The organism is Microcoleus sp. B5-D4, assembly GCF_036705145.1.
Taxonomy (GTDB): domain Bacteria; phylum Cyanobacteriota; class Cyanobacteriia; order Cyanobacteriales; family Microcoleaceae; genus Microcoleus.
Genome location: NZ_JAUBTV010000020.1, coordinates 34936 through 92606, shown reverse-complemented (window position 1 = coordinate 92606; position 57671 = coordinate 34936). Strand labels below are relative to the sequence as shown.

The 57671-nt window shown below is 46.2% G+C and carries 35 protein-coding genes and 2 pseudogenes; 14 read left to right on the top strand and 23 right to left on the bottom strand.

Annotation, left to right across the window (positions count from 1 at the left end):
• Positions 1-426: 426 nt before the first annotated feature.
• From QUB10_RS12485 to QUB10_RS12425, 13 genes are all read right to left on the bottom strand, one after another.
• On the bottom strand, positions 427-2847 hold the full coding sequence (locus QUB10_RS12485; protein WP_333202496.1) for a sucrose synthase: 2421 nt from the start codon (positions 2845-2847) through the stop codon (positions 427-429).
• 129 nt (positions 2848-2976) lie between these two features.
• Entirely contained in the window at positions 2977-4500 is a 1524-nt protein-coding gene (locus tag QUB10_RS12480; RefSeq protein ID WP_333202494.1) for a carboxypeptidase M32, read from the bottom strand.
• Positions 4501-4579: 79 nt separating this feature from the next.
• On the bottom strand, positions 4580-5782 hold the full coding sequence (locus tag QUB10_RS12475; RefSeq protein WP_333202492.1) for a tetratricopeptide repeat protein: 1203 nt from the start codon (positions 5780-5782) through the stop codon (positions 4580-4582).
• A gap of 322 nt (positions 5783-6104) precedes the next feature.
• Positions 6105-6785 (bottom strand): Uma2 family endonuclease, encoded by a 681-nt coding sequence (locus QUB10_RS12470; RefSeq protein ID WP_333202490.1) that lies wholly within the window; start codon positions 6783-6785, stop codon positions 6105-6107.
• A 219-nt stretch (positions 6786-7004) separates the two neighbouring features.
• The gene (locus tag QUB10_RS12465; RefSeq protein ID WP_333202489.1) at positions 7005-8879 is read right to left on the bottom strand and encodes a tetratricopeptide repeat protein; all 1875 of its coding nucleotides are present in this window, start codon (positions 8877-8879) and stop codon (positions 7005-7007) included.
• Entirely contained in the window at positions 8876-10213 is a 1338-nt protein-coding gene (locus QUB10_RS12460) for an ATP-binding protein (RefSeq protein ID WP_333202487.1), read from the bottom strand. The genes QUB10_RS12465 and QUB10_RS12460 overlap by 4 nt, the downstream gene beginning before the upstream one ends.
• A gap of 147 nt (positions 10214-10360) precedes the next feature.
• Positions 10361-10879: a Ycf51 family protein gene (locus tag QUB10_RS12455; RefSeq protein WP_333202485.1), complete on the bottom strand. Its 519-nt coding sequence runs from the start codon at positions 10877-10879 to the stop codon at positions 10361-10363.
• Between the two features lie 84 nt (positions 10880-10963).
• The gene (locus QUB10_RS12450; protein ID WP_333202483.1) at positions 10964-12022 is read right to left on the bottom strand and encodes an adenylate/guanylate cyclase domain-containing protein; all 1059 of its coding nucleotides are present in this window, start codon (positions 12020-12022) and stop codon (positions 10964-10966) included.
• A complete protein-coding gene (locus QUB10_RS12445) occupies positions 12019-12393 on the bottom strand; it encodes a response regulator (protein ID WP_015177895.1) in 375 nt (124 codons plus the stop codon). Before QUB10_RS12445 ends, QUB10_RS12450 begins: the two co-directional genes overlap by 4 nt.
• On the bottom strand, positions 12386-16114 hold the full coding sequence (locus QUB10_RS12440; RefSeq protein WP_333202481.1) for a response regulator: 3729 nt from the start codon (positions 16112-16114) through the stop codon (positions 12386-12388). Before QUB10_RS12440 ends, QUB10_RS12445 begins: the two co-directional genes overlap by 8 nt.
• 861 nt (positions 16115-16975) lie before the next feature.
• Positions 16976-19489 (bottom strand): MASE1 domain-containing protein, encoded by a 2514-nt coding sequence (locus tag QUB10_RS12435; protein ID WP_333202478.1) that lies wholly within the window; start codon positions 19487-19489, stop codon positions 16976-16978.
• A 572-nt stretch (positions 19490-20061) separates the two neighbouring features.
• Positions 20062-21402: an ABC transporter substrate-binding protein gene (locus QUB10_RS12430; RefSeq protein ID WP_333202476.1), complete on the bottom strand. Its 1341-nt coding sequence runs from the start codon at positions 21400-21402 to the stop codon at positions 20062-20064.
• A 31-nt stretch (positions 21403-21433) separates the two neighbouring features.
• Positions 21434-22408, bottom strand: coding sequence for an RsmB/NOP family class I SAM-dependent RNA methyltransferase (locus QUB10_RS12425; RefSeq protein ID WP_333202474.1), 975 nt, complete (start codon positions 22406-22408; stop codon positions 21434-21436).
• A gap of 51 nt (positions 22409-22459) precedes the next feature.
• Between QUB10_RS12425 and QUB10_RS12420 the strand changes: the two genes are divergently transcribed.
• From QUB10_RS12420 to fmt, 3 genes are read left to right on the top strand one after another with little or no spacing between them, the layout of a single operon-like run.
• Positions 22460-22852, top strand: a complete 393-nt coding sequence (locus QUB10_RS12420; RefSeq protein ID WP_333202472.1) for a Uma2 family endonuclease — start codon at positions 22460-22462, stop codon at positions 22850-22852.
• Positions 22842-23042 (top strand): hypothetical protein, encoded by a 201-nt coding sequence (locus QUB10_RS12415; protein WP_333202470.1) that lies wholly within the window; start codon positions 22842-22844, stop codon positions 23040-23042. Before QUB10_RS12420 ends, QUB10_RS12415 begins: the two co-directional genes overlap by 11 nt.
• 37 nt (positions 23043-23079) lie before the next feature.
• Positions 23080-24093 (top strand): methionyl-tRNA formyltransferase, encoded by a 1014-nt coding sequence (fmt, locus tag QUB10_RS12410; RefSeq protein ID WP_333202468.1) that lies wholly within the window; start codon positions 23080-23082, stop codon positions 24091-24093.
• A gap of 253 nt (positions 24094-24346) precedes the next feature.
• On the opposite strand, the gene QUB10_RS12405 is transcribed toward fmt, so the two are convergent.
• From QUB10_RS12405 to QUB10_RS12395, 3 genes are all read right to left on the bottom strand, one after another.
• Positions 24347-25588 (bottom strand): exonuclease SbcCD subunit D, encoded by a 1242-nt coding sequence (locus QUB10_RS12405; RefSeq protein WP_333202466.1) that lies wholly within the window; start codon positions 25586-25588, stop codon positions 24347-24349.
• 236 nt (positions 25589-25824) lie between these two features.
• Positions 25825-26400, bottom strand: a complete 576-nt coding sequence (locus tag QUB10_RS12400; RefSeq protein WP_333202464.1) for a Uma2 family endonuclease — start codon at positions 26398-26400, stop codon at positions 25825-25827.
• A gap of 87 nt (positions 26401-26487) precedes the next feature.
• Positions 26488-27765 (bottom strand): ATP-dependent DNA ligase, encoded by a 1278-nt coding sequence (locus QUB10_RS12395; RefSeq protein WP_333202463.1) that lies wholly within the window; start codon positions 27763-27765, stop codon positions 26488-26490.
• A 352-nt stretch (positions 27766-28117) separates the two neighbouring features.
• Here QUB10_RS12395 and QUB10_RS12390 point away from each other — a divergent pair, with 352 nt between their 5' ends.
• The 7 genes and pseudogenes from QUB10_RS12390 to QUB10_RS12360 form a co-directional block, all read left to right on the top strand.
• A complete protein-coding gene (locus tag QUB10_RS12390; RefSeq protein WP_333202508.1) occupies positions 28118-28417 on the top strand; it encodes a glutaredoxin family protein in 300 nt (99 codons plus the stop codon).
• Between the two features lie 37 nt (positions 28418-28454).
• Positions 28455-30017: a UDP-N-acetylmuramoyl-L-alanyl-D-glutamate--2,6-diaminopimelate ligase gene (locus QUB10_RS12385; protein WP_333202462.1), complete on the top strand. Its 1563-nt coding sequence runs from the start codon at positions 28455-28457 to the stop codon at positions 30015-30017.
• Between the two features lie 420 nt (positions 30018-30437).
• Positions 30438-31442, top strand: a complete 1005-nt coding sequence (locus QUB10_RS12380) for a hypothetical protein (RefSeq protein ID WP_333202460.1) — start codon at positions 30438-30440, stop codon at positions 31440-31442.
• A gap of 230 nt (positions 31443-31672) precedes the next feature.
• Complete coding sequence (locus tag QUB10_RS12375; protein ID WP_333202458.1) at positions 31673-36052, top strand: serine/threonine-protein kinase PknK; 4380 nt, start codon at positions 31673-31675, stop codon at positions 36050-36052.
• Between the two features lie 52 nt (positions 36053-36104).
• Positions 36105-36755 (top strand): IS607 family transposase, encoded by a 651-nt coding sequence (locus tag QUB10_RS12370; protein ID WP_333202506.1) that lies wholly within the window; start codon positions 36105-36107, stop codon positions 36753-36755.
• A 9-nt stretch (positions 36756-36764) separates the two neighbouring features.
• Entirely contained in the window at positions 36765-37841 is a 1077-nt protein-coding gene (locus QUB10_RS12365) for an RNA-guided endonuclease TnpB family protein (protein WP_333202456.1), read from the top strand.
• Between the two features lie 80 nt (positions 37842-37921).
• Positions 37922-39076: pseudogene (locus QUB10_RS12360) on the top strand (sensor histidine kinase); the annotation flags it as partial.
• Positions 39077-39180: 104 nt separating this feature from the next.
• Here the strand turns inward: QUB10_RS12360 and QUB10_RS12355 are convergent.
• Positions 39181-40797 carry a HAMP domain-containing sensor histidine kinase gene (locus QUB10_RS12355; protein WP_333202454.1) on the bottom strand — a complete coding sequence of 539 codons (1617 nt, stop codon included), beginning with the start codon at positions 40795-40797 and terminating at the stop codon, positions 39181-39183.
• A 406-nt stretch (positions 40798-41203) separates the two neighbouring features.
• Here QUB10_RS12355 and QUB10_RS12350 point away from each other — a divergent pair, with 406 nt between their 5' ends.
• Positions 41204-42610 (top strand): TldD/PmbA family protein, encoded by a 1407-nt coding sequence (locus tag QUB10_RS12350; protein WP_333202452.1) that lies wholly within the window; start codon positions 41204-41206, stop codon positions 42608-42610.
• Positions 42611-42915: 305 nt separating this feature from the next.
• Here QUB10_RS12350 and patX read toward each other — a convergent pair whose 3' ends face one another.
• Both patX and coaE read right to left on the bottom strand, forming a co-directional pair.
• Positions 42916-43128, bottom strand: a complete 213-nt coding sequence (gene patX / locus QUB10_RS12345) for a heterocyst-inhibiting protein PatX (protein ID WP_333153165.1) — start codon at positions 43126-43128, stop codon at positions 42916-42918.
• Positions 43129-43982: 854 nt separating this feature from the next.
• Positions 43983-44708, bottom strand: a complete 726-nt coding sequence (gene coaE, locus QUB10_RS12340) for a dephospho-CoA kinase (RefSeq protein ID WP_333202450.1) — start codon at positions 44706-44708, stop codon at positions 43983-43985.
• Positions 44709-44915: 207 nt separating this feature from the next.
• Here coaE and QUB10_RS12335 point away from each other — a divergent pair, with 207 nt between their 5' ends.
• Positions 44916-50063, top strand: coding sequence for a CHAT domain-containing protein (locus QUB10_RS12335; RefSeq protein ID WP_333202448.1), 5148 nt, complete (start codon positions 44916-44918; stop codon positions 50061-50063).
• A gap of 486 nt (positions 50064-50549) precedes the next feature.
• On the opposite strand, the gene QUB10_RS12330 is transcribed toward QUB10_RS12335, so the two are convergent.
• Positions 50550-51974: a diguanylate cyclase domain-containing protein gene (locus QUB10_RS12330; RefSeq protein WP_333202446.1), complete on the bottom strand. Its 1425-nt coding sequence runs from the start codon at positions 51972-51974 to the stop codon at positions 50550-50552.
• Positions 51975-52203: 229 nt separating this feature from the next.
• Between QUB10_RS12330 and QUB10_RS12325 the strand changes: the two genes are divergently transcribed.
• Both QUB10_RS12325 and QUB10_RS12320 read left to right on the top strand, forming a co-directional pair.
• Entirely contained in the window at positions 52204-52359 is a 156-nt protein-coding gene (locus tag QUB10_RS12325; protein ID WP_333202444.1) for a hypothetical protein, read from the top strand.
• Between the two features lie 34 nt (positions 52360-52393).
• On the top strand, positions 52394-55420 hold the full coding sequence (locus QUB10_RS12320; protein ID WP_333202442.1) for a PAS domain S-box protein: 3027 nt from the start codon (positions 52394-52396) through the stop codon (positions 55418-55420).
• Positions 55421-55899: 479 nt separating this feature from the next.
• Here the strand turns inward: QUB10_RS12320 and QUB10_RS12315 are convergent, their stop codons facing one another.
• The 3 genes and pseudogenes from QUB10_RS12315 to QUB10_RS12305 all read right to left on the bottom strand — a co-directional run.
• Positions 55900-56037, bottom strand: a complete 138-nt coding sequence (locus QUB10_RS12315) for a hypothetical protein (RefSeq protein ID WP_333202440.1) — start codon at positions 56035-56037, stop codon at positions 55900-55902.
• A gap of 201 nt (positions 56038-56238) precedes the next feature.
• A pseudogene (locus tag QUB10_RS12310) lies at positions 56239-56817 on the bottom strand (Uma2 family endonuclease).
• Positions 56818-56904: 87 nt separating this feature from the next.
• Positions 56905-57671 (bottom strand): tetratricopeptide repeat-containing serine protease family protein (locus QUB10_RS12305; RefSeq protein ID WP_333202438.1); only part of this gene is annotated, 767 nt, incomplete at its 5' end.

The following is a 57671-nucleotide window of genomic DNA, read 5'->3' as shown; positions in this document are numbered from 1 at the left end:
CCCGGTTGATTCCGAGATGTTTCGTTACCAAAGCCCATATTTTCGTATAACCGCGTTTCTTAGCCTCAGTCCTCTTGTACAAAACCTGCCGTCATTCACAAATCTTTACAGGCGTCTTTTGTACAAAGTTGATCCATCAGAGGCGAAGTTTTTTCCTTCAATCCCCCCGTAATATCAATTTCGGTTGTATCTGAGATGTTGCACCATTCTCAATTACTTGTTTAGGAACAGGCAAGATGCCTGTTCCACAAGAGATGAATTTTCTTGTGGAACAGGCATCTTGCCTGTTAAGCGAGAATGGTGCAACATCTCAGTTGTATCGGAATTATTAAACCCCCTCTTGACCCAGAGGATACAGAGAAAGGGAAGAGAGAAATGAATAATTCCGATACCAACGGATTTGATAGAAAAAGCCAAACTCGCGGCTTATCGATTTGCGTGTTCTGCCAATAAAGCCTTGGCTCTTGGCTTGTAAATCAGATAAAACAGCGATTCTATGTAACGGAGCATATCTTCGCGGTTTTCCTTGGACGAGTAGTTCCAGAAACCGTAAGTCCGAGCCAGCGTCAGCAGCTTGGTAGTGTGAATTTTCCAGGTATACGTGCTGTAAACTCGGTCAATTCCTCGCGTTGAAATTTCATACCAATAGTTGGGATTGTGTTCGCATTTCGCTAAAAAATCGATAATTTTTTGGGCGGTATCCTCGTGGTTTGTCGGGTTGATATAAAACCCATTTACGCCATCTTGAATAATTTCCAGCGGGCCGCCAAACTGCGTCCCGAAAGTGGGAATACCCGTAATCATTGCTTCGAGAATTGTCAAGCCGAAAGCTTCAAATAATGCTGGCTGAACAAATATACCTTGGGCGTCGGCGATTACCCGGTAGATTTCGCCCGACAGGCTTTTGGAAAGCCTCACTCCCAGCCAGCGAATTTTACCGTGAAGGTTGTATTGGTCGATAATGGCGTAGAGCTTTTTAATTTCTTCTGCTTCTTCGTAGTCGTCGGTTTCTTCGACCCGCAACTTGCCAGCTACTAGAATTAAGTTGCATTTTTCTTGTAATTCCTGGCTTTTTCCGAACAATTCTGCTAAGCCTGTCAGGTTTTTAATGCGATCGAGCCGCGCCATCGAAAATAAAGGGCGCTTTTGCGGATCGTCGAGTTTGCCAAAGACTTGTTCCGGGTCTTCTAGAGTAAATAGTAGTTCGTTGAGTCGATCGCGATCGCCTTGCACCCGGTCTTCTATCCGCGTGTAGGGAAAGTAGACACTTTCGTTGACTCCCGGCGGTACTACGTTGAATTTAGGGCTGAACAGTTCAATCCCGTTCACAACGTGGTACAAATCCGGCATGGTAAAACAATGGTAAGATTCGTACTGACCGACACTATCGGGTTGGCCCACAATCTCTTGATAGGTGCTGCTGACAATACAATTAGCTGCATTCATGGCAATTATATCAGCAGTAAATTGCATCGAAAAATGGTATTTTTCCTCTAATTCTTGCCAGTAGAGATTGCTGAACAAATATTTAGATTTTTCCAGCGCATGGGCAATATTGCACTGAGTAGTTTTGAGTTTGCGAGACAGCAAAAACGCTACCAAGTTGCCGTCGGAATAGTTGCCGACAATTAAATCTGGTTTTCCCTGAAACTCAGCCAGCAGTTCTTTTTCTGAATCGATCGCGTAAGTTTCCAAGTAAGGCCAAATCTCGAATCTCGAAATCCAATTTTGAGTCATTTTAGGATTGAAATCCCGGAAGGGAACCCGCAAAATCCAAGCATTTTCTGTGGCGTGAACTTTTTCCAAACGTTCGTTGCAGCGCGTACCGTCGCTGTTAGGAATTAACCGGGTGAGAATAATTACTTTAGGTTTGACGCCTAAACTATCGAGACCGGCAAGATGGATGTCTTCTTGCAGTTGTTTCTCTAAACTTTTGGCTTGATCGAGGACATAAACTACCTGACCTCCCGTATCCGGTCGCCCCAAAACTCCTTCTTGGCCGAACCAGCCGTGAGGAGAAACTAGGACGATTTTGAAAATCATCGGGATGCGAGAAATAAATGCTTCTAGGGTTTGCGGATCGGGGGAATCAATTAATTCGTCAAGAATTCCTAGGGTTTCTTGCACGCGGGCGGCGGTATTTCCCCAACCTGCCTCGAAACCCATCAATTGCAGCACCAGTCGAAATCTCTCGTAGGGTTCTTCTTCAGAAAGATCGCTGACAAATGTGAGGGCTTTTTTGACTTGTTCGGAAAGTTGTTCTTGGGATTTTATGCGATCGTTAATTAGTAATTGTAGGCCGTTGTAGCGGTGAAGACCCAAGAAATTAAATAGATTTTCCTGCCACTGTCTGGGGTCTTGAAACAGTTTGCTGGACAGGTATCGGTTGAGGAATTGCACTCCTTTGCCGATGTTTTTGGGGTCGCGAATTGTGGGGGAATAATCGTAAAAAGGGCCGAAATCTAGTTCGAGAATGTCGCCTTCTTGGGGGTGAAAGTGGTTGACGTAGCGATCGCGCACGTCGAGCGATTCTTGCACTGTCATCTGCTCAACAGTCAAGTCGTCTGCAACTCGCACTATTTCCATACTAGCAATTTTTGGTCGCAGCAGGACGCAAAGGCTGCCATCTTCGAGAATAATTTCCTGAACGTAGTAAATCAGTTTGCTTAAAAGAGAAGATTGATGGAACTGTTCGGGCTTTTCGTATTTGGTGCAGTAAGCGGCAAAAGCGTTAACTATGTCGTTTCGCAGTAAATATTTGTTTCCCAAAGCGCGTAAATCGCTGACAAACTGACGCAAGTCGGTTTTTTCGTCGCTGGCGATAACAGCCTGAAAGAGTTCAGACATACATACTCCCTTATTTAAGACTTTTGATTTCCGCTGTGAAATTAGGCGATACTCAAACAGTATCGCCCTTTTTTTTAAGCGGCTACTTTTTTTGTAATTTTAAAGTCTGCAAAGTGAAGTTGCTATCCCTCAAATGACATAAAACTCCCCGTATTTGTGGCGAATGTAACGGATAAAGGGATCGATAGTTAAAGGTGAACCTGTAACCCGATCGATCAATTCGACAGCGGTGTATTTACGGCCGTGCTGGTAGATGTTTTGTTTTAGCCAGTTGTGGAGTACGCTAAAATTGCCTTGTTCTATTTCTACGGGAATTTCAGGATTGATTTTTACTGCTGTTTCGTAGAATTGGGCGCTCATCAAGTTGCCGAGGGTGTAACCTTGGAACATTCCGCCGATCGTACCAACATACCAGTGAACATCTTGCATCGCGCCTTCGCTGTCGCTGGGGGGGACAACGCCGAGGTCGGTTTTATAGCGTTCGTTCCAGGCTTCGGGGAGGTCTCGCACTGCTAGTTTTCCCTCTACCATTGCCAATTCTAGGTCAAAGCGGATGGCGACGTGGAGGTTGTAGGTTACTTCGTCGGCATCGGTGCGGATGAGCGATCGCGAGACTTTGTTAATTGCCCGGTAAAATGCGTCAGTGGATACGTGTCCCAACTGTCGCAAAAATACGCCTTGGAGTTGCGGGTAGAAACATTCCCAAAAACCGCGGCTGCGCCCGACCATATTTTCCCAAAGTCGCGATTGACTTTCGTGGACGCCGGAGGAAATGCCACCTGCCAGAAGGGTACCTTCAAATTCCGGGGAATTTCCGAGTTCATAGAGGGCGTGTCCGGCTTCGTGGATGCTGCTGAACAAAGCTTGATCCAAGTGGTCTTCATAGACGCGGGTGGTAATTCGCACGTCGTCTATGGAGAAGTTGGTCATGAACGGGTGCAGGGTGGTGTCTTGCCGTCCCCGTTGGAAGTCGAACCCCATGCGTTCTACAACTTTGCGAGTGAATTCTAGTTGTTGCAATTCGGGGAAGTCTTGGTGCAAGCAGGAGTCGTCGGCGGGAGGTTGGGAGGTGATGGCTTCGACTATCGGCACTAATTCTTGACGCAGTTGGGCGAAAAGCGGGCGCAGCAGGGATACTTTCATGCCGTAGTCGCTACGATCGATCAAAGGATCGGCGATGTGTTCGTAGCCGGGGAAAAAGTCGGCGTATTGCCTGCTTAATTCTAGGGTTTTTTCGAGATACGGCTCGACGGCTGCGAAGTTGTTGGCTGCCCTGGCCGCGGCCCAAGCTTCGTAGCAGTCGGCTTGGTGGCGGCAGAGTGCGGACATGAAGGTTGCCGGGAGTCGGGCGGCGCGATCGTAGTCTCTGCGGGCTATGCGGATCAGGCTGGCTGCGGTGGAGTCGTAGGGGAGGGTTTGTTCGTAGAAACGCAAGTCTTCTAGGAGTTCACCTATTTTTGGATCTGTAAATTTTTCGTGGGATATTTGTTTGAGAGTAGCCAACTGGCGGCCTCTGGCACTTCCACCTTTGGGGGGCATATAAGTTGATTGATCCCAATGCAGCAGCGACGAGGCTGATTCGATGTCGTTAACTTCTCTGAGGTGGGCTGCCAGTTGAGCGAATTTTGCTTGAGTTTTATCTAGGGTTTGCATGATTGGGGTTTATGGTGCTGTTTTACCTACAAAGGTTGCAGTGCGGCATCCGTCTCCATCAATCATAGCTACCCTGAAATCAAGCTAAAAACCGCACTTCTTCCCGTATTGTACGCAATTTAGAGTCATTTTTGCACAATTCCCGGTATTTATGCGGATTGAGTTCGATCGCCTTGGATAAGTTTTCGATCGCCAGCCGGATGCTGGTGGCAACAAGTTCCTGGCTGTTTGTGAGCTCGCCTGCTTGTTTTTCCAGGGCGTAAATGCAAGCTTTTTGATAGTAGAGATTGGGATCGTCGGGTTTGAGTGCGATGATTTTATCGTAGGAGGCGATCGCTTCGGTAAAGCGTTGAATTTTTTTGAGGGCGACGGCGCGGTTGTACCAGGCTTCGGTGTTGTCTGGCTGCAACTCTAGGGTTTTATCCCAAGAGGCTATTGCTTCTTCAAAGCGTTGTAAGTTGGCGAAGGCTAAGCCGCGGTTGTAAAAGGTTTCGCTGTCGTTTGGCTTGAGTGCGAGGGCTTTGTCCCAGGATGCGATCGCTGATTCAAATTGTCCCATTTGTGCGATCGCCGTGCCGCGTTTGTTCCAGGCTTCGGCGGAATTCGGCCGCAGTTGCAGGGTTTTGTCGTAGGAGGCGACGGCTTCCGGGTAGAGTTTTTCATCGGCTAGGGCTAAGCCGCGGTTGTACCAGGCTTGAGGCAAGTTTGGTTTAAGTTCGATCGCTTTATCGTAAGAAGTTATCGCGGCTGTATTTTGGTCTGATTTTCTCAGGGCAAATGCTTTGTTGTACCAAGCTTCGCAGTAGTCTGGTTTGATGGCTATAGCTTTCTCGTAGGAGGCTATCGCTTCTGATAATTTTTCTAAGCTGACGAGGGTGTTGCCGCGGTTCGTCCAAGCTTCGGGGTAGCTGGGGTTGAGTGCGATCGCCTTTTCGTAGGATGCGATCGCTTCTGAGAGTCTGTTGAGCTTCCGCAAAACGTTGGCACGATTATACCACGCTTCGGGATTGTTTGGTTTGATTTGTATGGATTTGTTGTAGGCTGCGATCGCTTCTTCTAGCTGCCCCAATTTTTTGAGGGCTACGCCTTGGTTGTACCACGCTTCATAAAATTTTGGTTCAAGTTCGATCGCTTCTTCCCAAGATTCGATCGCAGCTTGGAATCGTCCCATTGCTTCTAGGGCGTTGCCGCGATCGTACAATGTTTGAGCCTTTTGGGTGTTGACTGCTATGGATTTTTCCCCTGAGTCGATCGGCTTTTCTATGCTGGCTAATTTTTGCAAGGGGTTTCACCTCATTATTTTTTGTCTAATTGATTCTTTTCTTTTTTATATGCGATCTTTTTCGCTCTTGAGTGCTTTCGATCGCGACTATTTGGTTATTTATGGCAATTTTACAGGAATTTGGGGACTTTTTCAATTTTTTTCAATATAATCCTACATCGGGGATTTGTAGGTATAGATTAATACTATTTTTTTTATATTACTGCGTAGAAAAGAGGAAAGGGCGATCGGGCTGACAGGATTACGTTAAAAGCACAAATAAGCGCGATCGCCACCAACCATATTTTTCAAACAAACCGGGCTTCTGAGCATTTATTCGCGGTTAAATGCTATCGGGATCGATGTTCAATTCGCGCAGTTTAGCTGCTAAACGTTCTGCCCTTTGGTCTGCTTGTTCGGCTCTTTGATCTGCTTGTTGTAGGCGCTGACGATCTAATAACCTCTCTTCTTCTAATTCCGCATAGGAAAGAAACTTTTCTCCATTAGGTCGATAAATTTCTAACCCATCTTCTCCCAACTCAAATCGCACACCTAATCTCGGACTAATCCATCCCTCCATCGGCTCAATAACTTCTAAATTTCCCTCAATTCTTTGCCAACCTTCCAGTTCATTTATTTGTGGATCGTAAAGGTAATACTCCTCAACCCCATGACGCTGGTAAAATGAAAGTTTTTTATTCATTTTAGTGTTGCTGTCGTTATGGGAGCGAATCTCAAAAACGACTTGAGGGCCAATATTATCCTCTCGATATTGTATGTAGGAAAGGCGATCGCCCTTTGGCCTCCCAAATATCACCATCGTATCAGGTGCTTGAGAAATTTCCGGTTTCCCTTCAACGGGATACCACAGTAAATCGGCGGCGACAAAAACGTTTGGGTCATCTTTAAACAGCGATTCGCAACCTTCTTTGATTTTGACAATTAATTCATATTGAATTGTGCTTTCTGCCATTGGTTGACCGTCGCTGGAAGGATAAATAATTTCTGCGGTTGTGACTTGCATAGTAGTTGTCTCCGAGAAGTATCTTAAGTTTAATTATACTATTTATTCAGATGACCCGGCGGTTGAAACCGCGTCTACACAAACCAAGTCCGCGCAACGCGAGACTAAGAAATAGTGTGTATTTGTGATGCTGTAGGGGCGGGTTCGCCAACAATTTCTGCCAATAACTAACAACCTCATAAACCCGCCCCCACCCAACGATAAGTCCCTATCCTTGAATTAAGGCTTGAAACCGAGTATGCGATCGAATGCTGTCAATATCCAAGTAATTTTTGCGAGCAATGGGTATTTTTCAGGCTTCAATTTGACAGCTTGCAGAAAGTTTTGAATAGATAAGTTAACTTTACCTTCCAGGGCATAGCAGTAACCTTTCTTATAAAATGCGTCGGAATAATCTGGTTTGAATTCTAAGGCTTTGTCCAAGGAGGCTATCGCTTCTTTCAACCTGCCTAAATTACCCAGTGCAATGCCCCGATTGTTCCAGGCGTCGGAGTAATCTGGTTTGAATTCTAAGGCTTTGTCGTAAGAGGCGAGCGCTTCTTCCAACCTGCCTAAATCATCTAGTGCACTGGCCCGATTGTTCCAGGCTTCGTGTTTATCTGGTTTGAATTCTAAGGCTTTGTCGTAGGAGGCGAGCGCTTCTTCCAACCTGCCTAAATTACGCAGTACCAGGCCCCGATTGTCCCAGGCTTCGTGTTTATCTGGTTTGAATTCTAAGGCTTTGTCGTAGGAGGCTATCGCTTCTTCCAACCTGCCTAATTTATACAGTGCATTGCCCCGATTGTTCCAGGCTTCGTGTTTATCTGGTTTGAATTCTAAGGCTTTGTCGTAGGAGGCTATCGTTTCTTCCAAGAAGCCTAAATTACGCTGTACAACGCCCCGATTGTACCAGGCTTCGTGGTAATCTGTTTTGAATTCTAAGGCTTTGTCGTAGGAGGCGATCGCTTCTTCTAACCTGCCTAAATTATACAGTGCATTGCCCCTATTGTACAAGGCTTCGTGGTCATCTGGTTTGAATTCTAAGGCTTTGTCGAAGGAGGCACTCGCTTCTTCCAACCTGCCTAAATTACGCAGTACAAGGCCCCGATTGTACCAGGTATCGTGTTTATCTGGTTTGAATTCTAAGGCTTTGTCGTAGGATGTGAGCGCTTCTTCCAACCTGCCTAATTTATACAGTGCATTGCCCCGATTGTACCAGGCGTGAAAAAAATCTGGTTTGAATTCTAAGGCTTTGTCGTAGGAGGCGATAGCTTCTTCCAACCTGCCTAATTTATACAGTGCATAGCCCCGATTGTAGCAGGCATCGTGTTTACCTGGTTTGAATTCTAAGGCTTTGTCATAAGAGGCGAGGGCCTTTGCATATTGTTCCTCTGATAAATACAATAAAGCTTGTTCCAAAAACAATTCAGCTTTTTGTTCTGATGTTTGCCGCTCTTCATCAATTAAAGTTTGAAGTTTCACCAATTCCCGTTTTCTTTCTTCGGGACTTAGGGACAAATAATCTTCTTTTTTTCCTCTTTCTGAACAAGCTAGTATTGATTCCAGTTGCAGCAGTTCTTTATCCATTGACAACTTAAATAAACTCGATCGCCAATCAAAGAAATCCGGCGCCCGCTGAATAAAATAATCAATAGCAAACTTAGGCAACAGAAAAACAAAACAGATTTTAAAATTATCTCGAAATCGTTCTCGCTGCTGGTTTAAATTAATTAAAACAGGCGGCACTCCCCGCCAACTGTAAGAGTAAATATCCTTACTTTCCCAGCCGAGATCCTTTTTCTCTTGTTCGTATTCATAAAGTGAATATTCTAAACCTTGGACGAATAGGACATTGATGCGATCGCGATTTGGCAACTCTTCAATTAGATTGTAAAAATCATAAACCGATTCCTTCAGCCGCAAAACCTCAATCTTTTGCTGCGAAATATCTGTTTTAACTCTAGCAATCCAGCGTTCTCCCTCCGCCGGGGAACACTCCACAAATAACAAGCTAAAGCCTTTTGTCCGCTTGATAGCGCGTATCAGATCTCGATATTCTTCCTCCGGTTCTGCGGGCGGTAAATCTTCGTCCCAATCAATTGATTCTGGTTTCATGGCTGAAGTAGTGCGACTGCTTCCTTAAATTCCGGAATGCCTTTAATTAGCGGGTGAACATCATACCAAGACTGCATTTCTTCTTCTTCATCCAAGTATCTGTATTCCAAAATACAGCGACTAAATAGCAAATTGCGGTGCTGTTCGTCATTCAGTATCCGACGAGAAAGAGATACTTTTGCTAAAATAGACCATTCATTTTGTCCGGCAGTTTTGCGGTAAACATCCCGCAGGTTCGTAATTGCCCTTTTCGCTGCTTTCGCAGTAATGGGCAAATTATCCGTCTTCTTGATAGCTTCTTGCATCATCAACATCAAATTCCTGACATGACCTCCACTCATCAAACACAGCCCTTCTAGAGTTTCTGCGGTGTCAAAAAAATCGGTTTCTAAAGATAAATGCGGATCAACTTGTTTTACTCGCTTCTCAATCAACTCTTTCATTTTAGCAAGTCCCGGCGGGTGAACTTCACCGCTGGGTCTGCGTACCATAATCATCGGTAGCACTTGGGGAGGATTGCTATAATTATTGCTTAAATCGGCAGCGCGGTTAGAATGCACCATCGAAATCGGTACGGTGTAAACTACGTGACATTTTAAAGCTTTGAGTTGTTCGCTGCGGTCTAAGAAAATTTCATCGAGATTGCTACGTCCCCCTGGGTCTTTGGAAAACGGCACAATCCGATCTAAATTATCGGCTATCACAACCACTTGTGAATATTTGCTGGGCAATTTATTTTTAGCATTCAGAATAAACTCATTCAACGCATCAATCAGGGTTAATGTGTAGGGATTAACTTTTTCTCGAATTTTTTGGCGCAAACTCGGTTCGTTTCTCACATTCGCCGTCAGCTTGGCAAACTGAGAAATTTGCATCTCTAAGCTCAATGTTTCAAAAGATACTTCTGACAGGGCTAAATCTTTTAAATCGTTCCAGCGGCTTTCCATCCAATCGCGCAAAGGTTTTGGGTCAGCATCTTTAATTGCTTCTAAAAAGTGCCTGGTGCAAGCGAGCAAAATATCTGTATATTCTGTATCTTCGGGATTGATATCTTGTTCGTCAGCAGCAAAATAAACGACGAAATAACCTTGTTTTTTTAGATGATCCTCTAGGCGCAGCAATTCGGTTGACTTTCCCGCCCCCCGATGTCCGGCGTATAACTGATAAGTCATCTGTTTGGAACGCTGAATGTTGCGGCCCAAGTCTAGAGTAATATTGTCATCTCCTCGCACTTCTTGACAGTCAACATATTGCGGGTCGCCTGCTGGTAATGGATAAAATGGGTTAAAGGCATCGGTGAGGTCTGTTAGTAGTTGTTCTGTATTTTGAGTCATAAATTTTTTTTAGTATTTTTGGTTTTTTATAGGCTCAACCGCAGATTTAAGGCAGATTAACACGGATAAACCCAGATAATTATAATAAGAGCGATCGAATCTATGCAAAAGGCTGGGTGCAGATGGCGCACCCAACAATCACTACTTTTAAGCTTGATATTTTTTCAGAATAGCAACTTTTTCGGGGAAGATTTCGATCGCCATTTTGTCATCATAACGAGTCGCGATCGATCGCCTCACCTCGCCCAAAAACAGCGGCTGCGACAGCCCAGGTTCAGGATGTACCACTGTACGAACCCGGATGGTCATGTAGTCTCTGCCCCGCCCAGAGCGCCCTGGAGAATACAAATCCGCAGCCGCTTGCCGCATCGTTGCTTCTAATTCTGATTCGGTGATCGTAGGTGGCACAGTAACTACTGTTTGAGCGCCGCCAGTATCGTAAACTAAAGAATAGCGCACCGCACCGGGAATTTCTGTGCGGGAAAACAGTCCCAAACCCAGACCAAATATACTCGCAGCAATTACTCCCATAAAGCTTGTCACTCCTACCAATCGGAAGCGAAAACCCCATTTGAAGATAAATGCTATAACTGTTAAAATAGCCAAAGCTACTGTCAGAATTCCCGCCCATTGGGCGTACATTAAGAGATTAGAATTTACGCTCATTTGATGATTTGTTGACTGTTGACTGTTGACTGTTGACTGTGGATATTAGTTACCGATACCCGATGCCCAATGCCCAATGATTAATTAAGCGTTTCGGGCCACAAGCAGATAAGTCATCATATCGCCTTTCCCCTTCACTGGAATCACGCCGCGCTCCTCAAAAACGTACTTACCCCGCAAGCGCTCGTAGGTAGCAACTGTCACCTGAATGCTGCCGGGGACGCCTTGAGATTCCATCCGGGAAGCTGTATTTACCGTATCTCCCCACAAATCGTAAGTAAATTTTTTAGTACCGATTACCCCAGCTTCCACCGGGCCTGTGTGGATGCCGATGCGAATGCTGAGCGGCTGACCTCCCTTGGTACGCATCTTAGTCATTGCTGCTTGAATTTCCAGCGCCATTTCCGCGATCGACTCGGCGTGATCCTCGCTGGGCGTCGGCAAACCGCCAACCACCATATAAGCATCGCCGATCGTCTTAATTTTCTCAAGTCCGTAGCGCTCGGCCAACTCGTCAAAAGCCGAAAAAATTTCGTTGAGCAACTCCACCAATTGGGCCGGCGATAAATGAGCCGAAAGCTTAGTAAAACCGACCAAATCGGCAAACATCACTGTTACCTCAGCGAAACTGTCTGCGATCGTAATTTCCCCGTGTTTCAGGCGCTGTGCGATCGCCTTCGGTAAAATATTTAACAGCAAACGCTCGGACTTTTCCTTTTCCTGAGCCAACTCATGTAAATAGGCCTGTTCCTTATCTCGCAGCCGCTTCTTTTCCAGACAAGCGCTAATCCGAGCCTTGAGCAATACCGGATTGAACGGTTTAGAAAGATAATCCTCCGCCCCCAACTCTATACACCGAACGATACTGTCGATATCGTCCACCGCCGAAATCATAATCACCGGGATGTAGCGCAAATTCTCGTCCGCCTTCAGACTTTCGAGTACCTGATAGCCGTTCATTTGCGGCATCATAATGTCTAGCAGAACCAAATCAAAAGGAACGCTTCGCAACATTTCCAGAGCTTGCAGACCATCTTCAGCAACAGTCACCACATGGCCTTGACGCTGAAGTCGGCGGGCCAGCAAATCGCGGTTTACCTCATTGTCGTCAACAACCAGCACGCTGCCCTCGTCACCTTTCATGTCAGGGCCTCTTTCAGAAGAGTTTCAATTTTACCCAAAAGTCGGGGAAACTCGACCGGTTTAGTGTCATAGTCATTGCAGCCTGCAGCAAGACACTTTTCACGATCGCCCGCCATTGCGTGAGCCGTCAGCGCAATCACCGGAATCCTGCTAGTTTCAGGAGCCGCCTTAATTTGCTGCGTTGCTTGCCACCCGTCTAGAACCGGCAGACTCATATCCATCAGAATCAAATCTGGTACTTTCGCGAGCGCCATCGACACCCCCTCAGCACCGTCAACAGCAATAAAGACCTCGTGTCCCTTGCGGGCCAGACGCCTGGAAAGCATATCCCTGTTCATTTCGTTATCTTCGACCAACAGGATTTTAGCCATTGGTGTTCTCCTTGCCTTTCGAGTCGTACCTGCGATCGAACCTGTCATTTACTATAGAGCGAACATCGTGCAACAAAGTATCGCAACTGTAGACTCCCTTTTGTAGTACCCGCTCGACGTAGCCGTTTAGCTGCTGGCTTTCTGCAGGTGTCAAGTTTTTCCCCGTGATCACAACAATCGGTATAGGATCTCCCGAATGGGATTTACGAATTTCCCCGATCAACTCAAAACCATCCATTTCTGGCAACATCAAATCCAGTAATATCAGGTGCGGGCGAGCAACTTTTAGCCGATCGAGAGCAGCGCGTCCGCTATCAGCTTCCGTTACTGCCCAGCCTTGTGTTTCTAGTACGCATCGCAGTATTTCGCGCGTGGCAACGTCGTCTTCCACAATTAGAATCTGACAGGTCAAATTGTTACTTGCAACGCCGTCTTGGTCGCGTCGGTACTTGTTCAACAAGGCAGCCAGCCGTTTGCCGTCCACTGGTTTGGTGAGGTAGTCCGAGGCACCCAATGCAAAGCCGAGGCTTTTGTTGCCCACAAAGGATAGCAGGATTACGGGAATTTCGGCAAGGTCAGGATCTGCCTTCAGCGCTGAAAGTACCGCCCAGCCGTCCATTCCGGGCATGATCACATCCAGGGTAATGGCGTCTGGCCGTAGTTGCTTAGCGAGCCGGAGAGCTTGCTCGCCACCGCCGGCGACTTCTACGTGCAGTCCTTGGCGACTGAGGGTGCGCTGGATTAAATCCCGCGAGATCGGGTCGTCGTCCACTACCAGCACCGTGCCGACCGCGGGGGCGTCCAGAGGGCTAGTGCTGTCGTGGACTTTGTTGGGGATTTCCGGCTGTTTGATGGCGCTGGGCAAGATCACGGTGAAAGTGGTGCCGGAGCCCAAGGTGCTGCTGACCTCAATGCTGCCACCCATCATCTGACAGAAGCGCTGGCTGATTGCTAGTCCCAAACCGGTGCCACCGTACTCGCGGGTAGTCGAGGCATCAGCTTGGGTGAAAGGTTGGAAAACTCGCTCCAATTGCTCTTGTGTCATGCCGATGCCGGTGTCGGCGACGCGGAAACTTAAAAATTCGGAGTTGGAAATTAAAATTTGGGAAGATTCCTCTTGATTTTTCATTTTTAATTGTTCATTTTTAATTCTTTCCACTCCGATCACAATTCTCCCGTTTTGTGTGAATTTGGCAGCGTTGCTGAGCAAGTTAAGCAGCACTTGCCGCACTTTGGTCATGTCCGCGTGCATGGTGTCGAGGTTGTCTGGACAGTACACTTCTAGGGTATTACCGTTTTTCTCTACCAGCGGCCTTGCCGTGGCAACAGCACTTTCAATTAAGCTATGGATGTCGAAGGTTTCTAAGTAGAGATCCATTCGGCCTGCTTCAATTTTAGAAATATCTAGGATGTCGTCAATCATGGACAGCAGGTGTTTGCCGGCGCTGCAGATTTTTTCGAGGTCGGGGACGAAAGCTTCATCGCCCAATTCTTCGGCTTCTTCTTGGAGCATTTCGCTGTAGCCGATGATGGCATTGAGGGGTGTGCGAAGTTCGTGGCTCATGTTGGCGAGAAATGTGCTTTTTGCCCGGTTGGCTGATTCTGCTGCTTCTAGGGCCAACTGCATGGCGGATTCTGCCTGTTTGCGATCGGTGATGTCTTGGACTGTGCCTTCGTAGTACAAAACCCTGCCGTTTTCGTCGCAGATGCTGCGGGCGTTTTCAGAAATCCATATCGTGCTACCGTCTCGGCGGTATATTTGGGATTCAAATTTTGCCACTTGGCGGCGCGCGCCCAATAGGGCTATAAACTCGGCGCGCCGATTGGGGTTAACGTAAAATTGACGGTTGATATCGGTGAGTTCGGCGAGCATTTGGGTACTGGATTCGTAGCCGTAAATTCGAGCTAGTGCGCTATTGCCGCTGAGGTAGTACCCGGTCGGCGTTGTCTGGAATATGCCTTCGACTGCGTTTTCAAAGATGCTGCGGTATTTTGTTTCGGATTGTCTCAAGGCTGCTTCTGCTCGCTTGCGCTCTAGGACATTGGCGAGCATTTCTCCTACCATTTTTAGCTGTGTGGATATTTCGGTTGCTCGACCTGCTGTTTGCTTTAAGCCCTCGAATCCGAGAAATCCTACTAGGTTTTTACTACAACCAATTAGGGGAATAATTATCAGCGATTGGATATTTTTTAGCGGTTTTTGTGATTCTAAATTATTTAGGGAAGCGCCCATTGCAGGTATTGAGGCGATTGCTGTTTGATTGACTGTTTGGGATGGGGAGTCTGTCTGGAATTGGGCTGGATTTTGACCGATAAAATAGGCAATTTCGGCGATTGCTGAGGGCGGGAGTTCGCCAATTTCTGGAATAGAGAGGCATTCGGCGCGATCGAGCTTTTCTGCAATCCAAGGGATTTGTGCGATGTCTATTGGTTTGTCGGTGCTGTTTTTGACTGCCGGAATGCTTTCGCCGCACCACTCGTAGGTTTTGTCGGCGCGGGTTTTGTCGAATGATAACAGGTAGATGTAACTGCGGTCAAACCCGCTCAATGTGGCGATCGCTTCCAGGGTTTGATCGATGCCTTTGTCTATTTCTGATAAGGGCTGGCTGATGAAATGGGTTGACAAACGGGCAATCAACTGAGCGACTTCTATTCGATACTGCAAAGATTGTTCTACTTTTTTGAGTTCGGTAAAGTCTCGAAAGCTCCAGACTCTACCGATTGTTTTCGCTCCAACTTTTGAGGGCAACGAATTTAATTCAATAATTCTTCCGTCTTTAAATTCTAATAATTCGCTGATTTGAGTATCTGAATCTGCAGACACTTTGAGCACGTTTTGGAGAAATCCTTGCGGGTCTTTTAATTGTTCCCTGTCGAAGGGGAATCCTGTTTCGATCGTTTTTTTGACTGTGCCGAAGGTCGATCGGCTCAAGTTTCCTTGGCTGGCGGACAAACCCCACATCTCTAGAAATTTCTGATTATAATTACATATATTGCTGTTTCTGTCAACCGCCAGAATTCCTGCATCTGTAGATTTTAGAACTGCTTGCAGTATCGAGAGCGATTGCTTGTGTTCTCTAATGTCAATGTCAAAAATGTCAAAAAACACCAAGACTGATATTTCTCTGCCCTCTACTGCAGGATGAAAAAAATAGGAAACTGGTAAAATCTTGCCGTCGCGACACAAAAACTCGTCGTCCCAATTGTTGCAAGGTTGACCGGAAGCGATCGCCTGTTGTAAATCTAGTGTAGGTGCGATCGGCCTATCTTCACTCTTGCTGGGCGACTGTTTCGGAGCCGTCAAAACTTGGGATTTGTTGCCTTTGTTTTGCTTCCCGATGCGCTCTAGCAGGGAAACGCCTGCAAGTTCCGACTCTCGCCACCCCAGCAAGCGTTCGGCCTCTGGATTCACCGAGATTACACAGCCCTTTGCGTCAAGGATACACAATCCCGCTCCCCAACTGTTGACACTCGCCCGCAGTCGATCGAATTCTGAAGCTGTTGGAGAGTCTTGAGGGGACTGGGGCGAGTCAGTTAAATCCTTGAGAGCCACCGTCTCCGAGTTCAAGCCATCCTGCTGCTGAAGTTCTTGCTGACTCAGAGCTCCGTCATAGCTACAACTTACCTGCTCTAATAAAAGCTGCCACTGCTCAGCAGTGGGAGGGGGAGACTCGCCGACTAAACCGAGCTGTTCGAGTTGGCGCTGGAGGTGGGGGTGCATATTTTCTGGCGCTTTGTAGGCAACTTTCTACAGTATATCTTTTTAATTAATAGTATATATATGTAGGTATACGGTTAGGGGAAAAGTACGCGATCGAAGTCTATAACAGGTTTTCTTGAGAAGCCGAGGGATCATCTCTGCTCTCCAAAATCTTTCAAACTGCGCTAGTTATATTAATTATCAGAACTTTTAAGGGTTGTCAACCAACTAATCCTCTGAATGTCGGCAGCACGCTCAAAAATAATAATAATATCATCTTATCAAGTCAATACTCAGGAAAGTTGTGGTAACGACACTACAAGGTTTACAGGACAAGGATCATAAAAACATAAAAAAGTCGAATTCAATGCAAGACCGGGGTGGATCTGACATTGATTTAATTATCCACAGTCGATCAAAGTCAAGCGAGAATAAGCCCTTGGGCCATAGAAAAACTGTTCGGAGTATTTATCAAGTGAACTTAGCCTCAAAAACTAGGTGGCAGCCAAAAAACGATCGCGGACGAGGGTACTGGCCAGGAAAAATTCTTATTCCCATGCCAGCGGAAACGATTTCAGGACTTTTCGTATTTACTCATAAATGAATTCTGGTTATCTAACTCGCCCTCATCTTCTACTTCTATAGCAATCCTACATCATTTGTGAATTTATTACTCCCGATCGAGCGGGATCGGGAAGGGTTGGGGTGGGGTAAAAAAAATCCGAGTCATTTAAGATTACTCTATGTTAGAAAAACCTACTAAATTAACAGCGTTTTTAATGTGATAAATTATGGCCAAATCTCCCTATCTGCTAGCGGAATAATCAGCAAACTGCGGAGGCCAATAAAATTTACAGGCATCAAAATAACTGTAAAAAAATATTATTGGTCAGACTTTTCGGTTGAGATCGAAAGGTCGGTGAAAATAGCTGGCAGCCGAATGGTAAAGGTAGAACCTTTGTCCTCCTCGCTGAATGCGGTAATGTCTCCGCCCATCATTTCGCAGAATTTCTTAGTAATCGTCAGCCCCAAACCAGTGCCACCGTACTTCTTAGTAGTTGAGGAATCGGCTTGGGTGAAAGGCTCAAAGATTCTGGCTAACTGTTCGGGAGTCATGCCAATGCCGGTATCTGTGACCGTAAAAATGATCCAATCTTGAGCGGAAGATAAGAGAGACAAGCTATTTTCAGCTTGGCCACCTCCTCTATACGCTCCAAGTTTTTTGCCTTTCTTTGCAGGGTCGGCGGGGATTTCGACGGATCGGGTAACGGCGAAGGTAATCGCGCCGGAGCAAGTAAATTTTGCGGCATTGCTGAGGAGGTTGAGCAGAGACTGCCGGAGTTTAGTTTTGTCGGTGTGCATCGACCCAATATCCTCGGGGCATTGTATTTCTAGGATATTGCTATTTTTGTGTGCCATCGGCGCGATCGTGGCCACTACTTCCTCAACCAGAGTTGAAATGGTGAAGGTTTCGAGGTCGAAGTCGATGCGGCCTGCTTCAATTTTGGTCAAGTCGAGAATATGTTTAATCAGCGCGAGTAGGTGCTGGCCGGCCGTGTTAATTCTCTGGAGGTCGTCGATGAACTCTTCGGCACCAAGGTCTCGGGCGTCTTCTTGCAGGAGCTCGCTGTAGCCGATGATGGCGTTGAGGGGGGTTCTGAGTTCATGACTCATGTTGGCGAGAAAAATGCTTTTGGATCTATTTGCAGCTTCGGCGGCTAATGCGGCCCGGCGGAATTCTTCGGAACGCAAGCGTTCGGTGATGTCGGTGGTCATGATTAAAACGCACTGAGTGCTGCCGAGGTGGATGAGTTCCACTGACAGCAGCCAGTCGCGCACTTCGCCGGCTTTGGTGCGAATTTTGATTTCTTGGTTGCTGAGCGAATTTTGTGATTGCAAAATCTGGGCGAGCCGCCCCCCGTCTTCTGAATTGACCAACATTCCTAAGTCGCTGGGAGTGCGGCCGATAAATTCGTGCCGCAGCCAGCCCCCGGAGCGCAAAAAGCTTTCGTTGGCATCGAGGAAGCATCCATCTGTGAGGGTGCAGATGCTGATCCCGACTGGGGAGGCGTGAAAGGCCTTGGAAAATCTTTCTTCTGAAGAACGCAGGGCGGCTTCGGCTTGCTTTCTGTCTGTGATGTCTTGGACGGTGCTGGTGATGTAGAGGGAGGTGACATCGGCTTGTTCGTAGACTGTGCGGTTGCTACCGTCGGGCAGTATGAGCCTGTAGTCGATGCTGTAAGGCTGTTGCTGAAATAAAGCGGCTTCGATCGAGGTTCTGACTAATTCTCTGTCTTCCGGGTGCACGTATTCCAAGAAGGCTTCCAGGCTGGGTTCAAAAGTTCCCGGTTTCTCTCCCAAGATGCGGTAAATTTCCTCTGACCACCGCAATTGCTGGGCGTTGCGGTCTAAGTCCCAGTTGCCTAGCTGGGCGATGCGTTGGGCGTTAGCGAGGCTGGCTTCGCTGGCGCGCAGGGAGGCTTCTGCTTGGTGGCGTTCGGCCACGGTGGCAGCTAAGACTAAGCCGGTGACGGCGATGACGGCGATGAAGGCTTGCAGGGATAACAGTGCTTGGGGGATACTGCTGGCGTGTTTGAGGAAGGGGCCGCTGCCTCGGGCGATACCCCAGATGGCGAAGCCGCAGAGGATGAAGTTGGAGAGGGCGGTGTAGCGTTGACCGAATCGAAAGGCAGCCCAAACTACTAGGGGAAATGGTAAGTATTCGAGGGGATAGCGGGCGTAGGCGGCGCGGGTGCGGGAGCAAAAGACGAGCCAGCCGACTGCGAGTAGCAGCAGCAGCCAAATCGCTCGTTCAGCTATCTGTTTGCGATGGGTGGGGACTTTGGGCAATTGTTGCCACGTCAGCAGCAGCGGGGCGACGAGCAAAATTCCCATAGCGTCTCCTACCCACCAAGTCCCCCAAATCGTGCCAAAATTGCTCCAGCTAGATAAACCGGTCAGGCCTACGAGGATGCTGCCGATGGTGGAGTTGATTAGGGTAGATCCCAAGGCTGCTAGTCCGACTATTCCTAAAACGTCTTTGAGCCGATCGAGCCCGGCGCTAAAGTTAATGCCCTGGAGTAGATAAGTTCCCGTCCACGCTTGCAGGGTTCTGGCGCCTGCCGAGATCAATGCCGTGCCGATGTTGGCCGACGGTACGCTCATGCTGAACAGGAAGCCTCCGATCGCGATTCCCGGCCACAGTTGCCGCCCGAACAGCAGCAGGGCTGCTTGGGCAATTCCTGCTGCCGGCCACATCGGGTAAATTTCTGAACTGAGGGTGAGGCTGGAAATGGCGAATTGCGACGCCCAATAGTAGACCAGGGCGATCGCGCCTACTGCGAGGAAGTACCGCCAGGAATGTCCTTTGATTGCGTTAAGGAACTTTGTCTGCATGGTCGTTTGGGGAAAAGGTGGACGGTTGTTGGGGTCTCAGTATGTGGCACGGGACAGGCACAGGGTAGAGAAAATGTTTCTATTAGGTGATGGTAGGTCATGAGTGGTAGGTAGTGGGAGAAGCGTTTGAGCTAACTTTTTGTGGTGCCGTTGAGGGTTCGGTTTTTTTGTTGGATCAAATCTGCCCATGAATTTCGAGAGGAGCGCTTTTTTGTAAATATATCTCTAATGGCTAAGCAATTGGTTTGTAAATTTTTGGTTTTTGTTAAAAATTTATTACCGAGCGACAGTGGGTGTCTTTTTGTGTCGGGCGATCGTAACTCTATTCACCCTAACATTTTGCACCATGCTCAATAATACCTAAAATACCTAAAATACCTAAAATACCCATAAACGCGACGTAAAATCTCTGCTTTTAGGTAAGTTTGGGGCCCGAAACACGGTTTCTGATTAGAAGTGCAGGCGGTAGTGATTTTCACTAGATTTTTAACCAATTAATCGACGCTTCAAGTCTGGCGATCGAATACAGTGAAAGCGGATAATTTACAGCTAATAAAAATATTTTTTCTGGTCTATTTCTCTTTGGCTGTTGCAATATCTAAGGTTAGTGTCAAACGCTCTTGAGATTCTTTAAGGGCATCTTGGGGGTTGCCGCCGAGAAGGGTTGCCTCTATGGCGCGACCGAGGTTTTCTGACAGGCGGGAGTAACCTGATATAATGGGTCGCGCTCTGGCTGAGTTCATTTGTTCTAAAAATACTCGCAAAACAGGGTTTTTTTCCACAAAGCTTTGATAAGCTTGGCTCTGTCTCGATTTTAAGTTAATGGGTAAGTAACCTGTTCCCAATGCCCATGCTGTTTGGAATTCTTCACCTATAACGTATTCTAAGAATACTAGGGCTGCTCGCTCTCGTTCTGGCGAGGTTTTCATTAAAAATAGGTTTTCACCCCCGACGACGGCTGCAGGGCGTTTGAGGAGCGGTAAAGGCATTGCTGCGTAGTCGATCGCGCTTTGCTGCAACTGTGCTAGCGTCCACGGCCCGGTGATTTGCATGGCCACTTTCCCGGCGATGAAATTGTCGAGTTCGTAACCGCGTTCGGGTGCTGACAATATTGCTGAACCTTCTTTTAACAAGTCGCTCCACAATTCTAAGGCAGCGTGAGAACCGGGATTATCTATTTGGGGTACAGGACTTTGAGGTATTTCGCCTTTGAATTCGCCGCCTGCGCTGAACATGAATGGCAGCCAGGTAAATACTGTCCATTCTCCTTTGCCTAGGGGGAGCACTATGCCGTGTTGATCTGTGCGGCCGTCTCCGTTGGTATCTCGGGTGAGCGATCGGGCTACTTGCTTTAATTGGGCCCAATTCTGCGGCACTTTTTTGATTCCTGCTGCTGCAAATAAGCTGGGACGGTAAAATATGGCGACGTTGTTTGTGCCTAGGGGAACTGACCAAGTGTGTCCGCCAAGTTCCATTGACTCGAAGAGGGCCGGGTCGATTTCGGCTTTCCGGGGCGATTTGTCGAGCCAGTTTTCTAAGGGTTCAATTGCGTCGAGTTCTGCTAGTTTTCCTGCAATTGAGGGGCCATTCCACAGCACATCCGGCGGTGCATTTCCAACTATTGCTGTGAGTATTTTTGGGAGTTGTTGGTCGGGCTGACCGATGTAAACTGGTTTGATCTGGATGTTGGGATGCGTTTTGTTGAATTGGTCTGTGAGGGTTTGAAATACGTCGCGGTTTGGGGGGGGATTGATGCCGTGCCACAGTGTGAGTTCGAGTGGTTCGCCGTTTTTTGATGCGGGTGTTGTGCTGTTTTGACAGCCGCTTAATATTAGCAGATTTAAGGTAAGTAAAATGCCGAGCGCTAGTTTGAGTGGCTTTTTAATTGCTTTGGATAATTGGGATAAAATCATTTGTTAGTTGGATTCAGGGAAGAAGATTTTTTTAACCGCCGATGAACGCGGATAGTGAGAGGTTGGTAAAACGAGCTAAATCTCGAAAATCTGCAGGTAGCTGATTTCTCTCTCCATCCGAGGTGTTTTGAAACAAAACGGTGAAAGCTCCTGCTCCTAGTCTATCTTGCGGCCACATCCGATAGCAAGAAATTTCTGTCAGGTGCGATCGATATTTTTCTAAATGAGGAACAGTGACTGGCCCAAATTCGGGGAATTTGCTTAACAGCCATTCGCTGACTTGTTCATTTTCTGCGGTTGAATAAGTGCAGGTCATGTATGCAAGATAACCTTGGGGCGCTACAATTTTAGCAGAATTGGCTAAAATTCTTTTTTGGCGGTTGGCATTGCTGTTGATGGTGACATGATGAAAGCAGCCGGGTGCTTTGTCTCCTTTTGCTAAGAGTGATTGACCAGTACAAGGAGCATCTACTATTACTAAATTAGCAGTTTGTGGTATCTTTTCGGCAAGTATTTTTGAATCGACGTTGGCGGCGGCGGATGGGTTAATTCGGCAGCGTCTTAAATTAGAGATCAGCATTCCCATGCGTTTGCCTATGACTTCGTTGCACAACAGCAATTCTGGGTTTAATGTTTTCCAGGCAAATATACTTTTTCCTCCGGGGGCGGCGCACATATCTAAGATTAGTTTGATTGGCGGGGGTATTGTTAACAGCGTGGAGGCGGCGAAGATTGAGGAAAAGTCGAGACAGTAGTAATGTCCTGCTTGATGTAAGGAATGTTTTCCCGGCTGGGATTCTAAGGCTAGTCTATCTACAAATTCGGGTTGCCAAGAAACTGGAATTTCGAGATTAAATGGGTTTTCTGTTGGTTTTGGTTGCACCCACAAGATGGCAGGATTAAAAGCTTGGGGATTGGTGACGGCATGAATAAATTTTTCTTGTTCTGCGGTGTCGGCAAATAAGCTGCGGCTGAGTTTCAGCAGGAGATTCGACGGGCTTCCCATGCTCTGACAGATATGATAAGATTGAGATGAACACTAAAAACTGTAAATCCGATGATAATTCCTAGTGTAGAACAGTTAGATTTAACTTTGGAAGAATGGATGCAAAATCCTCCTGACGGGACGGAGTGGGCGGACGGTAAAGTTATAGTCAAACATCCTGTAGAATTTGTAAATGGAGAAGTAGTGGGGAAACCGGGAATGACTGCAAAAACTCGCCGCATTCAATCAAAGCTAGATTATTACTGGAGAAGTTACATGATCTCAAGCGGCCAAGGGGGCGAGGTTTATGTGGAAGTTACTTGTCAAACTATGAAAAAAGGGCGAATACCCGATGTATCTTATATTACTCCTGAACAGTTGGCGCAAGTTGGGGAGTTTTCAGTTTTGCCCCAGAGTTTTCCGCTGCTAGCTGAGATTGTTTCGCCTAGCGATTTTGCTTGCTGATGATGTTTTTGCTAAGGCACAGGAGTATTTAGAATCGGGATGTTTGGAAGTTTGGCTGCTGTTTCCTAAGAGTAGTTGGGTGTTAGTAATTACTCAAAGTCAGGTGGTTTTGTTCAAGCCTGGTGAGGTGGCGACAACTCAGGTTGTTTTGGCAGGATTTAGGGTGGCGGTGGATGAATTAATGGCGTAGTTTTGTTGTTATTATTGTACAAAATAAGTAAAACTCTATGAAAATTGTTTTTTTTGGCACTCCCGATTTTGCTGTTCCTACTTTATCCAGTTTGCTGAGTCACCCAGAATTTGAGGTTGTGGGTGTGGTGACTCAGCCGGACAAACGTCGAGGAAGAGGGAATCAATTGATGCCTTCACCTGTAAAAGATGTGGCTTTAAATCACAGTCTCCCGGTTTGGCAGCCGCGCCGCATTAAGAAGGATTCTGAAACGCTTGCTAAGTTGCGGGAAGCGGAGGCGGATGTTTTTGTGGTGGTGGCTTACGGCCAAATTCTGTCTCAAGAAATTCTGGATATTCCTAGTTTGGCTTGCGTTAACGTTCACGGTTCAATTTTGCCGAAGTATCGCGGTGCGGCGCCGATTCAGCGCTGTCTTTTTGACGGGGAAAAGACAACAGGAATTACTACTATGCTGATGGATGCTGGGATGGATACTGGGGCGATGCTGTTGAAGGCTTTTGCTGGTATTTCGCTGTTGGATAATGCTGATTCTTTGGCGGATAGGTTGGCGGAAGTTGGGGCGGATTTGTTGATAGAAACTTTGGTAAAATTGAGAGACGATAAGGTTAAAGCTGTTGTTCAAGATGATGCTGAGGCGACTTACGCACCGATGATTAAGAGTGCGGATTATGTGCTGGATTGGTCGAAAAGTGCGATCGACCTTCACAATCAAGTTAGGGGCTTTTTCCCGGATTGCACGACGACTTTTCGTGGCAATTCTCTGAAGGTGATAGCTACTGTGCCCGTCGGGCCGGAATATTGGCTGCAATTACCACCAGATTTGAGGGTTTTGGAACGCGAATGGCCTGTTTTGGATCAGTTGTCGGGCGCAAATGGGGAAGTTGTCAAGGTTGTGAAGGGGTTGGGGGCGATCGTCCAAACCGGTGATGGTTTATTATTGTTGCGGGAGGTGCAGTTGGCAGGGAAAAAGGTGCAGTCTGGGGTGGATTTTGCGAATGGAACTCGGTTGGTTATAGGGGAAGTTTTTGGGATGGTTGAAGTTAACGAATGAGAATTAAATAACTTCCACAAGTTTGTGGGATGGGCGTCCCGCCCGTCTTTTTTGGACGGGCGGGACGCCCATCCCACAATAACAATTAAAATTGTAAGTTCTTTAATTCGCGATCCTAAGTAAATGAGTGGTAGGGAGAAACCGGGTTTCTGCGAATCATTTGGGTTGAGTACGAAAAATATAGGAAGAAACCCGGTTTCTGAGATTGTGTGGTAGGGAAAATTTACATACCCGATCTTACCTAAAATTCTACCTAAAATTCGACCAAAACTTCCTCCGTACCACCCAACAAACCCTGCGCCGCCTCTAACATACTCTCAGCCACATCTTTCAAATCTTCGCGACTTGCTAAATAAGTTTTCAAAGCTTCTAACGGTTCTATACTATTATTAGCATTCAATTCGGGTAAACGCGGCCTTGCTAACTGACTGACTAATTCCGGCTGAATTGTGTAGCTGTGCGCCGCGCCGAGAAGTGCGTGCAATTCTGCGTTATCAATGAGATCTAATTGTTCCGATCGCAATTGGTAAATCAATCTCACAACCGCGTCTTGTATCTCTTTCTTGCCAATAGCTTTAACTAACTCAGCTTGCGGGCTTTCAGATTCCGAAACATTCACTTTAATCGTCTGAAACACCCGCACTGGCAAAGTGCAAAATTCCCACTCTGCTTTTCCCCGTTCCAAGTTAACTAACACAAAACCTTTGTCTTCTTTCTCTTCACTAAAATCAACTCGTTCGATACTTCCGGGATAAATTACGGGCGGATTGTTGGAAGCATTGAGATTTTGGTGTTTGTGTACGTGGCCGAGAGCAACGTAATCAAAACAAGGGCGAGTTAGCATGGAAACAGGAATGTTAAAACCTTTGCCAACTGCTAAAAAACGTTCGGCGCCCAGACTTGCTTTATCTGCCATTAAGTGCGCTAAAAGTACGGTTGGTATGTCGGGGTTGAGGCGGCGAATTTCGCCTTCCATTGCGATCGTCAGTTTTTCGGTTAATAATTGGTTAACATCGCCCATAGACAGGCTTTCAGTCTCGGATCGCGTCATTAAGGTCGATCGAGTCAACCAAGGCAATGTTACCACCTGTACGGGCCCGCTGCGGGTTTGAATGAGGTGAGTGTCCAGGCGATCGCCTACAATAAACTTAGGTATCCCCAAAGTCCGATAAATTCCCAAACTCGCGCCACCTTGTCCCTGAGAATGTTGGTCGTGATTTCCTATTAGCAAAACCGTCGGAATTTGCGCGTCAACCAAGCGGCTGAATTGGCGGGCAAAAGCCTCTTTAACAAACGGTGGAGGCGTCGAATCCGGGAAAGCATCGCCGCCGAATATGACTAAATCTACGGGTTCAGAAATTGCTCTATCCATACATTTGCTCAGCGTCGCCGCGAAGTCTTCCAAGCGCGTATTTAAACCGGTTTCGGGATTAATCCGGCCGTGAGAAAAGCCGCTTCCCATGTGAATGTCTGAAAGGTGTAAGATTTTAATCATTGTTTTTTATTTGTTAGCTATTGTTTCGGTTCGTAGTGAGGACTGATATCATGTCCGGTAGAGCGAGATCGATTTTTGTAGGGGCGGGTTCACCAACAATACCTGCCAATAATTGACAATCTCAAAAACCCGCCCTGACCGAGATATTATGGTTAATCGATCGGACATCATATGAAGTCCTCAGAATCAGGACTTGCATTCCTCACTACGAACCTAAGAAAGTTGTTTTTCATACATCACAATATGAGGCCGGGTACTTTTTGATAAATTTCGCTAATGGCACAACTAAAATTCGCACTAACAAATTCTACTCTATCTCCTTGTCGGTAAGTCTGAGAAGCCCAATTTCCCTCAGCATTGAGTCGAAAACACTCAATTTTAATCTCAGATTGAGTGATGAGTACGTATTCTTGCAAACTCGGCGAAGTTTGGTAATCGGCAAATTTATCGCCCCTGTCAAAAGATGCAGTTGAGGGCGACAATACCTCAACTACTAAAGATGGATATAAAATGAAGTCTTCGGTTGAACTTGTATCTCTTTCGTCGCAAGTCACCGCTACATCAGGATAGTAATAGCAATTTGCCTTTTCCAGTCGGACTTTTATATCTGATGATAAAACTAAGCATGGCGTATTCAGAAGATGATTTCCCAGCAGCCGAACTAAATTACTACCAATAACAATATGAGGTTTTTTTGCCCCCGTCATTGCATAAACGTGTCCGCGTCTGTATTCGTGTTTGATGGGGCTTACTCGTTCGCCTTCTAGGTACTCTTCTGGGGAAATGTAGAAATTATTTTTGCTAACAAACATTGATGTGTCCTCCGATATTTTTATTTGACACTATTGGTTAATAATCGCATACCCGGCTGGGAAACGGCACTGCCGTTTCCTACAAATTTAACAAAACTCCAGAAATCGTGCGTGCCATAATTTGCCACTTTCCGTCAAACCCTGCGATCGCACTTTAATTTTGACACTTTTGGGGTTAGCCTCGTAGAGTCGGGCAATTTCCTGCATTTCCTCCCCGCTAAACCCGGTTCCGACGGTTCCTACTGGGACTAATTTGCCATCAATTTCTTGCGCTACTTTGACGGCGCTAAAGGGTCGCCCCGCCACTTTTGTAGCCGTCAAACCCACAATAAACAAATCGTGTTCTTGACAGTATTTAGTCCTCACCATCGGATATTTTTTAACATCTTTGCCGCCGACATACTGGCAGTTGTGCAACACCCAAACTTCGCCTTCTTTATTTTCAGATTCCTGCTGATTTGCCAGGACGAGTTTTTCGGCGGTAGTGCGAAATGTCGGTACAATTTCAAAGGCTGGGGATAAAGTCGCCAGCATTTTGCCAACTTCAACTCCCGCTGCAATTCGTTCGGATTCTGCCACGGTAGTTAAGTCATTGCCTTTGAAAAACAAACTTTTAAAAATGGCATAAATTGCGGTTGGCTGGGTTGTCGGAAAACCGCTTTCAATATTAACTGTAGCAGCTTGCGCCCCGGTGCGGTGTTCGCTGCCCGTACAGCTTTTGTAATACAGTTCGCCGTCTAAAACAAAGATGCCCATTTTAGCGGCTTTGTCGATTAATGCTTGTTCAATTTCAACCGATGCCTGTTGCCGCAGGTTAGTCGATCGCGATTGGTAGTATACTTTATCTGGCGTCGCGATGACCACTACTCGATTGCCGTCGCGTTTTGGCTGTCCCCAATAATCGGGATTTTCGATGTAGTAAGAACGTTCACTCGGCGCGTCAACTGGCTGCATTGTCACAATCCTTCCCGGCTGCAAATGCGGCGGCAATTCGGGAACTACGGGGTTATTAACAGTCTCTATTTTTGGGGCGGAAGTTGATTTTGCAGCAGGAGCAAGATTGGTGGTAGAATTGTTTGGAGTATTGAGGGCGATCGGCTTTTCTCCGGTTTCCAATTCAAACGCTCTTTTCCAAAAGCCGATCGCCATTTCGGGGTATCCTTCCGACTCCGCGCACAGTGCAAAACCGATAACTTTTGCCGTACCGATGCCGCGCCCATAATCAGATAAATACTGCACGGCCCCCGCTTCTCCCATCAAGTGCAATCCTCGCGTGACGATGCGATTGTTCCAGCGTTCTCGAATGTCGGCGCTAATTTTTTTAGCTGCTTTTCGCTTGGCTTCGGCGTATTCGGTGCAGTCCATACTGCCTCCTTTATGTAGGGCTATTTATATACTATACTCATCATTGATTTATTAGTCAAGCATAACTGGACAATTAGGTGGTGTGAATAAATTTAACTCTTTCATTTGTGAACTAGATTTATTTTTAAACCGCAGAGGCGCAGAGGGCACAGAGGAAGAGAAGAAAGAGAGGGATGGGGTTGTAGTGTTTTGATTGTCAAGCGTGGTAATCTGTTCGCTGCCAATGCTAAGATAACTTCGATCGCGCATGGCGACCAATAAAGCCGTAAGTTGCGTCTTACTCGCGTTGGATTCGCTTTCCTTGCGATCGCACCTTCGAGAATTTAAGAGCGAGTTTAATTGTACTCTTATGATGCGATTGATTTTGTACAGCAAACCCGGATGCCACTTGTGCGAAGGGTTGCAAGAAAAACTCGAACAGATTGAAAGCCTGAAGTTTCAACTCGAAGTCCGAGATATTACTGAACGTGACGACTGGTTTCAAGCTTATCAGTACGAAGTTCCAGTTTTGTTTAAAGTGCAGCCTCAGCCAATAAATTCTGCTAGCGATGCTGCATTGTCCCCGGAAGAACTTGTGCCCCGTCCTTCTCCCCGCTGCACAATTGTCCAATTGGAACAAATGTTACAGAAATATTTGCAAATAGATGAGTAAGAATAGATTCAACACATCCAAGTGAGGAGTTTTTCAGATGAAATTGAGAGAATTATTAGCAGCAGTTCCCAGCATTTCCTTTGACGCCAAACATCCCGCCCTCGATGCCGAAGTCAAGGGTTTATCCACTAATTCCCACGCTTGTCAGGCGGGGGATTTATTTTTAGGAATGCCGGGAACTCGTGTAGATGGGGGAGATTTTTGGCAAAGTGCGATCGAATCTGGTGCACTTGCCTCCATAATTTCCACCCAAGCAGCCGAGAAAACACCCCCCCAACCCCCCCTTAGCAAGGGGGGGCTAGAAGAGGTTCCTTCCCCCCTTAGCAAGGGGCTAGAAGAGGTTCCCTGCGTCATCGCAGCAGCGGATATGGCTCAAGTTTGCGGCCAAATAGCCACTGCTTTTTACGGCAATCCAGCTAGCAAATTAAAACTTGTCGGCGTTACCGGGACTAATGGCAAAACTACAACAACTCATTTAATCGAATTTTTGCTCAATGAAATGCAGTTGCCGACGGCAATTTTTGGTACGCTTTATACTCGCTGGCCGGGTTTCCAAAAAACTGCACTTTACACCACACCTTTTGCGGTTGACCTGCAAAAGCAATTAGCAGAAGCTGTAGCAGCCGGATGCAAACACGGGGTGATGGAAGTCAGTTCTCACGCTTTAGCGCAACAGCGAGTTTTGGGCTGTAGTTTTGAAGTTGCTGTGTTTACAAACTTGACTCAAGACCATCTCGATTATCACCGCGATATGGAAGATTATTTTGAGGCAAAAGCCCTTTTGTTCGGTTCGGATTACCTCAAAAATCGCGCTGTAATTAATATTGACGACCCCTACGGGAAGCGGATAGTTGAAACCCTCAAATCTGAAAAAGTTTGGAGTTACAGCACTAGCGAGAAGACGGCAGATTTGTATGCTGATGATTTAGAATATCAGCCTAATGGAGTTAAGGGAATGCTGCACACTCCCAAGGGCGAAACTGCTTTTTCTTTGCCTTTAGTCGGTCAGTTCAATTTATCAAATATGTTGGCTGCTGTCGGTGCTGTTTTAGAATTGGGTTTAGATTTGTCCGCAATTGTGGAGAAATTATCTCAGTTTTCGGGAGTTCCGGGACGGATGGAACGGGTGCAAATTAGTCCCGACCAAGATATTAGCGTTATTGTCGATTACGCGCACACTCCCGACAGTTTGGAGAACTTGCTGAAGGCGTCGCGGCTGTTTATTCCGGGTAAGATGATTTGTGTGTTTGGCTGCGGTGGCGATCGCGATCGCACTAAGCGGCCGATCATGGGTAAAATCGTTGCAGAATTAGCCGATTTAGCTGTTGTTACTTCCGACAATCCGCGCACGGAAAATCCCGATCGCATTTTGGAGGATGTCCTAGCAGGAATTCCCGCCGAAGTCAAGCCGATCGTGATGTGCGATCGAGCCGCTGCAATTCGCACTGCTATTATGGACGCTAAACCCGGAGATGGCGTGCTGATTGCAGGGAAAGGACACGAAGATTATCAGATTTTGGGCACCGAAAAAGTCCATTTTGACGATCGAGAACAAGCGCGAGATGCCTTGAAAGAAAGAAGGAACGAGCTTAGCAGTTAGTTATTAGTTATTGGTTATTGGTTCCCATGTCGCTCCTGGGAACCAGTTAAATAACAAATAATAAATACAATACTTCGGAAACTTTTTAATGGGCAACGGTATAATGGGGGTTTCGGACTCCAAGATGCCAAGTTCGCTAACGGTATAATGAAGGTTTCAGCCATTTTTCTCAAAACTGTCCGGGGTATTGTAAATAAAAAATCCGTATTTTCACTACTAGACAAACTGGTTTCTCTAGGCTTATAATAATGAATATAAAATCTTTCCTAAAAAAGCGGTCGCTATAATCTAAATCACAAAACATCAAATTTTAGCTCGCATTTGCCCAGAGAGGTGCATCATTATCGATAGATCGAAAAATTCGCATAGATAACGAATAATCGATTATCGTCAAACCGTTGCGGAGTAAAGACTAAATTCATGACTACTTATCCCTATTTGGTGCAACCAACATCATTCGATCCATTGTTACCTTCGGTAGAGTTATCTGTTTCCTTCGCCCAAAAGTATTTGCAACATACGAAAAGCAGTGACTCTGCACCTGTTGTTAACGATAACTTTCTCGAACGACGGCGTGCCCAAATCGCAAAAAAAATGTTGGAATCGCTGCGTTCTGTAAGTGCAAAATCCTGGACTAGAACCGAAGATTTGCTGTCGCAAGTATTAGTTGAACACGGAATTGATACCGATTTAATCGATCCGTGGCAGATTTCTGGTGGGATTCATAAAGTCTACAAGTTTGCGATCGAAGCCTATGCTCAGCAACTACCGCCCCATAGTATTGTCACCAAAGTCAGCCCAGTGCTCGGCGAAGTCCGAAAGCAAGTCACAGCAATTGACCCGCGCGTGATTGGCTTTGTAGCCATGCAATATCACTACACAGGAGTGCAGTTGATGGAGTTGCTTCCCGACGGTGAACAGGAAAAGTTTGCTAACTACGTCAAGATTCTCGACGATCATCTGTATATGCCACTGCAACGCGCCTACAGTGCGGCGGGGAAGCATCCAGCGGATTCGGTGGCGCTGCAATCTGTACGGTTGCTGATGCCGATGATGACCAAGATTTCTGAACGGATAGTCGATCGCGTAAATCAATTATACCCGCACTATCGCTGTCATTCTGGGCTGCTCAACACTCCAAAGATCCGCACATCTAGCATCCGCGATGTCGAGATGTTTCAAGTTTATATGTGGGTTTGTCTGCTCGAAGGGAATCTGCACGCCCTAGAGACAGAATTGTTTCCCCTGTGCGTGATGATTTACCCTAAACTAAATGTGAATTGGGGACTTATCAGCAAAATGACTCACTTACTGCGTAAGGAGATTGGGGCCTGTCTGTCACCCGAGCAAGCGCAGTATTGTGAACCATTCTACGAGATTCTGCGCCGTATGTTTTCAGCGGAAGTTTTTCCTAATACTGATTAATATCGCTTCTGTGAATGTTTCATCAACGGCTGAAATTCCATCTCATAAGTATCTCTGGCAATCTGGCTGCAAAGCTCTCAAAGCTCTGTCCAGAAATATCTTTCGGGTTCATGACTTGTTAACAGTCTAGGGCCAGCCAAGCCGATGAAGCCCCTAGATTAATTAAATCAAGGGGTAAATTATACTGAAAATCAGAGTACAAAATACTTTAACAAAAAAGAGCGAGCGCTATGATAGAATTAGCTGGCTATCAAATTTTCGCTGGAATTTATTCAGGCACTCGCACCCTAGTTTATCGCGGAATTCGCCTGTGCGACCGAAAACCGGTCGCCATCAAAGTCTTGCGAAATGAGTATCCCAGCTTCAGCGAACTCTTGCATTTTCGCAATCAATACACGATCGCCAAAAACCTAAATTTGCCCGGAATCATCCAAACCTACAGCTTGGAACCCTACCGGAACGGTTATGCGCTGATTGTGGAAGACTTCGGGGGAATTTCTCTGAAGGAATGGACGGGGAAAGGAAAAGCCGTGCAATCTCTGGTTGATTTTTTCCAAATTGCGATCGACCTGAGCAATACATTAGATATACTGTACCGCCACCGCATCATTCACAAAGACATTAAGCCCGCCAATATTTTAATAAATCCTGAGACTAAACAAGTCAAACTCATTGACTTTAGTATTGCATCTTTGCTGCCACGAGAAACTCAAACACTGATGAGTCCCAACGTAATCGAAGGAACACTCAGCTATATATCTCCCGAACAAACAGGAAGGATGAATCGCGGCCTTGACTACCGCACAGATTTCTATTCATTAGGTGTAACTTTTTACGAATTGCTGACAGGAAAATTGCCATTTCAATCCACCGATCCAATGGAATTGATCCACTGTCATATTGCCCAGCACCCAACATCTGTACGTGAAATTAATCCCGAAATACCCCTTGTCCTCTCGGAAATTGTCAGCAAATTGATGGCCAAAAATGCCGAATCTCGCTATCAGAGTGCATTAGGGCTGAAAGCGGATTTAAAAAAATGTTGGCAACAACTCAATGAGACAGGTAAAATAGAGAGTTTTGCCATTGGGCGGCGGGATTTTTGCGATCGCTTTATCATACCCGAAAAACTCTACGGCAGAGCAACCGAAGTCGCTGCATTATTAGCAGCATTCGATCGAGTAGCAAACCCCTCTAAATCTCGTTCCCCAGAAGAGCCTGGAACCGATAGAAATGATGGAAAAGAAGATCTCCTCTTGATTAAGGAGGACTGGCGTGACTCGAACTTATCCCGCAGCGAAATGATGCTAGTTGCCGGATTTTCCGGCATTGGGAAAACCGCTGTAGTCAACGAAATTCACAAACCCATAGTTCGGCAACGCGGTTATTTTATCAAAGGCAAATACGACCAATTTCAACGCAACATTCCCTTTAGTGCTTTTGTGCAAGCCTTCCGAGATTTAATGGATCAATTACTCTCAGAAAGCGACGCTCAGCTAGAACGATGGCAAAGGAAAATTATCAAGGCTCTTGGCGAAAACGGTCAAGTTATTGTAGAAGTAATTCCTGAATTGGAACGAATTATTGGCAAACAACAGCCTGTCTCGGAACTTTCGGGAAGTGCCGCCGAAAACCGTTTCAATTTACTATTTCAAAAATTTATCTCGGTTTTTGCTACAAAAGAACATCCCTTAGTGATTTTTTTGGATGATTTGCAATGGTCAGATTCAGCATCCCTGAAGCTTTTGCAAGTGTTGATGAGTGAAAAAGGTAGTCAGAATTTGCTGGTAATTGGGGCATATCGAGATAACGAAGTATCTCCGGCTCATCCATTTATGTTGGCAGTAGCAGAGATGGAAAAATCCCAAGTAACGGTAAATACTATTACCTTAGAACCTCTGAGTCAAGTCGATATTAACGATTTGATAGCAGATACGCTCTCGTGCGAGATCCTTCTTGCTCAGCCATTAACCGAGTTAGTTTATCAAAAAACCAAAGGCAATCCATTTTTTGCCACGCAATTTCTCAGGGCGCTACAGGAAGATGGGCTGATTGCGTTTAACTCCACCCCCTTTTCCCAGGGGGGAGAGAGGCGGGTAACAGGGGGGTGGCAGTGCGATATCGCCAAAGTCAAAGCCCTCACTATTACCGATGATGTAGTGGAGTTTATGGCGGTGCAATTGCAGAAATTGCCGCCAAAGACTCAGGATGTTCTGAAGTTTGCTGCGTGCATTGGAGCGCAGTTTGATTTGAATACATTGGCGGTAGTCAGCGAGAAGTCGCCGGAAGAAACTGCTGCCGATTTATGGAAATCCTTGCAAGAAGGATTCATCTTACCAACCAGTGAAATTTACAAGTTTTATATAGGTAAAGAAGAGGGGAAAAGCACCACCAACTTGCCAAATACCGCCGCTCAATTACCTCACTACAAATTTCTCCACGATCGGGTTCAGCAAGCTGCTTATTCATTAATTCCTGATGACCAAAAGCAAGCCACACATCTCAAAATTGGACAGTTACTTCTTCCGAATTTCTCCGAGGTTGAAAGAGGAGAAGAAGTGTTCGACATTATTAATCATTTTATCATTGGCTCGGAGCTAATAACGCAGCAACAAGAACGAACCAAGCTTGCTAAGATTAGCCTCTTTGCAGGGCAGAGAGCTAAACTCTCAACTGCTTATGAATCGGCGACCAAATATCTCGCTTTCGGTTTAACTTTCCTACCAGCTAATAAATGGGAGTCTGCTTATAAATTAACATTTACCATGTATTTAGAAAGCCTTGAGGCTGAATTTTTGGCAGGTCATCTTGAGGAAGCTGAAAATTTGATAAAAATCGCCTTTAGTTATGCCAACTCAAGTCTTGAGCGAGCCAAAATTATTGCGATCCAGCTAACTCATTATCAAAATAATGCCCTGTATCAAAAGGCGATTCAGGTAGGAATTGAAGGCCTGGAACTGTTAGGCTTAGAACTGGCGATTATGCCAGATGAAGCAGAGTTAGAAGCGATGGCTCTGGAAGTTAAAAAAACCTTAAATCAGCGCGCAGTTGCAGGACTAATCGACGCACCACTCATTGTCGATGAAGAACGCCAGATGCTGATCAAACTGCTAATGAACATGGTACCGCCCACTTACCTGACTAATCAGGAGTTGTTAGTGTTGGTTGTTTTACACATGACCAATCTCTGTTTGCAATACGGGAATACCAATGTGGCGGGTTTTGTTTATGTTTGGTATGGCACAATCCTCTGCCAACGCTTTCAAGACTATGAACTGGGCTATGAGTTTGGAGTTTTAGGGTTGAAGGTGAATGAAAAATTTCATAACACTACCCTAAATGGCAAAATTTATATGTCCTTCGGCAACTTTATCAACCATTGGCGTAAGCACGTCAGTTCCAATCTTGTTTTGCAACAAGCTGCTTATCAGGGCGCAATGGAGGTAGGGGATTTTTCTTGGTGTCATCACAGTGCTCTGTTCAGTTTCTGGCAGCAGGCGATCGTCTCAAGCGATATTCACAGTTTGCTGGCTCGACATGAAAAGTACATCAGCTTTGCGGAACGAACGGAGATTACGACAGCTTTTGCCCTAATTCTTCAGTGCAAGCTCCTAGAGAATTTGCAAGGGCTAACGATAGGGAAGTATAGCCTTAGCTCTGAAACATTTGATGAAGAGTCGGCGCTAGCAACATTCACTGAAATTGGCTATGGCTATGGCAGTAGCACTTACTATTTCGCTAAAGCATTTTTGTTTTTCACCTATGGTGAGTATGCTAAAGCTTATGAAATGTTAGTAGCTGCGGCAGAGTTTTCTAATACACTATATGGACAATTTCAACGTGTTCTGCATTGTTTTTATCAGTCTTTGAGTGTATTGCAACTTTATGGGCTAGCACCGGAAAAACAACAAAAAGATTATCAAGAAGTTGTTCAGAAGAATAGGGAACAACTTCAAATCTGGGCACACAACTGTCCTGAAAACTGTCTGTCCAAATTTCTGCTTTTAGAGGCGGAGATGGCTCGTGTTGCTGAAGAAAAATGGCAGGCTGCTGAGTTGTACGATCGCGCCATTCAACTCGCTAAAGAAAACCAATTCCTCAACGAAGAAGCCCTCGCCCACGAACTCGCCGCTAAATTCTACCTCGGCTGGGGCAAAGAAAAAGTCGCTGCAGGCTATATGCAGGAAGCCTACTATTGTTACGCCCGCTGGGGAGCAAAAGCCAAAACCGATGACCTAGAAAAACGTTATCCCGATCTGCTGCGTCCCATCTTAGAACAGTGCGTCCAACCCTTCACTATTTTAGAAACCCTATCCACCCTCACCAATCCCACCTACTCAATTCATTCGAGCACCCACCACACTACCTCAAGCACCTCCATTAACCAGGCTCTAGATTTTTCGACTCTGCTGCAAATCTCCCAAATGATCTCCAGCACGATCGACCTGGATGAGTTGCTGCAAATTCTGAGCCAAACCATGCTACAAAACTCTGGAGCCGATCGCTGTGTACTGATGCTGTGCCCAGATCAACAATGGCAAGTGCGGGCGATAGCTACCTGGGAACACATTAGCCTGCAAACGGAACCCCTAGAGCTTGACCCTAGCTAGCGATTAAATAAACAAAATGGTACACTTATCGACAAACTACGACAAGTCTACCATGTTTAAGCCCCACGAATTTGCAAAAAAGCTTGGACTTTCAGTGAAAACCCTCCAGCGTTGGGACGCAACAGGGAAGCTACCAGCCAAGCGCACCTTGTCAGGTCATCGATTCTACACAGAAGACGACCTTCTAGTAGCCAGCGGACTCAGACCCATAGAAGCCAACAGGAAGGTCATCGTCTACTGTCGAGTTTCTTCTAGCGGACAAAGGCCCGAACTAAAAAATCAGATGCTGGCAATGGAAGCTTTCTGTCTGGGTAGAGGGTTAGTCGTCGATGACTGGATATCAGAAATCGGCGGCGGACTGAACTTCAAGCGAAAAAAGTTTCTAGCAATTATGTTGTCAATGCTTAAAGGCGAAATATCAACCATAGTAATCGCACACAAGGATAGAATGTGCCGCTTCGCCTTTGAGTTCATCCAGGAACTTGCTGCATCAGTTGGATGTGAGATTATAGTCGCCAATCAGGAGTCACTGTCTCCGCAGCAGGAATTAGTGGAAGATTTAATGGCCATAATCCACTGCTTCTCTTGTCGCCTATATGGACTACGAAACTATTCCAAAGAAATTAAAGATAATTTAAAAAATGCTATTGACAAGCCCGTACAAGATCTGTCAAACTCAGGCAACAAAGAAATTCAGTGTTGAGGTCGAACAATGCTTTTGTCCATCAAAACAAAATTAAAGCTAAACAAAAGTCAAGCAACAATTATGAGCAAACACGCTGGTATAGCGAGGTTTACTTACAATTGGGGACTGGCTACTTGGAACAGCCTTTATCAAGATGGATTGCAGCCCAACAAATATCTGCTCAAGAAATTCTTCAACAACCATGTGAAGCCTGAATTTACATGGATCAAAGAGACGGGAATCTGTCAGAAAATAACTCAATACGCCTTTGATAATCTTGGAGATTCGTTCTCTAGATTTTTATCAAAAAAAGGTGGATATCCTAAGTTCAAAAAGAAGGGGCATCACGACTCTTTTACTGTTGATGCAGGCGGTAAGCCTATCCCTGTGGGCGGTACGTCTATAAAGTTGCCGACAATTGGCTGGGTGAAAACTCATGAAGGATTGCCTCACACAACTTGCAAGTCAATTACTATTTCGCGCACTGCCGATAGTTGGTTTATTGCGTTCGCTTACGAACAAAGTCATGAGCCGACAATCAAAACTCATGAGGTTGTAGGAGTTGACTTGGGCGTCAAAGAGTTGGCTACACTTTCAACTGGCGTAGTATTTCCGAACCCAAAGCACTACAAATCACATATCCTAAAACTCAAGAGACTGTCAAAAATTCTTGCTAGAAGAGTAAAAGGCTCCAACAATAGGCATAAAGCCAAAATTCAGCTAGCGAAGCACCATGCAAAAATAGCTAACCTCAGAAAGAATACTCTTCATCAAATCACTACTTACTTATGCAAAAACCACGCAACGATAGTAGTAGAAGATTTGAATGTCAGTGGAATGCTAAAAAACCACAAACTAGCTCAGGTGATAGCTGACTGTGGATTCCACGAATTCAAACGTCAGCTAGAATACAAAGCTAAAAAGTTTGGTTGTAAAGTGATTGTTGCCGACCGCTGGTTTCCGTCAACCAAAACCTGTTCAAATTGCGGACTAATCCAAGATATGCCGCTGAAAGAAAGAACTTATAACTGTGGAAGTTGCGGTCATTCGATGGACAGAGATTTGAACGCAGCGATAATGTTATCACGGTTGGCTAAATCGTGAAAGCTTACCGAGGGATAGCCGCTCCCATGCTCCCGATGAAGTAAGAAGCAAATGTCTAGACTTCTCTAGTATTTGCCTAGCAGAACAATCCCACTGTTCCGGTTAAATTAATTCAGTATGTCAAAAACACCCTAGCAACAGTTGTCATTGATCACGCCAAAACTGATCTGCCTGTGATGGACGATTATTTAGAACACCACCAACCAGAGAGTTTGCTGGGTTTGCCAATTCTAAATCAGGGGAATCTGGTCGGAATTTTGTATCTAGAAAATCGGATAACCACTGGGGTGTTTAGTCGCGATCGCCTCCTAGTGCTGAATTTTCTCTCTAGTCAAGCGGCGATCGCTCTGGAAAATGCCCGCCTCTATCACCAAGTGCAGCAGACTTTGAATGAACTTCAGCAAACTCAGATGCACATGATCCAAAGTGAAAAGATGTCAGCATTAGGTAATCTAGTGGCAGGGGTTGCCCATGAAATCAACAATCCCGTTGGTTTCATTGCCGGGAACATTAATGAAGCTCATGCTGGACTCCAAGATTTAATAGATTATTTGCACCTCTATCAAGAAAAGTTTCCTGAACCGGGAGCAGAATTGATTGAGAAAGCAGAGGAAATAGATTTAGATTATCTAGTAGAAGATTTACCCAAAATGTTGAGTTCCATGAAAATAGGGTGCGAGCGCATCAAAAACATCAGCACCTCCCTCCGCACTTTCTCTCGCGCCGATACGGTTGATAAAGTTGAGGCCAATATCCACGAAGGCCTCAATAGCACTTTGATGATTTTACGCCATCGCCTGAAAGCGAACGACAAGCATCCTGAAATTAAAATCATTAAAGAGTACGGCAATATTCCCAAAGTAAAATGTTATTTGGGACAATTAAACCAGGTATTTATGAATTTGTTAGCAAATGCGATCGATGCCTTAGAAGAATCGAATCAAGGACGGAGTTTTGCCGAAATTCAAGCCCATCCCAATCACATCACTATTCGGACAAAAGTAGAAAGTGAAAAAGTAAAAATTTCCATCGCCGATAACGGAAAAGGAATGTCAGAAGAGGTGAAAAATCGGATATTCGACCATCTATTTACCACTAAAGATGTGGGCAAAGGAACTGGTTTAGGACTGGCGATCGCACGTCAAATCGTAGAAGAAAAACACGGCGGCAAACTGAGTTGTTTTTCTACACCGGGAGAAGGAACGGAGTTTGTCATTGAGATTTTAATTGATTAAAACTAATGACGGTTGACTGCGGTGCCCTGAGCGTAGTCGAAGGGTTGACTGTTGACTAATGACTAATGACTGTTGACTAATGACTAATGACTAATGACTAATCACTATTGCAGCGGCAAAAATACCGTCATCACCTCACCCTTTTGGGGCCGCTGGCGAATTACCAACTTCCCGCCAGCAGCCCGAAATAAATTCTTAGTCACGCTCAAATTTAAACTCAAACTTCCCGTCTCCGGCTGCACCATCAACAAAGGCCCGATCGATCGCAAAGGAGCATTCGCCGCTTCTGCAAAAGTCGAGGCGACATTACCTTCAGGTAAGTGTTCCGATTCCAACTGCAACTTTAACTGATTGCCGGCTAGTGTCACCTCCACCTGAATGCGACTCCCGGAAGGCAAAGTTCGAGTAAAATTCTCAATCAAATTAGTTAAAACCTGATCCAGCATCGTCGGATCGCTGACTACCGCAGGCAACTTTTTCGGCACAATAACTTCCAAAGTGTGGTTTCGCACAGCCGCCTGTTTTTGCCAGCGGGGAATGCTATTTTGTAGCACTTCACCGAGGGACATTGCTGTTAGCTGCACGCCAGAATTTTTAGCTTGCGACATTTCCAATTCCACGGCGCGGAAAATTAAACCGAAGCGATCGATCTGAGCGGTACACTCAGCATCAATCATTTCCAAACGCTTGACCACTACCGCATCGAGTTTGGGACGTTTCAGCAACAATCGAGTCAGCGTGCGAATAGTAGCCAAAGGAGTGCGGACTTCGTGGGCGATCGCCTGTAGCAATTCCACCTCTTTCGTAGCGAGAGGAATTGGAGATTGGCAGTTGATATCTGTAGCCGATAACTTGTGATGTTTATGGTTCAAACCATCATCAATTCTTTCATCCTTTATCCTGCCTGCTTCATCTTTCCCAATCGGCAAATTATGCAACAGCAAGCGGCTGAACTGCATCACTGTTTGATAATTTGGCTCCACAGGCAAAAACTGCTGGAACAGCGCGTCTAATTTAGTAGAATTATTAGTTAATTTGCTAACTGGTAAATTGAAGCTACCGTCAGAATTGGCAAGCAAACATTCGCTTTCAGTCACCCTGCGCCGCAAAACCTCCCAAGCTTTGGCGACTACTTGCGGATCGAAAGAAAATAGAAAAGCCGGAATTCCTGCAGAATTTTCACCCAAAACCATCACCAGGCTAAAACTAGCAGTTAAAACCAAACAAAACTGCTCGTTGGCTAAGGGATCACCACTTGCCAAAGCCAAAGCCGGGGCCGCCGCAGGCACTGATATTTGCACATCAGCCGCCGGCATTAAAGCTAAAGTTTGTCTAGCCCGAAAAGACCACAAAGCTGCATCGTTGTCGGGAATACTGGTAAAAATCCAATTGGCAAAGCCGTTGGCCAAAGCGGGGTGAGTCAAAACCGAAGACGGGCCCGACAACACCAATCCCTGACAGGAATTGGGGATTGTCGATCGACCATTTGCTCGATCAGCATCTGTTTTTTGTCCTGCTTTTTGCCGATCGAGCATTTGATTCAAAGCTGCGATCGCCCCATACCATTCCTGTTCAGCTTTGGGCCGAGAAGCCCCACGGCTTGCAGGACACCGATGGCGGTTGTTTCCTCCCGCCAACTTAGCATCAAAGAGACTCAGGTCATTTTCTTGGCCTTCGGAGGCTAAAATTTCGCTTATTGTCGGTAAAAAGTAAGTATTCATAGTAGTTATAAACCCACCTTCGGAGGCATGAAGGGTGAAGTATTTATGTATAGGAAAGTTCAGGAGTTAGGAGTCAGTCGATTTTAGATTTTAGATTTTAGATTTTAGATTTACCCCACAGATGCAATCTGGGAGATTGAACTTTGGTCTAAAATTTTTATCTTTCCACGACAGGAGTACGTGGCACGGTATCCGTTTTTGGGCCTTGTCAAGCACCAGCACGATCGAAAAATCCCGCATAATTTCTTGCGCCTTCCTCCTAACTCACAGGATATCCACATTTGTCAACTAACGATATTGGCAGAACCGTACCAATAAGTCGCAATCTCCGCGCTTGGGGCGATATTTTGTACGATCGCCCTGACAACAGTGCAAAATGAAGTAAGTTAAACACCGTGCTTTCCTTATGCCCACCTCGATCGCCGACTCGAAAAATCTGCTGTCAGACTTAATGGCACGCTACCGCCACCAAGTCGATTATCTGGCAATTCGACTGGAAGAAGCCGAAGGCACCGACATCCTGCTGCGAGGCGAAAAAATTGAAACCCTCAGCGAAGGAGTCTCAATTGGCGGCCAAGTCAGAGCTTGCCACAAAGGTGGTTGGGGCTTTGCCAGTTTTAACCGACTTTCCACCCTCGCCGAAAGAATCGAAGAAGCCATCGCCGCGGCCAAACTGATCGGCGAAGAAGAAACGATCCTGGCGCCAGTTACGCCAGTACAAGACATTTGCTTGCTGCCGCTGACAGGAACAGACCCCCGTCTGGTTCCCCTAATTGACAAAAAGCAATTGTGCGATCGTTACGCGGCCATCCTCCGCAGCATTGACCCCCGCATCGCCACAATCTCCGTGCGCTACGGCGACAGCACCCAGCGGATCATCCTCGCCACCTCCGAAGGCACCATGCTCGAACAAGGTTGGGCAGACATGGAAATGCGCTTTGCCGCCACAGCCCGCAGCGGGGAAACCGTACAAACCGGCCGCGAAACCACTGGTTCCCGCAAAGCTTACGAAGACTTAACCGATCTCGATATTCAAGTTCGCAGCGCCGCCCAGAGAGCCGTAGATTCCCTAGCCTTACCCCCCGTCCAAGGCAACACCTACACCGTCGTCATCGACCCAATTTTGACCGGATTATTCGTCCACGAAGCCTTCGGACATCTTTCCGAAGCCGACATGGCCTACGAAAATCCCGACATTTTGGAAATTATGACCCTCGGCCGCCAGTTCGGCCCCAAAAACTTGCAAATTTTCGACGGTGCATCGCCCGATGGACACCGGGGCAGCTATTTCTACGACGACGAAGGCACTCCCGCGACTACTACTCAGTTAATTAAAGACGGCGCTTTAGTCGGGCGATTGCACTCGCGGGAAACGGCGGGCAAATTGGGAGAAACGCCTACTGGCAATGCTCGCTGTTTGAATTATCATTATCCGCCCATAGTCCGCATGACGAATACTTGGATCGAACGCGGTGACACGCCAGTTGCTGACTTATTTTCGGACATCAAAGAAGGAGTTTATGCGCGCAATTGGCAAGGCGGCATGACTAACGGCGAAATGTTTACTTTCAGTGCCGGCGAAGCTTGGATGATCCGCGACGGAAAACTCGACAATCCGGTGCGGGATGTTACTCTTTCGGGTAATGTTTTCAGCACTTTAGCCGATATTGAGGCGATCGGCGACGATTTCTACTGGGATGAATCCGGCGGCTGCGGCAAGGCAGGACAAAGCGGTTTGCCCGTCGGCTGCGGCGGCCCGAGTTTGCGGATTCGCGATGTCGTTGTTGGTGGCGAAGCTGCTGAAGAAGATTAAAGCTGCAAAAGTTGAAAAAAAAAAGGTAAAGCGTAAGATTCCTACTCGCGCTTTACCTTTCTTTTTTTTTTGAGTGCAACATTTCCCGCCCGTTGGTGGTGTCTGATATCTTGAGGACGCTTGGCCAAAAAATCGGAATAGCGAACAATTATGCTTTGAGTCGTCAAATACGGCTGAAAAATCGGTTTTTTTGCTACGCAGTACGTAAGTCCGCAATTAATGGCTCGAAATATTCAATTTTTCTCTTCTTATCTCAATTTTCTCTTCTCCCATTCTCCCCCTAATTCCCTGCAATTATCGCTTTTTTAGGCTTTATCTTTCCTCCCATCCCCTGGTCGTGGCGGCGTATCTTGGTCGTTATCGTACAAGCTTTGAGTCTCAGCTCGATTGGTTAAAATTTCTGGAGCAGAGTTGTCTTGAGCAAAAAAGGTCGATCGAGTTTCTAAGCTTTGAGCATTAACTGCGCCAGCACTCAGTAACAGGCTTGACATCAGGATGGAAGAGTAAACGCGCATCATAAATTTTGGTGTTTGTATTTTCCCCTTCTTAATACGCAGTCTGTACTCTGCTATCAGGATAAAAAAAATAATTGTGGTGAAATCATCAATTAGTAAGTGACGGCACCTGCAATTTTTTTGAATTTTGGTTAAAAGCGGGTTAAATCCATCATCTAGCTCGCCTGTTAGCTTGTAAGCTCGAGTTTCCTGCTGCTTGCGAGCAAGCAGCAGAATTCAACCGCTGGAATTTTCTTGAAACACTCTTCATATCATGTCCGATGATTGACCATAATATCCCGGCCGGGCGGGTTTTTGAGATTGTCAATTATTGGCAGATATTATTGGTGAACCCGCCCCTACCTGATTTCGGGTAATCGACCGGACATGATATCAAACAAGGAAACTACAACCGCAAATTGTAATTTTTCCTACTTTTATGATTAACTTCATAATTTATTGATGTGAAGCCGCAACCCAAGGATTAAAGACAAAACAGGAGAATACCCAGGCGCGCCATCAGCACCCTACATATAAATATCTTGGTGAATGAGATTGCTTAAGGCGGGCAACACCTAATTTTTCACATTAACTTCATAAGTGGTTGCTATTGTATTTTTAAATGAATTGTGAACCTTTTATCTTTTATTTTATTCTCTTTTCTTCTATTACAGCGGTTCTCAGGAAAGTAACGTACTATTATCGCGGAGTCAATCTCAAATCTCAAAGCGACTGACCGAAAGCATCGAGGATACAAGCCCCCGGATTGATCCGTCCAGAAATAAAAAACCTGTATCCGATAGACAAGCCCCCGAAGTTATCCGTGGCGTTAATGCTTCAATTCTAAAATCTAAAATCTAAAATCTAAAATCTAAAATCTAAAATCGACTGACTTGCACATCTACCTGCCGGAATAGCGAGTCGAGGGTTGACGAGTTGTCCAAAATAACATCAGCTTGTTGACACTTTTGAGCTAGCGGCAACTGGGCGTTAATGCGGGCATTAGCTCGATCGTAACTTAAGCCATCTCGCTGCATTAGTCGTTCTAACTGCACTTCGGGTGAACAGTACACTACCCAAATTTCGGTACACAAGTCAGTCATGTTAGCTTCAAACAGCAGCGGCACTACCAAAACCAAAGTCAACGTGTCAGCCTTGGCACAGAAACCGGATTTTTTTTCAACAATACTCGGTTCTAGCTTTTGGTGAAAAAAGCCGATTTCTTGAGTCTTTGTACCTAAATCCTGTGTGTCTTGGGATACCAAACTCGATGCAGCAATGCAGCTTTGAGTTTCCTCAAGTAATCGGCGGCGCACGTAAGGGTGAATCTGTTGTTCCAACCACTGCCGCTCGTCTGCGTTACAAAAAATAATACTTCCCAACTCTGGCCGATTTAAATTGCCGTCCGGGAGCAAAATACCCGCGCCGTATCGTTTTACAATAGAGTCAAGTATTGGCGAACAGGGGTTCACAGCTTCGCGGGCGAAAATATCGGCATCTAAAATCGGAAATCCACAGACATCTGCCAGATAATTAGATATAGCGGTTTTACCAGTGGCGATGCCCCCAGTTAAACCAATCAGACGGATAATTCGATCGCTCATAATTTTCAGGCGTTTAAACGGAACTGTGTTTCGACACTTACTGTCAGTCTTTGCTATGTTGGTGACACAATCAAATTTAGACTTAAAATTTAAGATTTGCGATCGAGAGTTCGCGTTAGGAAGTGTCAGCATTGGGGTGCGATCGACTCTTTTTTACCTAAAATCTCAATTTTAAACTCGAATTAAGGTCTAGACCGAGGCAAACTTATGAATGCTCAACGTGCTGTGCGGTCGATTCTGGCAGCAATTCCCCTTGCTGGATTTTTGATAGTAGATTTTTTACCCAACCTGGTTTTCATCAAAGAAAACAGCAGCGGATGGGTACTCGTGGCAATTTATCCCCAATCTCAAATTGCTGCGGCACAATCCATTACTCCAGCCCCAGACGGCACCGGAACCAATGTCACCGCCCCAGGTACAGCGTCGCCCCCTCGCTACGACATTCAAGGCGGCACTACATCCAGAGACGGAGCAAATTTGTTCCACAGTTTTACTCGGTTTGGCCTGAATTCTGGCGAAACTGCCAATTTCATCTCCAACCCAAGCGTTAAAAATATCCTCGGCCGCGTTGTCGGTGGGGACGCTTCCTTAATTAACGGTCTAATTCAAGTTAGTGGCGGCAATTCTAATTTGTTGCTGATGAATCCCGCAGGCATTATCTTCGGAGCAAATGCCCGACTCGATGTGTCCGGGTCTTTTTTGGCTACCACCGCTAGCGGTATCGGTTTTGACAACGGCTGGTTCAACGGTACAGGGGCGAACGACTTCGCGACCCTAGTCGGAGCGCCGAATGCTTTTGTTTTTGGCACACAGCCCGGAAGTATTGTCAATGCCGGTAACTTGGCTGTCGGAACCGGGCAAAATTTGACTTTGCTGGGCGGTACGGTGATCAGTACGGGGCCACTTTCATCCGCAGGCGGGCAAATTACTGTGGTGGCGGTTCGGGACAAAAATCTGGTGCGGTTGAGTCAAAACGGACTTTTGCTGAGTTTAGAAGTTTCTCCAGCAGCCGGAGTGGCGGGTTCGGAAGCTCTTCCCTTCTCTCCGCTGACTTTACCTCGGCTGCTTTCGGGCCCCGGCGTGGCTAACGCTACGGGTATAACTACGAACGCTCAAGGTGAAGTCGTGCTCACAGGCGGTCAAACAGTGCCAGGAGGTGCTGGAACTGCCCTGATAGCGGGTTCTGTGGACGTGTCTGCCAGGGGGGGCGCCGGAGGCAGCGTCAATGTGTTGGGCGACAAGGTAGGGCTATTGGGAGCGAAGATTGAGGCTTCGGGGCCCGACGGTGGCGGAACGGTGCGGATCGGGGGAGATTACCGAGGCGAGGGAACTGTGCCGAATGCCAGGATGACTTACGTGGATGGCAAAAGTTTGATCGCCGCCAACGCAACTGAATCAGGCAACGGCGGTAGAGTTGTGGTCTGGGCTGACAACACAACAGCATTTTTGGGCAGCATCAGCGCCAATGGCGTTTCTGCAACAACCACCGCAGGTGTTGGGGGGTTTGTGGAAGTTTCGGGCAAGCAAAGATTGATTTTTAACGGTACTGTTGATACCTCTGGGACAAACGGTTTGGGGACTTTGCTGTTAGATCCAGAAAATATTTTAATTACAGATTCCCCAGAAGGTGCGGGCGATGCGGAAATAATTGCCAACAATAATATTTTGGCAACAGGAACGGTAGCAGGACAGGAAAACAATTCTGAGCCTTCGCTGACAATTTCGGCTAAAGCTTTGGAAAGTATGTCGGCGACTGCAAATGTGGTTCTCGAAGCGCTCAATGATATTACAATTGCTGATTTGGCGGACAATCAGTTAAGCTTTCAAGCAACTACTGGTTCGGTGACATTGAGAGCAGATGCCGATCGCAATGGTGCGGGTGTTTTTTCGATGAATTCTGGAGATACAATTAGCACGGCGGGCGGTGCGATCGCCATTTCGGGAAATCAAATTACTGCGGGCAATTTGTCGAGTAAGGGCGGAAATATTAGTTTGATTAGCCCGGGTTCGACTGTTGCCAACAATATTTCTTCATCCAATCCCACCACCGGCAGCAGCGGGAATATTGCGATCGACGGCCTGAACGTAACTGCCCAAAAACTTGATGCCAGCGGCCCGGAAGCGGCGGGAAATGTAACTGTGACGGCTCGGAATGTTCTGGGAGTGAACTCGATCGCAGCGGGTTCGGGAAACATTACTTTGACTGGTAATGAAATTAATTTTAAAGGTGACAAAAATTCAGTCAGCGGTACTGGCTTTTTGGTACTGCAACCTTGGAGTCCCGGTCAAAATATTGCGATCGGCGGTTCTGGAGATGTCGGTACTAATATTTATTTGAATCTGACGGCAAACGACCTCGGAAGTTTGGAAAATGGGTTTGCTGGAATTACGATCGGGCGCAGCAACGGTATCGGTTCAATTCTGATTGCTAACGATTTCACATTTTATGATCCGCTAATTATTCAATCGCCAGCGGGTTTGGGAACAATCACTACCACAAGTTCCTTGACAGGGGCAGACAATGCCTCAATTACTCTCAAAGCTGACGGCAATATCCGTACCGGAAATATCACTACCAACAATCAGGAAATTAGCATCGTCAGCACCGCAGGCAATGTCACAACCGGTCAGCTACTTACTGGAACGGCCCGCACTATCAACACTTCTGTCAATCCTTCCGAAGATATAGGCACTTCGGCGGGAGATGTTAGTGTTACTGCACAGGGTACGGTGACTGCCGGGGCGATCGACACGAGGGGCGATCGCGCGGGGAATGTGACGCTAACGGGGCGCAATGGAGTCACAGCAGGCGCGATCGAAGCTGGCGGCTCGAAAACACCAGGAAATATTACTTTAACCGGCAGCGATATAGACTTGACGGGTGACAAAAATTCGATCGCCAGCAACGGCAATCTGGTGCTGCAACCGGCTGATCCCAGTCAAAATATTATAATTCAAGGTTCTGGCGGTACAGAAGCTCTGAACTTGACTGCTGCTGAATTGAACACTTTTCGGAATGGGTTTGCTTCGATCGCGATCGGGCGCGCTGACGGTAGCGGTGCGATCTCGATTGGTTCTCCAGCGCCAAATTCAACGCCAAATTCAACGCCAGTGGCGTTGACATTTCAAGATCCGACGACGATTCAATCGCCGTCGGGCACCGGCGCGATCGTGGGAACGAGTGCGATCGTCGGCACTGATAACGCCACGATCTCTCTGATGGGCGGTACTGTAGCCGTCGGAGACGTTACCTCGACTGCGGGGATTAACATCACTAGCAGTCAAGGCAAGTTGACTGCTGGTACGGTTTCATCTCGCTCAACTTCCGGGGTGGCGGGCCCTATCAACATTCGCAGCGCCGGTGCGGTAGAAACCGGCAACATCGATGCTTTTGGTGCCAGAAGCGGGGGAGATATTTCGATTGCGGCGCCGGGCCGGATCGTTACAGGGGTGATCAACTCGAGTTCGCAATCGGGAAGTGCGGGTTCGAGCCAAATTATCGGGCAGAAAGATGTTGAAGTTGTTTCGATCAAAGCTCGCGGCAATACGGGCGGCGATGTGGCAATCGAGGCTGGGGGAGCATTTCGGCCACCGGGAACAGGAACGGCTGCTGAACCCGCCCAGGTCAGCATTTCTACAGAAGGGCTGGCTCGATCGGGTTCACAGACGCTGCTGCAAAGCACTTGCTCGTCGGGAACCTGCACGGCAGCGACTGTTGGGACGGGAAACTTGAAGTCGAACACTGCGACTTCCTCAACTGCGATCGGGCGGCTGGCGCTCGTGCCGAGTCCGGCACCAACTACCAGCGTGGAACTGAAAACTACAGCCAATTCTCAACAAATTGTGACTCAGGTGAGTCTCGGCCCCGCAGCGCCGGTGCCCAAGAGCACTAACGCAAATGTCTCGCCAGAACCTACTGCTGTCCCTGTTGAGGCTCAGTCGAACGAGACTGCGGCCGGCCAGGTACTGCTGTCGCCGTCGGTGTTACAAGACAATTTGGCCGCGCCTGCAGCGACAGAAAACGGCAGCTTGCAGGCAACTGCACAGAAGCCCGCGAGTGCGGTGAGTGCAGAAAGTATCGGGAATGTGAGGGTTCCTGAGATTTCTCGATCGAACTCGATCGCGCAAATAAATCCGATCGACGCAGTGCAGCAAAGGGATAGAACTCAGGGCCGGGAATTTGAACGTTACTTTGGGGGCACTGTCACTGAAAAGTCAGTTACGCAGAAAAGTATTCGAGATACTCTCAACAGCGTCAATCAGTTGACTGGGGTTAAACCCGCCATCCTTTACGTGTGGGCGAAACAGAAACATTTAGAACTTGTGTTGTTATTGCCAGACGGCAAAAATGTTTTTAAAAGCGTGCCTGCAAGCCGCGAGACAGTTCTGCAAGTTGCTAAAGAATTCACTAATGCTATCAGAATTCCCAGGAGATTGAATGCTGCTGATTACAAGGAACCTGCCGAGGAACTTTACCAGTGGTTAATTGCACCGCTGCAACCGGAATTGGATGCTAACAAGATTGACACCTTGGTGTTTTCGATGGATTCAGGTTTGCGAACTTTGCCTTTGGCTGCTCTTTACGACGGCAAGCAGTTTTTGGTAGAAAAGTACAGTTTGGGGCTGATTCCGAGTTTAAGTTTAACTGATACTCGCTATGCCGATGTTAAGGGTTCCGAAGTGTTAGCGATGGGTGCGTCGAATTTTCCGGCCCAATACGATCAAAATCCTTTGCCTGCGGTGCCGCTAGAAATATCTACCATTGTGGGCAAGATTTGGCCGGGTTCGTCTTTTCTCAATGAAGCTTTTACTTTGGCAAATTTGAAGCAGAAGCGCAATCAACCGCAATACAAAATTATTCATTTAGCTACTCACGGCGATTTTCAGCCTGGGGGGGCCCAAAATTCTTACATTCAGTTTTGGGATACTAAGTTGCGGTTGAATCAGTTGGATCAGTTGAAGTTATCTAACCCGCAGGTGGAGTTGTTGGTTTTGAGTGCCTGTACTACGGCGGTGGGAGACGAACAAGCTGAGTTGGGGTTTGCGGGGTTGGCGGTGCACGCGGGGGTAAAATCGGCTTTGGCGAGTTTGTGGTATGTCAGCGATGTCGGTACTTTGGGGCTGATGACTGAGTTTTACCAGCAGTTGCGTACAGCGCCGATTAAGGCTGAGGCCTTGCGGCAAGCGCAGTTGGCGATGTTGCGGGGTGAAGTGCGCTTGCAAGACGGTTATTTGATGCGATCGGGCAACAATCAAGCTCTGCCTTTGCCGTCGGAGTTGGCCGCCAGGGGCGATCGAAATTTGTCGCATCCTTATTATTGGGCCGCTTTTACAATGATCGGTTCGCCTTGGTAATTCTGAAGGAACAGGGTGCGATCGGCCAAAAAACCGGGATAGAACAAGTCGCCAAACTCTGAGGATGGGAATACCTAAAAAAGTGCGGTAACTCACACTAGAGACCGCGACCTCAACATCTAAAACGGGATAAAATGGCACAATAAAAATAAAAAAACTCGACTGCTAGCGCCAGAAATAGTGATTGTATACAAGTTTTTACTAAAAACATTTAGTTCAAATAACTTATGATAATTCGACAAAAAAGTTTCGATTACCCAACAACAATTGCTCTTGATTATCTAGCCATAACGCTCGGCGGTGAGAATAAACTAATGGGGAGCAACGCTTTCTCCGTTTTTATCTAGCATTCTTAAAAAAATTCATACGGATCTAATGAGGGGTTAGAGGTAATAGAGCCAATCTTTTGGAAGTAGAGACAAAAACGATTGGTTTCTAACGGATGGCTGATTGGGGGAATCAACTGCCTCTCACCAGGTTGTCTAATTATATTAGTTCGTCATCGTCTCGACGATAAACATGAACACAGTTGCGACCTTTGCCTTTGGCAGCATAACAAGCTGCATCAGCCGCCCCCATAACCTCCATCAAATCTTGGCTGGCTTGGTTAATGGCAACAACTCCGATACTGACCCCGATGATAAAGGTTTTGCTATCCCAAATAAACCGAAACTGATGCACTATGTCTTTGAGCTTTTCCGCAATTAGAGCGGCTTTAGAGAGGGGACATTTAGTAAGCAAAAGACCAAATTCATCACCTCCCAAGCGAGCCAGTGTGTCATTAGCGCGGACTCCCTTTTGTAAAAGTCTAGTGATTTGGCGCAGTAGCTCATCGCCAGCACAATGACCTGCGGTATCGTTAACGACTTTGAACTTATCTAAATCTAAATAACAGAGAGCGTGCTGCTGATTGCTATCTTGAACAGAGGTGATCGCCTCAATTAGTCGCTGCTCAAATCCTCGACGGTTGATTAAACCCGTCAGAGCATCGTGACTGGCTTCCCAAGAAAGTTGACGAGCAAGATTGCGCGATTCGGTAACATCATGAAAGACGATGACTGCCCCGATAATTTGACCTTGGCAGTCTCGAATCGGTGCTGCTGAGTTCTCAATGGCATACTCAGTCCCATCGCGCGCAATGAGTATAGTATGGCTAGGTAAGCCCACAATTCGCTTCTCCAACAGAGCCTTGTTGAGCGGATTCTCTACTGGCTTTCGCGTTACTTCATTGACAATTTCAAAGACTGTAGACAGGGGGAGTCCCTTAGCCTCATGAGCCTTCCAGCCTGTCAGTTGCTCAGCGATAGGATTGAAAAATCGCACATTACCTTGAGCATTGGTAGTAATAACTGCATCACCAATCGATTGGAGGGTGACTTGAGCTAGTTCTTTTTCGGCAAAGAGGGATGCTTCGAGACGTTGACGTTCTTCCATTTCTCTCAAGAGACGTAAATTCTGCTCTTGGAGGCTTTTTTGCAACCGTCGGATGGTTAGGTGAGTTTCGATACGAGCTAATACTTCTTCGACTTGAAACGGCTTAGCAATATAATCTACGGCACCAACAGCAAACCCCTGAACCTTATTGAAAGTTTCATTGAGAACACTCAAAAAAATTATCGGAATGCCTGTGGTTTGCTCGTCAGATTTTAATTGTTTACAAACTTCATAGCCATCCAAATCGGGCAATTTAATGTCGAGTAAAATTAGTTCCGTCCATGGCGATTGGGCGGCTCGGATCGCCATTGCGCCTGTTGTGGCACAGCGCACTCTATAACCATGTGCGATCAAAGTACGGCCCAGAAGACGCAGGTTATCAGGCAGATCGTCAACAATTAAAATATTGCCTCGGTAGTTGGTAGCTGGATCGCTAACTCTATCGCTAGTTCTATCGAGAACGCTACTGGTTTCCATAGTTTTTTGCCAGAGGACTATCACCCTATGAATAAGAGTATAGTTGAATCATGAGGTGATACACTCACTTTACGCTGAAAGAAGTCCTGCGATCGCAGAGTTCGAGGAATGGCACGCTGCCACAGCCCCTACAAAATCTGACTTGTTGAGGTAGGGATAATCTCTCCGTAGTTGCCCTTCTTCGTTTCGGCTAACATTAGGAGAACATTTTTTCAACGCAATCTGCTGTATGAACAAGCACATTTCTGAAAGAGCAAGTCTACTCGTCATTGCGATCAGATGTCTCGTGCTGCTAGATTGGCAATTTGACATCTCCCTACTCAAAAGTGGTTTTGCCGGTAAAACTTCGATGATGAAGCCGGCAATGGCCGAACTCAATCGCTAAGCACTTCAGCACTCATGAATAATTCAGGTTAGGTATGATTACACATTTTTTTGAAAGTGGAGGATTCCTTCCTCATGGTCACTGCTATCTCTGGCAAACAAATTTAGTAGGATTACATATTTTATCCGATGGTTTAATTGCTTTAGCTTACTACTCCATCCCAATCATGCTAATGTACTTTGTGCGACAGCGCCCAGATACTCCTTTTCCGAAAGTATTATTTCTGTTTAGCGCCTTCATCATTGCCTGTGGTACAACTCATATCATGGAAATTTGGACGCTTTGGTTTCCTACTTATTGGATTTATGGAGGACTTAAAGCTATTACTGCTCTGATTTCTATATATACTGCATCTGAGCTAGTGTTTTTAATTCCATCAGCCTTAGCTTTACCTAGTCCAGCTCAACTTATTGTGGCGATTCAAGCCTTAGAGAAGGAGATCAATGAGCGCAAGTGGGCTGAAAACGAACGCAAACAAATTGAGGTGGCTTTACGAAACAGTGAAGAGCAGTTTCGCAATGCCTTTGAAAATGCGTCCATTGGAAAGGCGATCGTTTCACTTGATGGGCACTGGATTAAAGTAAATCCTGCCTTATGTCAGATTCTTGGCTACTCATCAGAAGAGTTGTTAGCGTTAACTTTCCAAGATATTACCCATCCTGACGATTTAGACGGGGATCTTAGCTATGCACATCAACTCTTAGCAGGGACAATTTCAACTTACCAAATGGAAAAACGCTATTTCCATAAACAAGGACATATAATTTGGATTCTTCTTAATGGATCGCTAGTACAAGATGAACAGGGAAACCCACTACATTTTATTGCTCAGATCCAAGAAATTACCGCTAAAAAAGAAGCTCAAAAGGCGTTAGAGCTTCAGAGTCTTATTATCCATAACATGGCAGGTGGAGTGTGTTTAATTAAAGCCTCAGACCTCACGATCGTCTACACTAATCCCAAGTTTGACGCGATGTTTGGCTATGCAGAGGGTGAACTCGCCGGTCAACCCGTTGGTGTAATAAATTACGTCGATACAGAGGTTACACCCGACGAAACCGTTGAAGATGTTGTTGTTAAACTCGATCGGGACGGAGAAGCACAATATGAAGTCTACAATAAGAAAAAAGATGGAACTCTCTTTTGGTGCAGGGTTCATACATCTAGGTTTGAGCATCCTGAATATGGAACTGTATATGTGGCCGTTCAGGAGGATGTGACAGAGCTGAAACAAGCTGAGCAAGCCTTGCAATCTACCACAAATCGCCTCAACTTTCTCCTGAACTACAGCCCCGTCGTTATTTTTGGCTGTCAACCTTATGGCAATTATGCAGCAACGTTCATGAGCGAAAATATCAAAGATGTATTGGGCTATGAAAGGATTGATTTTTTAGAAGATTCTGACTTTTGGGTGCATAACTTACACCCAGATGATTTAGAACGAGTGGTTAATGGCTTAGACAATTTATTCGTCAATGATTTTTATTTCCATGAATACCGTCTTCGTCGCTCAGATGGGGTTTATCGCTGGATACTCTGTCAACTCAGACTAATTCGAGATCCTGTAGGTAGACCAGTGGAAATGTTGGGATATTTAATTGACATTAACGATCGCAAACAAGCCGAGTTGGAACTTCAGCAAGCTAAGGAAGCAGCAGAAACAGCAAACCGAGCCAAAAGTATGTTCCTGTCCAATATGAGCCACGAACTGCGTACTCCTCTCAATGCTATTTTGGGATTTACGCAATTGATGAGTTACGATCCTGTTCTGACTCCCGAACTCCAACAAGATCTGGCCATCGTCAATCGTAGCGGCACACATTTATTGGCATTGATTAACGAAATTTTAGATTTATCTAAAATAGAGACCGGAAAGATGACAGTCTCTCTTTCTGACTTTGACCTAAAATCTTTGCTGATTTCTATTGAAGAAATGTTGCAAATTAAAGCCCAATCGAAAGGATTGAAACTAATTTTCGAGCTCGACCCCAATCTTCCCCAATTTGTCCATACCGATGAGCATAAGCTGTATCAAGTCTTAGTCAATCTGCTCGGTAATGCGATAAAGTTTACTAATAAAGGAAGCGTCACCTTACGAGTAATATCGGAACAGAGCGACCAAACGTCCTGTCGCCTATATTTTGAAATTGAGGATACTGGAGTGGGAATTGCTCCAACAGAAATTGAGAGTTTATTTAAGGCGTTTGTGCAAGCTGAAGCGGGGCATAAATTGAATCAAGGTACTGGTCTAGGTCTAGCTATCAGCCAAAGATTTGTCCAACTCATGGGTAGTCAGATTCGGGTTCAAAGCACATTGAATCAGGGCAGCATTTTTTACTTTGAACTTGGGGTAAAGTTACCTCAAGCAGTCTGCCTTGCCTCAGAATTGCTTAAACAAAGAGTGATTGGTATAGCTCCAGGACAACCAACTTATCGCCTCCTTGTGGTTGAAGATATAGACGAAAATCGCCGCTTATTGGTCAAACTTCTTACCTCAGTCGGTTTTGAGGTGCGCGAAGCAACACAGGGAGTTGAAGCACTATCCCTGTGGGAAAGTTGGTCCCCACACCTGATTTGGATGGATCTACGAATGCCGATCATGGATGGCTACACAGCTACCAAACGCATTAGAGAACACCCTCATGGAAAAGAGACTGTCATTATTGCTTTAACTGCCAGTGCTTTTGAAGACGATCGAGAGAAAGTTCTTATGGCTGGTTGTGACGACTTTATGAGCAAGCCATTTCAGGAATGCCTCGTCTTTGACAAACTCGCTCAATACTTGGGAGTAGAGTACATCTACACAGTTGTAGGAAAAGATTCCCAAAAACTATCTGTTGATTCTTTATCTCCAGAAGATCTAGCCGTGATGTCCTCTCAGTGGTTAGAAGAAATGTATCAAGCTGCCTACTATGTTGATCCTGAAGCCATGAACGAGCTAATCCAACAAATTCCCGCATCTAAATCTACCCTTTCCAGTGCGCTAATTGATTCGGTCAATAACTTTAACTATGACCAAATTATGGAGTTAATTCGACCTCTGATCCCGAATCCAGTTTAGTTATCGAGCGAGCATCTCAATGAAAGCAGCCCAGCTAGAAATTGGAGTTAGAAGCCAGGAGCCAGGAGGAAAGAGTCAATCGATTTGAGATTTGAGATTTGAGATTTGAGATTTGAGATTTGAGATTTGAGATTTGAAGTATTGACCCCACGGATCAATTCGGGGGCTCCTTTATCGGATACAGGTTTTTTATTTCTGGGTCCTGAGTCTGCTTTCGGAATGAATCCCAATACAGTTCACTTAAGACCGATCCCCCCTAACCCCCCTTAAAAAGGGGGGAACAAGAAAGCTCTTAAAGTACCCCTTCTTAAGGGGGATTTAGGGGGATCTCCGAGCATAAGGAGTCTTAAGTGAACCGTATTGAGATAAAACTCGCCAGCAAATAACAGCGGATACACGATCGACAAACTGATGGTTTTTTTTAGCATCGGCCGATACTACCGCAAGTTGAAGTAACCCGCTTTAATCTGATCTAGCTGTCATTTTTGAAAGTCTGTGATTTCTGGCAATTCGTCTTGCCATTCTCTGAAACTTTGGTTGTCTGTGACAAGTTGCAGGTCAAAAAGTGTTTTTAATTCTTCTAATGTGACATTTGTAGCTGCAATTATTTGAACCATAATTATAGCCTGTTAATTTTATGGCTACTTATAATTTTATCAAATTTCCAGCTAATATTATGTCTGCTGGAACGATAATAAAAATTATTCGTAGTGAGAACCGAGAGTCCTGATCCAAATCCCTCTGACTTGCCTTCCTCACTAGGAAATGGTAACGGTTATTTTATTGAAGATGATATAATAAGTCAAAATTGAATTCTGCTAATTCCAAATTTTTTGCAAATTGAGAACAATTCCAGGTAAAAGATTTTCCCCAGAAAGAGTGAGAGGAGAGTGTAAAACTTCCACATTTTGACCGGGGCGATAAATTTCAACGTCGCGTTTTTTGCGGTTAATCAGCCAACCCAAACGGCAGCCATTTTCCCTATATTCTTGCATTTTTTCCTGAGTCTTTTTCAAGCTGTCACTGGGAGAAAGCAACTAGATTACAAAATCAGGACATAGGGGGATAAATTTGTCTTTTTGTTCGGGTGTCAAAGCTTCCCAGCGGGATTTTTATACCCAGGAGACATCAGGAGATCGATCGGCTTTATTGGGCAGAGTAAATCCTGTGGAGGAATCAAAGGCTTCACCGAGTTCGGTTTGTTCGTTCCACGTCCAGAGTTGAGCTCCTGCTGTTAAGTTGCGTTTCCCTGTTTCTCCTCCGGTTGGCGGCATGACAATTAATTCTCCGTTGGCGTTGCGTTCGAGTTTCAAGTCAGGGTTTTCTTCGCACAGTTGATAAAACTGTTCTGAAGTTAGTTTAATCAGGGAATTGAGGTTTAAGGTGATAGCAGTCATGGTTATTTACCTGCTGTTTGTATGAACTTGATTAAGATTTAAAAATGAATAATCCCATTTTTAATTCTTAATTCTTAACTTCTAATTCTACTGCAATTGCTTGATTCTGTTGAGCGCGTCTTGATAGGCGCTGGTTCTGCCGCCTTGCTTGTAAAGTTCTGCTGCTTTTTGAAAGTCGGCAATTGCTTGGGGTTGGTCTTTGTTGTCCAGGTAAGCTAAAGCTCGGTTGTAGTAGGCGTCGGCAAAACCGGGATTGGCTTCGATCGCCCGCGTGTATGCTTCAATAGCGCTAATAGCGCTAATAGCGCTAATAGGCATGGGCCGGCGGGTTGTTTCGAGGCTGGCGATCAAAGTGCGGGCATTACCGATATTAAAATACAATTCAGGGGTATATTTGGGCTTGAAAGCGAGTGCTCTGTTGAAATCGGCGATCGCCTCCCAAGCATCTCCTTGATCTAACAGCGAAAGTCCTCGAAAATAATAAGCTTGAGCATCTTGCGGATTGGCGGTGGATACCGGGCCGCTGGTTGCGGGAGTATTGTCTACTTTCAACTCAGATTTGTTGATTCCCGCCGCCACCAGCTTCGCGATAAATGTATTGATGGGAACTGCTGCGTTAAATCCGGTTTTAATCGGGGCGACTTCGCCGGAACTCGTTTGCGCGAAACCGAATTCCCCTTGTCCGTGTAAACCGATGACTCGGCCTTCGGAGTCAAAAACTGGGCCGCCACTCATGCCACTCCAAGTTACGGCCTGATACCGCAAAGTGTAACCTTGCGGGCGGTTGCGTGGGCGGCTGGTAACGAGTCCAGGAGAGAGTTCGGGTTCTCGTTCGGCGCCGAAAAGTCCGCCCG

Coding starts and splice junctions, on each gene's coding strand:
- QUB10_RS12425 (WP_333202474.1), bottom strand. CDS start 22,408: ATGGGAAGCCCGTCGAATCTCCTGCTGAAACTCAGCCGCAGCTTATTT.
- QUB10_RS12485 (WP_333202496.1), bottom strand. CDS start 2,847: ATGTCTGAACTCTTTCAGGCTGTTATCGCCAGCGACGAAAAAACCGAC.
- QUB10_RS12450 (WP_333202483.1), bottom strand. CDS start 12,022: ATGAAAGGTGACGAGGGCAGCGTGCTGGTTGTTGACGACAATGAGGTA.
- QUB10_RS12320 (WP_333202442.1), top strand. CDS start 52,394: ATGATTACACATTTTTTTGAAAGTGGAGGATTCCTTCCTCATGGTCAC.
- QUB10_RS12395 (WP_333202463.1), bottom strand. CDS start 27,765: ATGGACTGCACCGAATACGCCGAAGCCAAGCGAAAAGCAGCTAAAAAA.
- QUB10_RS12335 (WP_333202448.1), top strand. CDS start 44,916: ATGAATGCTCAACGTGCTGTGCGGTCGATTCTGGCAGCAATTCCCCTT.
- QUB10_RS12460 (WP_333202487.1), bottom strand. CDS start 10,213: ATGACTCAAAATACAGAACAACTACTAACAGACCTCACCGATGCCTTT.
- QUB10_RS12420 (WP_333202472.1), top strand. CDS start 22,460: ATGATAATTCCTAGTGTAGAACAGTTAGATTTAACTTTGGAAGAATGG.
- QUB10_RS12470 (WP_333202490.1), bottom strand. CDS start 6,785: ATGCAAGTCACAACCGCAGAAATTATTTATCCTTCCAGCGACGGTCAA.
- QUB10_RS12365 (WP_333202456.1), top strand. CDS start 36,765: ATGCTTTTGTCCATCAAAACAAAATTAAAGCTAAACAAAAGTCAAGCA.
- QUB10_RS12430 (WP_333202476.1), bottom strand. CDS start 21,402: ATGATTTTATCCCAATTATCCAAAGCAATTAAAAAGCCACTCAAACTA.
- QUB10_RS12385 (WP_333202462.1), top strand. CDS start 28,455: ATGAAATTGAGAGAATTATTAGCAGCAGTTCCCAGCATTTCCTTTGAC.
- fmt (WP_333202468.1), top strand. CDS start 23,080: ATGAAAATTGTTTTTTTTGGCACTCCCGATTTTGCTGTTCCTACTTTA.
- QUB10_RS12455 (WP_333202485.1), bottom strand. CDS start 10,879: ATGAGCGTAAATTCTAATCTCTTAATGTACGCCCAATGGGCGGGAATT.
- QUB10_RS12465 (WP_333202489.1), bottom strand. CDS start 8,879: ATGAAACCAGAATCAATTGATTGGGACGAAGATTTACCGCCCGCAGAA.
- coaE (WP_333202450.1), bottom strand. CDS start 44,708: ATGAGCGATCGAATTATCCGTCTGATTGGTTTAACTGGGGGCATCGCC.
- patX (WP_333153165.1), bottom strand. CDS start 43,128: ATGATGCGCGTTTACTCTTCCATCCTGATGTCAAGCCTGTTACTGAGT.
- QUB10_RS12435 (WP_333202478.1), bottom strand. CDS start 19,489: ATGCAGACAAAGTTCCTTAACGCAATCAAAGGACATTCCTGGCGGTAC.
- QUB10_RS12400 (WP_333202464.1), bottom strand. CDS start 26,400: ATGTTTGTTAGCAAAAATAATTTCTACATTTCCCCAGAAGAGTACCTA.
- QUB10_RS12325 (WP_333202444.1), top strand. CDS start 52,204: ATGAACAAGCACATTTCTGAAAGAGCAAGTCTACTCGTCATTGCGATC.
- QUB10_RS12440 (WP_333202481.1), bottom strand. CDS start 16,114: ATGCACCCCCACCTCCAGCGCCAACTCGAACAGCTCGGTTTAGTCGGC.
- QUB10_RS12370 (WP_333202506.1), top strand. CDS start 36,105: ATGTTTAAGCCCCACGAATTTGCAAAAAAGCTTGGACTTTCAGTGAAA.
- QUB10_RS12355 (WP_333202454.1), bottom strand. CDS start 40,797: ATGAATACTTACTTTTTACCGACAATAAGCGAAATTTTAGCCTCCGAA.
- QUB10_RS12445 (WP_015177895.1), bottom strand. CDS start 12,393: ATGGCTAAAATCCTGTTGGTCGAAGATAACGAAATGAACAGGGATATG.
- QUB10_RS12350 (WP_333202452.1), top strand. CDS start 41,204: ATGCCCACCTCGATCGCCGACTCGAAAAATCTGCTGTCAGACTTAATG.
- QUB10_RS12390 (WP_333202508.1), top strand. CDS start 28,118: ATGCGATTGATTTTGTACAGCAAACCCGGATGCCACTTGTGCGAAGGG.
- QUB10_RS12480 (WP_333202494.1), bottom strand. CDS start 4,500: ATGCAAACCCTAGATAAAACTCAAGCAAAATTCGCTCAACTGGCAGCC.
- QUB10_RS12330 (WP_333202446.1), bottom strand. CDS start 51,974: ATGGAAACCAGTAGCGTTCTCGATAGAACTAGCGATAGAGTTAGCGAT.
- QUB10_RS12315 (WP_333202440.1), bottom strand. CDS start 56,037: ATGGTTCAAATAATTGCAGCTACAAATGTCACATTAGAAGAATTAAAA.
- QUB10_RS12405 (WP_333202466.1), bottom strand. CDS start 25,588: ATGATTAAAATCTTACACCTTTCAGACATTCACATGGGAAGCGGCTTT.
- QUB10_RS12380 (WP_333202460.1), top strand. CDS start 30,438: ATGACTACTTATCCCTATTTGGTGCAACCAACATCATTCGATCCATTG.
- QUB10_RS12375 (WP_333202458.1), top strand. CDS start 31,673: ATGATAGAATTAGCTGGCTATCAAATTTTCGCTGGAATTTATTCAGGC.